The following is a 57671-nucleotide window of genomic DNA, read 5'->3' as shown; positions in this document are numbered from 1 at the left end:
AAGGCCGTCGCGGAGGTGGGTACCGGCGCGGGGGTCAGCGGGCTGTGGTTGTTGTCCGGCATGAGCGACGACGGCGTCCTGACGACGATCGACATCGAACCCGAGTATCTGCGGCTCGCCAAGCAGGCCTTCTCCGAAGCCGGGATCGGACCGTCGCGCACCCGGCTGATCAGCGGCCGGGCCCAGGAGGTCCTCACCCGGCTCGCCGACGAGTCCTACGACCTCGTGTTCATCGACGCCGACCCGGTTGACCAGCCGGATTACGTCGTGGAGGGTGTGCGGCTGCTGCGATCGGGCGGCGTCATCGTGGTGCACCGGGCCGCCCTCGGCGGACGAGCCGGCGACCCCGCCGCCCGCGACGCCGAGGTGGTTGCCGTGCGTGAAGCGGCGCGACTCATCGCCGAGGATGAGCGGCTCACCCCGGCCCTGGTGCCACTCGGCGACGGCATTTTGGCCGCGGTCCGCGACTAAATCCGATGGTGGCGACCCGTCCCCCGCAAGCGGGTGGTACCCCCAGCGCCCGGCTACACCGCGTTTGCGATCGCCACTAGATCCGATGGTGGCGACCCGCTACGCCCGGCTACACCGCGTTTGCGATCGCCACTGATCCGATCCGGTCTTTATGAATTCTTGACGCGTTGCCTCCCTGACTCTCGGCTAAACAGCCGTTTAATGTACTGAACATGCGTTCAGCCGACCTGACCGCCGCCGCCCGGATCCGAGATGCGGCCATCGAGCAGTTCGGCGAGCAAGGGTTCGGCGTGGGACTGCGCACGATCGCCGAAGCGGCCGGGGTGAGCGCCGCGCTGGTCATCCACCATTTCGGCTCCAAGGAGGGCCTGCGCAAGGCGTGTGACGACTACATCGCCGAAGAGATCCGCAACAGCAAGTCCGAGGCGCTCAAGTCGAACGACCCCGCCACCTGATTCGCGCAGATGGCCGAGATCGAGTCGTACGCATCGATGATGGCCTACCTGGTTCGCAGCATGCAGTCCGGCGGTGAGCTGGCAAACATGCTGTGGCGCAGAATGATTGACAACGCCGAAGAGTACCTGGACGAGGGCGTGCGGGCCGGCACCATAAAGCCCAGTCGGGACCCCCGCGCCCGCGCCCGGTATCTGGGCATCACCGGCGGTGGCGGCTTTCTGCTCTATCTGCAAATGCACGAAACACCGACGGATATCCGCGCGGTCCTCCGCGACTACGCCCGCGAGATGGTGCTGCCCGCGCTGGAGATCTACACCGAGGGACTGATGGTCGACCGCACGATGTACGACGCATTCCTGGCCGCAGATGATCAAGGAGAATCCCATGCCGGTTAACAATGTCGCGCCCATCCAAATCCGCGATCTGACAAAGAACTTCGGTGCGGTGCGCGCGTTGGACGGCCTTAACCTCACGGTGCGCGAAGGCGAAGTGCACGGCTTCCTCGGCCCCAATGGCGCCGGGAAGTCGACGACCATCCGCATCCTGCTGGGTCTGGTGAAGGCGGACGGCGGCAGCGTGCGGTTACTGGGCGGCGACCCGTGGACCGACGCGGTAGCACTGCACCGCCAGATCGCCTATGTTCCAGGCGATGTCACGCTGTGGCCGACACTGACCGGCGGCGAGACCATCGACATGCTGGCCCGCATGCGCGGCGGCATCGACCAGCGGCGTCGCGCCGAGCTGATCGAGCGCTTCGACCTCGACCCACACAAGAAGGCGCGGACCTACTCGAAGGGCAACCGGCAAAAGGTCTCCCTGATCTCCGCCTTCTCGTCGCGAGCCCGCCTGCTGCTCTTGGATGAGCCCAGCAGCGGCCTGGACCCGTTGATGGAGAACGTCTTTCAGCAATGCGTCGCCGAGGCGCGCGACCGTGGCGCGACGGTCTTGCTGTCCAGTCACATCCTGGCCGAGACCGAAGCGCTGTGCGAACGGGTGACCATCATCCGGGCCGGCAAGACCGTCGAGAGCGGTTCGCTGGACTCGATGCGGCATCTCAGCCGCACCTCGATCAAGGCCGAAATCACCGGCGACCCCGGCGACCTCACTCGGATCAAGGGGGTCGAGGACGTCAGCGTCGAGGGCAACACCGTGCGTGCCCAGGTCGACGGCGAGAGCCTCGGGGAACTGATCCGGGCGCTCGGCGACGCCGGTGTGCGCAGCCTCGTCAGCCAGCCGCCGACGCTCGAGGAGCTCTTCCTGCGCCACTACGACACGGGAGACAAGGTTTCCGCATCATGAGCACCGCAACCCTGGATCGGTCACACCGTCCGGCCCGCCCCGCGCCGCAACGCCGGCCGAACTTCTCGGGAACGCTTGGGATGCTGCGGCTCTACTTGCGCCGCGACCGAATCTCGCTGCCGCTGTGGGTATTGCTGATGTCGGTGCCGTTGGCAACGGTGTACGTCGGCAGCATCGAGAAGGTCTACCCCACCCAGGCCGCCCGCGCCGGATTCGCGGCCTCCATCACGGCGAGCCCTGCGCAACGTGCGCTCTACGGGCAGGTCTACAACGACAGCCTTGGGGCCGTTGGCATTTGGAAGGCCGGGATATTCCACTTGCTGATATCGGTAGCCGTCATCCTGACCGTCATCCGGCACACCCGCGGTGACGAGGAGGCCGGCCGAACCGAACTTGTGGACTCGACCGCGGTCGGTCGCTACGCCAGCCTCAGCGCCGCGCTGCTGTTGTCGTTCGGAGCCAGTATCGCGACCGGAGTGATCGGCGCGGCGGGCCTGCTCACCACCGACGTCCCACCCGGTGGGTCGCTCGCCTTCGGTGCGGCCCTGGCCTGCTCCGGTCTGGTGTTCACCGCCGTCGCCGCGGTGACCGCGCAGTTGTCGCCAAGCGCCCGGTTCGCCCGCGGTGCCGCCTTCGCGGTCCTGGCGGCCGCCTTCACGCTGCGCGCCCTCGGCGATGCGGGTTCCGGCTCGCTGTCCTGGCTCTCGCCGCTGGGGTGGTCGCTGCAGGTCCGGCCCTACGCGGGCGATCACTGGCCGGTGCTGGTGCTGCACCTGGCGACGACCGTCGCGCTCACCGCGGTGGCGTATCGGCTCCTCGCCGGCCGCGATGTCGGCGCCGGGCTCTTCGCCGAACGCCCCGGCCCCGGCTCCGCTGCGCCCGCGCTGGGCAACGTATTCGGCCTGACGTGGCGCCTGGACCGCGGTGCGCTTCTGCTGTGGACCGTCGGGTTGTGCCTCTATGGCGTTTTGATGGGCAGTGTGGTGCAGGGCATCGGCGACGAGCTCGGCGACAGCAACGCCGCGCGCGACATCGTCGTCCGGATGGGCGGCACCACCGCTCTGGCGGAAGCTTTCATCGCTGTCGCATTCACCATGCTGGGCATGGCGGCCGCCGCATTCGCCGTCTCGCTGACGCTTCGACTGCACCAGGAGGAAACGGGCCAACGAGCCGAAACGACGCTGGCCGGCGCCGTATCGAGAACCCGTTGGCTGGCGAGCCACGTGCTGGCGGCGGTGCTCGGATCCACGGTGGCGATGCTGGTCAGCGGCTTGGCCGGCGGACTGGTCTACGGTGCCGCCGCCGGCGACGTCGGCGGCAAGGTGGCCGTCGTGGTGGCGAGCGCGGCGGTACAACTGCCCGCCGTCTGGCTGTTGTCCGCGGTGACGGTCGGCTTGTTCGGTCTCGCACCGCGATTCACGCCCGTGGCCTGGGGTGTTCTGGTCGCGTTCATCGCGTTGTACCTGATCGGTTCATTGGCCGGGTTCCCGCAGTGGCTGCTCGACCTGGAACCGTTCGCACACATTCCCCGGGTCGGCGCGAATTTCACCGGCGTGCCACTGCTATGGCTGTTGGCCATTGACGCCGGACTGATTACCTTCGGTGTCATGGCTTTCCGACGCCGGGATCTGCGTTGTTAGGAGCGTTGTGAAAACCGATATTCGCCTGGCGGCCACATCTATCTTGGGAATCCTCTCTTTCGGGTTGATCCTCTTCTTACCGGCCGGCACGCTCCGTTATTGGCAGGCATGGGTTTTCATCGCCGTGTTCACGGCGGCAACGATAGTCCCCGTCATCTACCTGGCGCGGAATAACCCCGCGGCCCTGCAGCGACGCATGAAAGCGGGTCCGCGGGCAGAACCCCGGACGGCTCAGAAATTCATCATCACCGGCTCGTTTCTGAGCCTGTTCGCGACGATGGTACTGAGCGCGTTCGATCACCGGTTCGGCTGGTCGCCGGTGCCGGCGTGGCTGTGCGTGGTCGGCGACGTCCTGGTGGCGACGGGACTGGGGATCGCCATGCTGGTGATCGTCCAAAACGGTTATGCCGCCTCCACCATCACAGTGGAACCGGGCCAGACGCTGGTGTCCAACGGTCTCTATCGATTCGTGCGCCACCCCATGTATGTGGGAGACGTGATCATGATGATCGGCATGCCCTTGGCACTCGGCTCCTACTGGGGATTGCTCTTCGTCATCCCGGGCGGCGTCATACTCGCGCTCCGCATCCTCGACGAGGAAAAGCTGCTCACACAGGAGTTGACCGGATACCGCGAATACCGGCAACGGGTGCGGTATCGGTTGGTGCCCTACATCTGGTAACGGCCGAGCCCGCCCGCCTAGGGTATTCGCGTGGCCCGAAATCCCGCACCCGCCCGGGATCGGCCGTGGCGACGTCCCGGCGCGCTCGGGTACGCGTTGAGCCGGATATGCGGCGTCGTCAGGCCTCCCGTCACGGTGACCGATCCAACGGCCGGCCTGCACGTCAGACGCGACGTCGGCGTGCCGACCCGCGATGGAACGGTCTTGCGGGTCAACGTTTTCCGGCAAGCCGATACTGGGGCCCGACCGGTCATACTGAGCATCCACCCCTACGGCAAGGACAATCTGCCGATGCGGCGCGGCAACAGATGGACGTTCTCCGTGCAGTACCGGATGCTGCGCCAGCCGCGACCGGTGACCTTCTCGGCGCTGACCGGCTGGGAGGCGCCCGATCCCGCGTGGTGGACCGCGCAGGGCTTCGTCGTGGTGAACGCCGACGCGCGCGGCTGCGGCCACTCCGACGGCACCGGAAACCTGTTGTCGCGTCAGGAAGCCGAGGACACCTATGACGTGGTGCAGTGGATCGCCGACCAGCCGTGGAGCGACGGACGGGTCGTCATGCTCGGGGTGTCGTACCTGGCCATCAGCCAGTACGCGGTCGCGGCGCTGCAGCCGCCGGCCCTGCGGGCGATCTGCCCGTGGGAAGGCTTCACCGACGCCTACCGCGACCTGACGTTTCCGGGGGGAGTCCGGGAGCGGGGCTTTACCCGGCTGTGGTCGCGCAATGTGCGGCGCGACACGCGGCAAGCCTACGACCTGGAACGTATGCAGGACGTCCACCCGCTGCGTGACGAGTTCTGGCGCTCGCTGGTCCCGGACCTGTCCGCGATCCAGGTGCCGATGCTGGTGTGCGGCAGCTTCTCCGACAACAACCTGCACGGGCGCGGCTCCATCCGCGCGTTCACGCACGCGGGCTCCGGTCACGCCCGCCTGTACACCCACCGCGCCGGCAAATGGGCGACCTTCTACTCCGGGCCCGCGCTGGCCGAGCAGCTGAAGTTCTTCCGCGGCGTGCTGGACGGGGTGCCCGGTTCCCGCAGCGTCCGCCTCGAGGTCCGCGAAGACCGCGACACCGTCGCCGCGGTCCGCGAAGAGGCCGAATGGCCGCTGGCCCGCACCCGTTGGCGGCCTTTATATCTGGGCGGGGCTGGAGCGCTGACCACCCAGCGGCCGCCGACGCCGGGCAGCATCACATTCGAAACCCATTCTGCGGCAGCTGCTTTCAGCTGGACGGTTCCCGCGGATGTCGAGCTGACCGGCCCGATGGTGGCGCGGTTGTGGGTCGAACTGGACGGTTGCGACGACGCCAACCTGTTCGTCGGCGTGGAGAAGTGGCGCTGCGGCCGGTTCGGGGGCCGGTTTGTCGGATTCGAGGGGTCGTATGGCTATGGGCGCGACCGGGTGAGCACCGGCTGGCAGCGGGTCGCGCTGCGCGCGCTGGATCCCGAGCTCTCGCGGCCGTGGGAACCCGTCGCGGTGTGCACCGACCCGCAGCCCGTCCCCCCGCACCAAGTCGTCGAGGTCCACGTTGCGCTGGGCCCGTCGGCGACGTTGTTCCGCGCGGGTGAACGGCTGCGGCTGGTGGTCGCAGGGCGCTGGTTGTGCCCGAGAAACCCGCTCACCGGCCAGCTCCCGGCGGCCTACGCCGGCTCGCCACGCGGTCGCGTCACGCTGCACTGGGGCCCCGGCTACGACGCGCACCTGCTGATCCCGGAAATCCCGTAGCCCGGCGAGCTGGGGGACACCTCCCGATTTTGTGACTGCTCGGGTACTCGGGCTAGATCCAGACGCCCTTGCCCACCGCGACCACACCGCCGGCGCTGATCGCGAAGCGCTCCCGGTCCTTCTCCAGATCCACGCCGACCATCTCACCGGGCCCGACGACGACGTTCTTGTCCAGGATGGCGTGGCGTACCACCGCGCCCCGGCCGACGCGGGCGCCCGGCATGATCACGCTGCCCTCCACGATCGCGCCGTCGTCGACCACGACGTTGGACGACAGCACCGAGTTGCGCACCGAGGCGGCCGAGATGATGCTGCCGGCGCCGACGACCGACTCCTGCGCCGAGCCGCCGTTGACGAACTTGGCCGGTGCCAGGTTCTCGGACTCGCCGCGAATCGGCCAGCGCTTGTTGTACAGGTTGAACACGGGGTGGACCGACACCAGGTCCATGTGCGCGTCGTAGAACGCGTCCAGCGTCCCCACGTCACGCCAGTAACCCCGGTCGCGATCGGTGGCACCCGGCACCTCGTTGTCCTTGAAGTCGTACACCGCGGCCATCCCGTCGCCCACCAAGCGCGGAATGATGTCACCGCCCATGTCGTGATCGGAGTGGTCGTCATCGGCGTCGGCGCGAATCGCGTCGATGAGCACCTTCGTGGTGAAGATGTAGTTGCCCATCGAAACGAACGCCGCCTCGGGGTCATCGTGGGTACCCGGCGGATCCAACGGCTTCTCCACGAAATCGCGGATGCGGCCGGATTCGGCGGCGTCGATGCAACCGAACGCGGTGGCCTCGCTGCGCGGCACCCGGATGCCGGCCACCGTTGCGCCGGCCCCGCTCTCGATGTGGAACTGGACCATCTGCTCGGGATCCATCCGATACACGTGGTCGGCGCCGAAAACCACTATGTAGTCGGGGTCTTCGTCGTAGATCAGATTGAGCGACTGGTAGATCGCGTCGGCGGAGCCGGTGTACCAACGGGGCCCCAGGCGCTGCTGCGCGGGCACCGGGGTGATGTACTCACCGGCCAGACCGGACAACCGCCAGTTCTGCGAAATGTGACGGTCCAATGAATGCGACTTGTACTGAGTGAGAACGCAGATCCGCAAATAGCGCGCATTGACGAGGTTGGACAGCACGAAGTCGATCAGCCGGTAGGCGCCGCCGAAGGGAACCGCGGGCTTGGCCCGATCCGCGGTCAGCGGATACAGCCGCTTGCCCTCACCGCCGGCCAGGACAATGCCCAGCACGTGTGGCGCTTCCCTCATGGTTCAAACGTATCGGTCGTCGCGAAACGCTGCCAGGGGGATCGCGCTATTGGCCATGTTCTGTGCGGCTGTCCGTCAAGGTATTTGGTTCCCCGAACCGGTCACCGATTGCCCGGCCCGACTCGCGGGCCTCGTTGTCGCCACCCAAGCTGACTGTCCGGCTCCGCCTCGGCCCGACTCGCGGGCCTCGTTGTCGCCACCCAAGCTGACTGTCCGGCTCCGCCTCGGCCCGACTCGCGGGCCTCGTTGTCGCCGAACTACCGTGCGGGTATGCGGGTGGCGATGATGACTCGGGAATACCCACCAGAGGTCTACGGGGGAGCCGGTGTACATGTCACGGAACTGGTCGCCCAACTGCGCCGATTGTGCGCGGTCGACGTGCACTGCATGGGTGCGCCGCGGCCGAACGCCTTCGTGCACCAGCCCGATCCACGCCTGCAGGGCGCCAACCCAGCGCTGTCGACGTTGTCCGCGGACCTGATGATGGCCAACGCCGCGTCGGATGCCACCGTCGTGCATTCGCACACCTGGTACACCGGCATGGCTGGTCATCTGGCCGCGTTGCTCTACGACATCCCCCACGTTCTGACCGCGCATTCGCTCGAGCCGCTGCGGCCCTGGAAGGCCGAACAACTCGGCGGCGGCTACCGCGTGTCGACGTGGGTGGAGCACACCGCGGTACAGGCCGCGGACGCCGTCATCGGGGTCAGCTCCGCGATGCGCGAGGACATCCTGCGGGTCTACCCCGCCCTGGATCCCAGCGTGGTGCACGTCGTCCGCAACGGGGTCGACACCGACGTCTGGCATCCGGCCGGCCCGATGCAAACCGGGTCTGTGCTGGCCGAACTCGGTGTCGACCCGCACCGGCCCACCGTGGCGTTCGTCGGCCGGATCACCCGGCAGAAGGGCGTCGCGCACTTGGTGGCGGCGGCGCACCGGTTCGACCCCGAGGTGCAGGTGGTGCTGTGTGCGGGGGCTCCCGACACCCCGGAGATAGCCGACGAGATTCGGTCCGCGGTGGCGCGGCTTGCCCAGAATCGGCAGGGTGTGTTCTGGATCAGAGAGATGCTGCCCATCGGGGAGCTACGCGAAATATTATCGGCGGCAACGGTTTTCGTGTGCCCCTCGGTGTACGAGCCGCTGGGCATCGTGAACCTGGAGGCGATGGCATGCGCGACGGCGGTGGTGGCGTCCGATGTCGGCGGGATACCCGAGGTGGTCATCGACGGGGTGACCGGTTCGCTGGTGCACTACGACGCCGGCGACCCGACCGGTTACCAGGCCGGGCTCGCCGAAGCGGTCAACGAGCTCGTCGCCGACCCCGAAAAAGCGAAGCGCTACGGCGAGGCGGGACGCCAGCGCTGCGTCGAGGAATTCTCCTGGGCCCGCGTCGCCGAGCAGACCCTGGACATCTACCGAAAGGTGTGTGCGTAGCGCTGCTGGCAGCCCGTCCGCCGGCCCGCCTCAGCTGGAGCTCGTGACACCCTTGAGTTCGTCACCGAGGGCGGCGGCTTCGTCCGGCGTCAGCTCAACGACCAGTCGACCGCCTCCCTCAAGTGGTACCCGCATCACGATGCCGCGCCCCTCCTTGGTTGCTTCCAGAGGACCGTCGCCGGTCCGGGGCTTCATCGCCGCCATCGAGTGCTCCCTCCAGGTTCGAGCTGGCCCGCCTTTGCGGACCTCGTCGGCGCCGAGCATGCCCCGCCAGCGATTTTCCAGCCATACCCGACATCGAACTGCCAAATCACCCCTCTATTGTTCCCTATCCAGGTCACGAGTTGAACAAAGACCCGGTTCTCCGGGCTTAGCGGGCCGCTCGCGGCCCGCATCGTCACCGGGGGGAAGGCACCCAACAACCCCGGATATGGTCGTCGACCATCCCGGTCGCCTGCATCAGCGCATAGGCGGTGGTCGGCCCGACGAAGCGGAACCCGCGCCGCTTGAGCTCACGCGCCATGGCCTTCGATTCCGCAGTGGCCGAGGGGATTTCGGAGCCTTCAGCCGGTCGGGGGCGCGGTTCCGGCGCAAACGACCACAGCAGCTCCGAGAGGTCCGCCGAGGTTCCCAGCTCAGCGGCGGCGCGCGCGTTGGCGATCGTCGCGTCGATCTTGGCCCGGTTGCGCACGATTCCCGTGTCCGCCATCAGCCGCTGGACGTCGGCGTCGGTGTAGCCGGCGACCTGCTCGAAGTCGAACCCGGCGAAGGCGCGCCGGAAGTTCTCCCGCTTACGCAGGATGATCAGCCACGACAGCCCGCTCTGGAAGGCCTCCAGGCTCATCCGCTCGAACAGCGCCACCCCGTCGCGCACCGGGCGGCCCCACTCCTGGTCGTGGTAGTCGCGGTACAACTCGAAATCGGGCCCCGGCCGAATGGCCGCCCAGCTACACCGAACCAGCCCGTCATCGCTCACATCTAGTCCTGACGATCCTCGCCGTCGTCGGGTTCCACGGCGCTGGCATCTCCTCCGGCGGCCGCCGCGGGGGCGTGCACCGCGGCCAGCTGGCCGCGCAGTGCCTCGAGCTCGCGGGCGAGCCGGTCCAGCACCCAGTCCACCTCGCTGGTTTTGTAGCCGCGCAGCACCTGGGTGAACTTGACGGCGTCGACGTCCGCGCCGGTCACACCGTAGGCGGGCAACACCGTCGCGGTCGTCCCCCGCGGCAGGGGCGGCAGCTGTTCACCGCGACCGAACAGCAAACTGGCCGCGCCGAACAGCACGATCGCCACCAGCACCAGCACTACCAGGTAAAGCAACACCAACGCCACGTCGTCGATACTGCCCTATGCCGCCGACACCGCGATGAAGCAGCGTGGCCTTAGCGCGGCCTCAGGACCTTCATGGGCGGACGGTCCGCCAGCGACACCGGCGAGGTGTGCTGGGTATAGCCGTAACCCTCGGAACCGTCGGCGAAGAACTGCGTCAACCCGACCCCGGAGTCGGGGACCCCGCAGCGCGAGAGCAGGGTCGCGATGACCTGGCGGCTCATAGCGCCCAGCTCGGCGAGCGGCCGGTTGCGGTGGGCGCGCACACCCAAGTTGACCTGGGCGATCGCCTCCAAGCCCAGCCGGTCGAAGGTGTCCAGCAGCAGGCCGATCTCCACGCCGTAGCCCGGGGCGAAGGGCACCGACGTCAGCAATTCGCGGGTGGCCGCGTACTCCCCGCCCAGCGGCTGCAGGATGCAGCCCAGCTCCGGCCGCAGCGCGGCGAGCAGCGGCCGCGCCACCAGCTCGGTGACCCGTCCGCCGCCCGTGGCGCCGGCACCCCCTCCCACGTCGCCGACCTGCAGCGGCCGCCGGTAAAAGCTCTTGACCAGACGAACGCCGTCACCCGTGAGCAGCGGGCCGACCAGCCACGGCACGAACATCGGGTGCGGGTTGATCAGGTCGGAGTCGACGAACACGACGATGTCGCCGCTGGCGGCCGCCAGCGAGCGCCACAGCGCCTCCCCTTTGCCCGGCCGGATCGGCACCTCGGGCAATGCCTGCTCACGGGTGACGACGCGGGCGCCGGCGGCGACAGCCCGGATCTCGGTGTCGTCCGTCGAGCCGGAGTCCAGCACGATCAGCTCGTCGACCAGCCCGTCCACCAGCGGTGAGATGCTGTCGACCACCGATTCGATGGTTTCTTCTTCGTTGAGGGCCGGCAGCACCACCGAGATGGTTCGCCCCGCCTTCGCGGCCTCGAGTTCGGCGACGGTCCAGCTCGGACGGTTCCAGCTGCGATTGGACAGCCACGTGTCGCCGGGCCGCGCGGCCAGCGCCGCGGCGTCGGTAAGGTCGCCGGCGACCAGGTCCGATGCCGTCATGCCAACCCCCTCACCGTGCACGTCGGCGGGCGTGTTCCCTGGATGGAGGCCACCATTTCCAGCACCCGTCGGGTCGCGGCGACCTGGTGCACGCGAAACATTCGGGCACCGGCGGCCGCCGCCAGCGCGGTGGCCGCCAACGTTCCCTCGAGCCGCTCGGTCAATTCCACACCCAAAGTCTCCCCGACGAAGTCCTTGTTACTCAAAGCCATGAGCACAGGCCACCCGGTATTAACAAGATCTTCCAGGTGGCGCAACAGCAGCAGCCCGTGGAAGGTGTTTTTGCCGAAGTCATGGGCGGGGTCGATCAGCACCCGGTCGCGGGCGACCCCGCAGGCGACCGCACGCTCGGCGGCGGCGGTGACCTGGCGAATGACGTCGTCGACGACGCCGCGTGTGCTGGTTCCATAGCTCACCCGGAACGGACGCGTGCGGGGCAGCGCGCCGCCGGTGTGCGAGCACACCAGGCCCGCGCCGAACTCCGCGGCGACCTCGGCCAGGGCCGGGTCGATACCGCCCCAGGTGTCGTTGATCAGGTCCGCCCCGGCCGCGCAGGCCACCTTGGCCACCTCGGAGCGCCAGGTGTCAACGCTGATCAGCTGGTCCGGATAGGCGCCGCGCAACCATTCGATGAACGGGATCAACCGGGCGATCTCGGTGTCCGCGTCGACCTCCTGGCCCGGGCCCGCTTTGACCCCGCCGACGTCGATGACGTCGGCGCCCTCGGCGACGGCCCGGTGCACGGCGGCCTGGGCGGCCTCGTCGCTGAAGGTCGCACCCTTGTCGTAGAACGAGTCGGGGGTGCGGTTGACGATCGCCATGATCAGCGGGCGATCGCCGGCAACCGGACGGCCGCACCAGGTTGATTGGCCGGCGGACGCCGACGGTGTCGAATGCACACGTCTATGGTGCCCGGTCACCGCACCGGGTGCGGCCCTGGGATCGGGTGTGCGGCCAGCCGCACAGTGGGCGTAAACGGAAACGTCAGCTTTGCGGCCGCTTACCGTCGGCCACTTCGTCGGGGTATTCGTCGTAGTACGGCACGTAGCCCTCGTCGCGGCCGGCCAGCACGTACAGCGGGTCGCGCACGTCGGATCCGTAGGCCTGGTCGCGCAGCTCGACCTTGCGGCTCTTGAACGTCGTGGTGTGCTCCAGCGACTCGACCACCCGCACGAACAGCGGCAACGCGTAGACGGGCAGCTGGCCGTACACCGCGCGGGCCAGCGACTTGCCGTCGAAGTCCGCGCCGTCGCGCAGCTTGACCGCGGCCATCCCGGCGCGGCCGCCGGTGCGGGGGATCTCGACACCGAAAACCGTGCATTCCTCCACGGACTCGTCGGACGCCAACGCCGCCTCCACCTGGGTGGTGGCGACGTTCTCCCCCTTCCACCGGAACGTGTCACCGAGGCGGTCGACGAACGCGGCGTGCCCCAGGCCCTGCGGGCTCATCACGTCACCGGAGTTGAACCACACGTCACCCTCACGGAACGCGTTACGCACCAATTTCTTCTCGCTCGACTCCTTGTCCGTGTAGCCGTCGAACGGCTGCAGCCGGTTCACGCGGCTTAGCAGCAGGCCGGGCTGCCCCGGGGGGACCCGGCGTACCCGCCCGTCGTCGTCGCGCAGCGGGGCTCCGGTGTCGGGGTCGTACTCCACGTAAGCCAACGGCATCGGGAAGACGCCGGTCGTCCTGGGCACGTTGAAGACGTTGATGAACGCGGTGTTGCCCTCGCTGGAGGCGTAGAACTCGCAGACCCGGCCGACGTCGAACCGATTCGTGAACTCGTCCCAGATCTCCGGTCGCAGCCCGTTGCCGGCGATCACCCGCACCTGATGCGCGCGGTCGGTGGCCTTGCGTGGCTGGTTGAGCAGGTATCGGCAGATCTCGCCGATGTAGATGAACGCCGTGGCTTCGGCGGCGATGACTTCATCCCAGAACTTCGACGCCGAAAACGACCTGCCCAACGCCAGCGTCGCGCCCGAGTTGATCACCGACGACAACGCGACGGTCAGCGCGTTGTTGTGGTACAGCGGCAGGCAGCTGTACAGCGTGTCGGAGCTCTTCAGCCGCAGCCCGATGCCGCCGAACGCCGCGAGCGCCTTCAGCCACCGCAGGTGGGTCATCACGCTGGCCTTCGGGAATCCCGTTGTGCCCGAGGTGAAGATGTAGAACGCGGTGTCCCGGGCCTGCACGGCCGACGCCGACGCGGGGTTGGTGGCGGGGGCGCTGACGGCGAATCGCTCCAGGTCTTCCACGGTCATCGTCTCCGTGGTGCCCGACCCGCCGCACTCGGCCACCGCGCTGACCAGGTCGGTCTCCGCGATCAACACCTTGGCGTTCAGCACGCCCAGGCTGTGCGCCAGCACCTCGCCGCGCTGGTGGTAGTTCAGCATCCCGGCGACCGCGCCGCACTTGACCGCGGCCAGCATCGTCAGCACCGCGTTGGGCGAGTTGCGCAGCATGATCGCGACGACGTCGCCGTGGCCGACGCCGTGCGCGGCCAGCACCGCGGCGTACCTGTTCGCGGCGGCGTTGGCGTCGCGATAGGTCAGTTGCTGATCGCCGAACCGCAAGAAGATCCGGTCGCCGTAGCGGGCGGCCCGTTCCTGGAACACCGTGCCGATCGATTTCTTGGAGCCCGGCTGGGCCAGCAGCCCGGTCATCGCCCCGCGCACGATCACCGGCATGTCGGCCAGCAGGCCCGGCGCCCGAGATGCGATATCGGTCAGTTTGACCGCCGTGCGCGCTCCCCCGTCGTGATCGGCCACGTCATCCCTCGATTCTGCGTAAACAACTCGGCGGCCAGCCTAGTAGGGGTGATCAGATTGCCGGCGCCCTCATTCGGGCGCGCACGCCTCCACGGCGGCGCTCACCTTGTCGACCAGCACCAACCGGTCCATCGCCGCTTGCGAGATGTAGCCGCTGTCGACCAATCCGCACAACCACAGCCACAGGCCTTCGTAATGCCCGAAAGCGTCCAGCATCACGATGGGTTTGCCGTGCACGCCGAGATAACCCGTGGTCCAGGCGTCGAACAGCTCGTCGAGGGTGCCAACGCCGCCGGGCAGCACGATGAACGCATCGGCGCGCTCTTCCATGACGTGCTTGCGCTCGTGCATGGTCTCGCTGACGATCAGCTCGTCGGCGTGGGCGTCGGCGACCTCGCGGCGCATCAGGTTCTGCGGGATGACGCCGACGGTGCGGCCACCGCGGGCGCGCGCCGCGCTGGCCACCGCACCCATCGCCGAGACCCGGCCGCCGCCCCACACCAGGGTCCAGCCGCGCCCGGCGATCGCCTCGCCGAGTTCCGAAGCGAGCTCGAGCAATTCGGGGTGCTCGGGGCCCGACGCGCAGTACACGCACACCGCCCAGGCGGCTGACGGATCGCGTTCCGGGCGCATACAACGAAACGTAGACCAAGCCCGATGCGGCACGCATACCGCGCGCAATAAGATCCGGCGGGTGCCGATTCGATGGAACGTCCCTCAGCACGCATCGGCTTCGGAGCGGCTGGACGCGGCGCTGGCAGCCGGGCGGGGGGCCGTCGTGCTCGGGCCGGACGGCTGCGGCAAGTCCACGTTGGCCCGGTTGGCCGCCGAAGATTTCGGCCGCCGGCATCCCGGCGCGCGCATCCGCTGGGTCACCGGCACCCCGACCGAACGCGCGGTTCCGTTCGGCGCCTTCAGCCACTTGGTGCAGATCGCCGACATCGGTAAGCCGGCCGCGCTGTTGCGCGCCGCCCGGGCATCGCTGGACGGTGACGACCTGCTGCTCGTCGTCGACGACGCCCACGACCTGGACGTCCTGTCGGCCACGCTGGTGTACCAGTTGGCGCTGGCCGGCGCGGCCAAGATGATCGTCACCGCCCGCGCCGAATCGTCTCCCGAGGCCATCGCGGCACTCTGGGCCGACGGCCTGCTCCCGCGAATCGACATCGAACCGCCCGGCGGGACCACGCCGGCCGAGGTCGACGCGTTCCTCGCCGAAATGCCCGCCGCGGCCCGGTCGGTGCTGGACTATCTCGCCGTCGCGGAACCGCTGTCGCTCGCCGATCTGAGCGCCCTCACCGGCGCGGACGCGGTTGGCGAGGCGGCGGAGTGCGGGGCGGCGGAAACACGGGAGCGCGGCGGAGCCTCGGACGACCCGGTGGTGTACACGGCCCACCCGCTGTTCGCCGCCCGAGCGCGCACCGCGCTCGGTGGCGACGGCGCGCGCCAACGACGCACCGAATTGGTGCGGCTGCTATCGCAGCATCCGTCGGACCACCTCAGCGACCGGCTGCGGTTGGCGTCGCTGGCCCTGGACAGCGACGCCCCCCAGCCGACGGCCGAGGTGGTCGCCGCCGCACAGCAGGCGCTGCGGCTGGGCGACCTCGCCCTGGGCGAACGACTGGCCCGATCGGCGCTGGAGCGATCCGGCGGGTTGGCGGCACGGCTGGCGCTGGCACACGCCCTGGCGTGGCAGGGCCGCGGCCGCGAGGCCGACGCGGTGCTGGCCGGCCTGGACCCCACCGCGTTGACCGAGGCCGCCCTCATGGACTGGACGCTGCTGCGCGCGGCCAACCAGTTCTGGATGCTCAGCGAGCCCGAACGGGCCACCGCGTTCCTGCGCACCATCCGCAATCGCGTCACGGACGCGGGCGCGCGCACCACGCTCGACGCGCTGAGCGCCACGTTCGCGATGAACGCCGGCAACGTCGGGCACGCCGTGAAGGTCGCGGGCGAGGTGCTGGCCGCACCGGACGCCGACGACCAGGCGGTGGCCTGGGCGGCCAGCGCGGCGGCGCTGTGCGCGGCGCGGCAGGGGCGATTCGACGACGTCGAGCCGCTGGCCCAACGCGCCCTGGGCGCCGAACACCCCGGATTGCTGCGGTTCACGATCGGGTTGGGGCAGACCACCGCGTTGTTGATGGCGGGCCGGCTCGATGGGGCCCGTGAACTCGCCCAGCAGTTCACCGATTTCGCCGAGTTGCAGCAGCCTGGTCGCGCCATCGGTGAGGTGCTGCTGGCCCATGTGCTCCTCGCCGACGGTGAATTCGCCCGAGCGGCAGCGCTACTCGGCCCGGCGGCCGCGACGCTGGAACGCACCGGCTATTCGTGGGGGCCGCTGTCGTTGACGCTGCTGGCCACCGCGTTGGCCCAGCAGGGAGACATCGCCGCCGCGGGAAAGGCGTTGGGCAGGGCCGAATCCCGGCACGGAACCAAGTCGGCGCTGTTCGCGCCGGAGCTCGGCGTAGCCCGTGCGTGGCGGCTGGCCTCGATGCGCGACGCGCACGGCGCGGTGGCCGCCGCGCGAGACGCCGCCCGGATGGCCGAACGCGGTGGGCAGCGGGCCGTGGCGATGCGCGCCTGGCACGAGGCCGTGCGCCTCGGCGACACCCGTGCGGCCGATCCGCTGGCCAGGCTCTGCGACGAGATCGACTGCACCGCAGGGAAACTCGCACTCGCCCATGCGCGGGCGCTGGCGGGTGGCGACGATGCGGCACTGCTGGCGGTGGCGGACGACCTGGCGGCGGTGGGGATGCGCGCCGCGGCCGCCGATGCCGTTGCGCAGGCGGAGCGGCGCCGGGCTCGCTAACCGCCCAGGTACCCGCGCAGCATGGCCACCGCGGCCGTGATGTTGGCGACCGGAACGCTCTCGTCGCGCCGGTGCGCCAGGTTGGGATCGCCCGGCCCGAAGTTGACCGCCGGGATGCCCAACGCGGCGAACCGTGCGACGTCGGTCCAGCCGTACTTCGCCCGGACCTGTCCCCCGGCGGCCTCGACCAGGGCCTTGGCCGCGGGCTGGGACAGCCCGGGCAGCGCGCCCGCGGCGGCGTCGGTCTGCTCGATGTGCACGTCGAGCCCGTCGAACACCTCGTGCACGTGCTCGAGCGCCGCGGTCACCGACCGGTCTGGGGCAAAGCGGAAGTTCACCGTCACCGCGGCCGCGTCGGGGATCACGTTGCCCGCGACGCCGCCGTCGATGCGCACGGCGGACAGGCCCTCGCGATACTCGCAACCGTCGATGTCGACGGTGCGGGCGGTGTATGCGGCCAGCCGATCCAGGACGGCGCCCAGTTTGTGAATGGCGTTGTCGCCCAACCACGGCCGCGCCGAGTGGGCGCGGGTCCCGGTTGCGGAGACCACGACGCGCAGCGTGCCTTGGCAGCCGGCTTCGATGTATCCGCCGGTGGGTTCGCCCAAGATGGCCACGTCGGCGGATAGCCAGTCCGGCAACTCACGCTCGATGCGGCCCAAACCGTTTGCCGCCGCGTCGATTTCCTCGCAGTCGTACATCACCAGCGTCAGATCGTGGACCGGCTCGGCGACGGTGGCGGCCAGATGAAGGAAGACGGCATCGCCCGATTTCATGTCCGCGGCGCCGCATCCGTACAGGTCGCCGTTCTCGCGGCGGCTGGGCAGGTTGCCGGCGACTGGGACGGTGTCCAGGTGCCCGGCCAGCAGCACCCGCGAGGGCCGCTGGCGCCTGGTCCGCGCCAGCACGGCATTGCCGTTGCGAACGATCTCGAAGCCGGAGGTCTGGGCGCGCAGCGCGGCCTCAACCTCGTCGGCCAGGCGCGCCTCGTCTCGCGATTCGCTGGGGATGTCGACCAACGCCGCGGTCAGCTCGATCGGGTCACCGCGCAAGTCCAGCACGGGTCCCAGGTTATCCGCTGCCGCGCAGCAAGTAACCTGACCGCCGTGACTGGAGCTGTAGGCATCGGGCTGGCGACGCTGGCTGCCGACGGATCGATCCTCGATACGTGGTTTCCCGCACCGGAACTGACCGAGTCGGGCACCGGCGGCACGTCGCGCCTCGCCCTGTCGGATGTCCCCCCGGAGCTGGCCCCACTCGTCGGCAGGGACGACGACCGCGGCACCGAGAGCATCGCGGTGCGGACGGTCATCAGCTCGCTCGACGACGTGGCCGCCGACGCCTACGACGCCTACCTGCGGCTGCATCTGCTGTCGCATCGGTTGGTGGCGCCGCACGGGCTGAACGCCGGCGGCTTGTTCGGGGTATTGACCAATGTCGTGTGGACTAACCGCGGACCGTGCGCGGTCGAAGGGTTCGAGGCGGTTCGGGCCCGGCTGCGCCGGCACGGCCCGGTGACCGTCTACGGCATCGACAAGTTCCCGCGGATGGTCGACTACGTCGTGCCCACCGGGGTGCGCATCGCCGACGCCGACCGGGTGCGGCTGGGTGCCCACCTGGCGCCGGGGACGACGGTGATGCACGAGGGCTTCGTCAACTACAACGCCGGCACCCTGGGCGCCTCGATGGTCGAAGGCCGCATCTCAGCCGGCGTGGTGGTGGGTGACGGGTCGGATATCGGCGGCGGCGCATCCATCATGGGCACGCTGTCCGGCGGCGGCACGGAAGTCATTTCGATCGGCAAGCGGTGCCTGCTGGGCGCCAACGCGGGCCTGGGCATCTCGCTGGGCGACGACTGCGTCGTCGAAGCCGGCCTCTACGTGACCGCGGGCACCAAGGTCGCCACGCCCGACGGCCAGGTGCTGAAGGCCCTCGAGCTGTCCGGCGGCAACAACCTGCTGTTCCGCCGCAATTCGGTCAGCGGGGCCGTCGAGGTGGTGGCCCGCGGCGGTCAGGGCATCGCCCTCAACGAGGACCTGCACGCCAACTGAGGGCGGCTATACGTCGGCAGGGACCTTCTCGGCGGCCGGGTCGGCGCGAAGCGCGGTTCCCCTGGTTTCGGGCAGCAGATAGACAGACACGAAACTGGCCATGACGAGGGTGGCCATCATGAGCCCGATCGCCCAGCTACCGTAGGTCGCCAGCAAGGTGCCCGCGATCAGCGGCGGCACGGCCGCGCCGAGGATGCCGGCGAGGTTCATCGCCACCGCCGCGCCGCTGTAGCGATAGCGCGTGGCGAACAGTTCGGGAACAAAGGCACCCGTGGGCCCGTTGGCCACCGCCGCGGCGGCGAACATGCCGAGGACGGCGACCACGTACAACACCGGATTGCGGGTGTCCAGCAGCGGGATGACCGCGAACGCCCACGGCAGGCACGCCGCGAGCCCGCACAACATCACCCTGCGTCGCCCGACTCGATCGGAGATCCACGCCGAGAACGACACGCACGCCATGCTCGTGAGGCCGGCCAGCGCGCCGACGCCCCAGATGAAGCTCCGCGAATAACCCAGATGGTTGTGGGCGTACATGACGAGGAACGTGTTGCCCAGGTAGACGAAGCCCATGCCGCCCAGGAAACTGCCTGCGACGAGCATGATCTCACGCCGCTTGTACCGCAACAGCTCCGCGAGCGGCGCTTTGGGCACCAGGTCGCGGGCTGTCTCCTCCACGAAGAGGGGAGTCTCGTCGATGTTCAGCCGCACATAGAGGGCGATACCGATCAGTCCGCTACTGATCAGGAACGGCACCCGCCATCCCCACTCCATGAACGCGGAGCTGTTCTCACCCATGGTGAGGTTGACGGCGAGAAAGGTCAGGCTGGCAAGGATTCCTGCGGTGCCGCCGCCGAGCAGGGTGAACATGCCGTACCAGCCGCGTTTGCCGGCGGGGGCGTACTCGGCGCTCAGCAAAACGGACCCGGCCCATTCGCCGCCGAGCGCGAACCCCTGCAACAACCGCAGGACGATGAGGATCAATGGCGCTGCGATACCGATCGACGCCGTGCTGGGGACCATGCCCACGCTGACGGTTGACGCGCCCATGATCAGCAGCGTGGCGACCAGCGTCTTCTTGCGGCCCAGCCGGTCCCCGAAGTATCCGAAGACGGCCGCGCCCAACGGGCGGGACAGGAAAGCCGTCGCGAACGTCGCCATGGAGGCGATCGCGGCCAGCGTCGGGCCGAGGCGCGGGAAGAACACCGTGGGAAACACCAGTGCCGCCGCGGTCCCGTAGATCAGGAAGTCGTAGAACTCGATCGCCGAGCCCACCAGACAGGCGGCCGCTATCCGCCGCATCGGGGTGGGAGGCGCCGTGGCGGCCGCCATCGTGGCAGCGGTGCCCACGGACCGATTCGGCTCACCCACGGGGGCCGCTCATTGTCCGGTCGCATCGATACACGGTTACGACGGTAGGTGAAGCTTCACGGTCACGCCCGGCGCCGGAGCTGGCAACTTGCTGGGTGTCATGGGCGCAGCGGCCGACGGGGTCAGCCGTCGGCCAGCAACTGCTTCTTCAGCACCTTGCCCATCGCGTTGCGGGGCAACGCATCAACGAGGCGCACCTCGCGCGGCCGTTTGTGCACCGAAAGCTGTTGCGCGACATGGTTGATCAGGTCGTCGGCTTTGGGTTCGGCGGCGCCGGACCCCGAGAGGACAACGAACGCGACAATGCGCTGGCCCAGGTCCTGGTCCGGCATGCCGACCACCGCGGCCTCCTGCACCCCGGGATGCCCGAGCAGCGCCGTTTCGATTTCGCCGGCGCCGATCCGGTAGCCGCCGGACTTGATCAGGTCGACCGACTCGCGGCCCACGATGCGGTGCATCCCCCCGCCGTCGATGACCGCGACATCGCCGGTGCGATACCAGCCGTCGGCGTCGAAAGCCTCGGCGGTGGCGTCGGGACGGTTCAGGTAACCGTCGAACATCATCGGGCCCCGAACCTCAAGGCGCCCAACGGTTTCCCCGTCGTTTGGCACCGCCCCGCCGGTGTCGTCGAGCAGCCTGGTCTGCACGCCGGTGAGCGGTAGGCCCACCCACCCGGCGCGTCGCTCGCCGTCCGCGCGGGTCGACAGGGTGATCAGCGATTCGGAGGCGCCGTACCGTTCGATGGGCTGATGCCCGGTGAGCTGGGCGAGCCGGTCGAACACCGGCACCGGCAGCGGCGCGCTCCCGGAGACCAGCAGCCGCGCCGGGCGCAGCGCCCTCGCGGCGTCCTCGTCGGAGGCGACCCGCGACCACACCGTGGGGACACCGAAATACAACGTTCCTCCGTGTGCCGTCCCGGCCGATGCGTAGCCCGCCGGCGTCGGTTTTCCGGTGTGCACGAACCGATTTCCTACCCGCAGCGACCCGAGCAATCCCAGCACCAGCCCGTGCACATGAAACAGCGGCAACCCGTGCACCAACACGTCGTCGGCCGTCCACTGCCAGGCCTCCGCCAGGGCATCGAGGTCGGCGGCGATCGCCCGCCGGCTCAGCACCACACCCTTGGGCAGGCCGGTGGTGCCCGAGGTGTAGATGACCATCGCGGTGGCGTCGGGCGACGGCTCGGGGTAGCGGTGCCAGGACCGGGCGTGCAATCGCACCGGGATGTGCGGCAGCCCTTCCAGCTCATCCGGCACGGGGCCGAGCCACGCCCGCACCCGCGAATCGGTGAGCATGTGCCGGCGTTCGGCCGCGCCGACGTCGGCCGGCACCGGGACGAAGGGCACGCCGGCGATCAGGCACCCGGTCACCGCAAGCACGGTCGCCGAGGTGGGCGTGGCCAGGATCGCGACCCGGTCTGCACCGGCGACCCGCTCGGCCACCGACGTGGCGGCGCCGACCAGGTCGCTGCGGCTCAACACGGCGCCGTCGATGCGTACCGCGTCGGAGATGTCGGTGGCGGTGACCGCCGCGGGGTTCAGGGACGCCAGCAGCACGTGAGCAGGTTACCCGGACGCGGCAGTGCGACAGTCGGCAGTGCTAATGCCTGAGAAATCGAGCATTATGCCTTGACAAACGCTATGCGGTCGCCCACCATGGTTCTATGCATGAAAAATTATGCATAACGTGTGCCGGGAAAGCTTTGCCAGCAGAGAAGGCCTCTTATGCCTGAAAAATCACGCGTTGGGAGTAGTGCGCGAGGCCCTCGCAGGACGAGCCCGCCGCCCCGCTCACCTCTGCCTGAAATAACACGCATAGGGCAACTTTTCGCCGCGAGGCGACTTCAACTGGGGCTTACCCAGCAACTCTTGGCCGACCTCTCGGGCGTCTCGAGATACAGCGTCCAAGCCCTCGAATACGCCACCGGATCGGTGAAGCTCGCATCGCTGGTCGAGATAGCCGAAGTACTGGGGCTTCGGCTGGGCGTGACGACCGCCGACGACGCTGGCCCCGCACCGGCATGATCCGACCATCCGACCTTCGAGAAGTCGGAGAAGCCGACGTCTACCTCGACGATAAGGTCGTCGCCAACCTAGCTCGTCTGGCCGGCGACCAGATCCGGTTTGACTACCACGACCCGGAGCCAGTGGACCCGAGACCAACCGCGCTGACTATCCGCACCCATTCGGTGTCCTGGTCTCTTCCGGTGGACGGGCAATACCCGCTCACAACTACCGGCGGCGCGGTTCCGCCGTTCTTTGCCGGATTGTTGCCCGAAGGCGTCCGACTAGGGGTGGTGACATCGTCGACCAAAACATCGGTGGACGACCATTTCACCCTTCTTCTTGCCATCGGCGCCGACACCATCGGGAACGTTCGCGTTGTACCTGCCGGCGCCACGCCTCCAGAACGCGAGCCGATGTTCGTCCCCGCGCAAGACACTGACTTCCAGGCGGTTTTCAGACGCCTCACTGGCTCTGTCGAAGCCGATCCCGTCGGACTTTCGGGAGTTCAACCCAAAGTCAGTGCTGCTATGTGGTCGACACCCACGAGAACTCAAACGGGGCCGGCCATCCTCAAGTTGAATCCACCGACGGGATTTCCTCGACTCGTCGAAAACGAACACTTCTTTATGCAGATGGCGGTCGATTGCGGACTGCGCGCGGCCAGAACGCAACTAATCCACGACGCGCACGGACGAAGCGCACTGTTGGTCGACCGATTTGACCGCCAGGGCGACGTCCGGATCGCTCAGGAGGATGCGTGCCAAGTCGCCGCCGTCTACCCGGCCGCGAAATACCGCATCCACGCCCAGACGGCAATCGCAACGTTGGCTGACAACTGCGCGCGCGGCGGAGGTTCGCGGGCTGCGGCCGCCCTCGAGCTCCTGCGGATTGTGGTGTTCTCCTGGCTTATCGGCAATGGGGACCTGCATGGCAAGAATCTGTCAATTTATTGCCCGGACGGCTTTTGGCGGCCAACACCCGCATATGACCTGCTCACAACGCAGCCCTACACCGGATGGCGCGACCCAATGGCGCTGCCGCTCTATGGGCGCGCAAATCGCTTGAACCGCAACCATTTCTTGGAATCAGCGGCCCTACTTGGTCTACGCAAACGGGCGCCTGCCAACATGATCGACGACATCGTCGATGCGGCAGCCCAATGGCCAGAGCGCTGCAACGAGATCGGGTTTGGCGAGCGCCAAACCGAATTGCTGTCCGAGATGCTTCGATCACGCATTGCCACCTTGATGTAGGTGACACCCACTCCCGCAGCGTCAGTGCTGCTCGTCCCAGATCTTCGTCAGCGTGGACAGGATCTCCTCGCCGCGGCCCAGCCCCGCGAGGTGGCTTTCACCGGGCAGCACGAAAAGCTCGGCGTCGGGCAGCAACGACACGACGTGCTCGCCGTGCGCGAACGGGACGATGTGGTCGCTGTCGCCGTGCCACCAGCGCACCGGGACCTTGACCTCGTCGAGCCGGAATCCCCAGTCCCGGGTGAACAGGATGATGTCGTTGAACGGGGCCGCCAGCTGCTTGCGGCTGCCGTTGAGCAGGTCGTCGAGGAACATGGCTCCGAACTCGGGCCGGGTCAGCAGGCGCCGATCGGCCTCGGGCGATATCGCGGCGTACAGATACAGCGCGGGATTCGCGACCGGACGGATCATCCGGACCACCAGGCTCGCGCCGATCCGCAGCGGGTCGCCCCCCAGCCGCAGCAGCGGCGCCACCCGCTTGCCCAGGTTCATCAAGCCGCTGGTGATCCCCTCGTCGCCGAGGAAGGGCGCGACGCCGCCGAGGACGCCGGCCGCGACGACCCGGTCGTGCAGCACCGCGGCGGACGCGAGCGCGTACGGACCGCCGCCGGACAGGCCGATGACGGCCATGTTGTCGATGCCCAGCGTGTCCGCGATCGTGCGCAAGTCGTCGCCGAACGCCCGGATGTTCTCGTACCGGTGCGGTGTCGACGAGCCGATCCCGGGGCGGTCGAGGCCGATCAGGCGGATCTTGTGGTTCTCGGCGTAGAGGCGGGCCTCGGTGGGAATCTGGCGGCGGGCGCCGGGGGTGCCGTGCAGCCAGAAGAACGCCCGGCCCTGCGGGTCACCGAATTCGGCGAATCCGATCTGGCGGTCCTCGCCGACGGCGACGTTTCCTTCGAGCTTGGGGCGGGCGATCTCGATGACCATGTCAGCAGCCTTGCATGTGACACCCGGTTTACCAAAGGCTCACGGGCCCGAGAGGCGGCTAGGAGTGTGGCGGCCGAACAAATGACGTCAGGGCCGCGGCCACCAAGTCGGGGTCGTCGCACATCGGAAAGTGGTTGCCGCGGCGGACCTTCAACTGGCGCGCTGCTGGGAACAATGCCTTCCAACGCGGCTGAAACCGCAGGGGATCGTTGAACTGGCCGAAGACCGTCAGCAGCGGCCGGTCGGTGAGGTCATTCCGCAAAGCGGCGTCGACTTCTGCGTAGAGTTCGGGCGCGCCGCGCGCGTCTCGGAAGTAGGCGTGCCAGGCGCGACGCGCCGACGCGTCGATGCCTGCCCGGAAGACCGCGCGGTCCGCACGGCTCCAGTGTCGGCCGACCCCGAAGCTGGTCGACGTTATGCGAGGGAGCACGCCTGTGGCGGCGTCCAGCTCCCGGACGGGGGCACTCCCCATCGCGGCGAGCATGCCCCGGAAGGCCGGGCCCGTGGGCGTCCACGCGAAACAGTTGACCGCGGCCAGGGCCGCGACTCGGTCGGCGCGCCGCGCCGCGGCCAAAAACCCGGCCGGCCCGCCGAGATCGTGGGCAACCAGCGTAACGTCGCGCAGCTGCAGCGCATCGATGACGGCGGCGACGGCCTCGCCCGCTTCGGCAAGCGTCGGGAGTGGCAACCGGTCGCTGAGTCCGCAACCGGGTGCATCAACAACGACGCAGCGAAAATTGTCTTGTAGGCGCAGCAATACATCACGCCAAACAAAGCTCCAGCTTCCGACGTGGACGAATAACAAGGTCGGCCCGCCGCCGATATCGGTGACCGCGATGCGACCTCGGTCTTGACTCAGCGCGTACGTCTCCCACGGCCACGCCGACGACGGTAGCCAGCTTGGGCGATCAAGTACCGTAAGTGTTTTCATGAGGAAAGCTCCTTCATCCGATGGTTTGACTGCGAAGCAGCAAGAACTGCCTGACGCCCAGCAGCTTGAATCCGAATCGTTCGATGGCGTTGAACGCCTGGTGCACCAACTGCTTTGCGTCTACCCCATCGACGAATCGGGGTTGCGCAGCGTAATAGCGCCTGCCGCGTAGCTGCACGATGCAGTGCCCCGCGGCCCGTACGTTGCACGCCCAATCCGACCGGTTGCCGAACGACAACGGCACCACGATCGCGTCGCCCGCGACGGCGGCGCTCGTCGGGGTGACGTAGACGGTGCCGGACCGGCGACCGACGTGCTGAACCCGGGCCATCATCGGGACCAAACGTCGTCCGGCGACCGTTTTGACGAGCGGGTTGAGCAGTTTGGTCAATGGCTTGATCACCAGCCTGACGGTCCGCGAGGGTCCTACGGCGACGAACTGTTCGTTGGTCGTCTCCGAATGTGGTTGTCGTGCTGGCGTAGTCATGTATCTAAGGACGAAAAGACCGGGAATTATGTGACGCTAGCGCGCCCCGCCGAGTTCGGCGCGCAACGGGTCGAGCGCCGACGGACGCACGAGGACATGGATTTTGGTTATCCTCCGATCGTCGATCGTCAGCGCCAGCAGACCGGCAAGCCGGCGGTTGACGAACGCCAGGATCGCGGGCTGACCGCATACCGGTTGGGCGACCAGGACGGTATCGGCCCGGCCCCAGTAACGCAGAATGTTGAGGCCGACTTGGTGGGCGCCGACGACGATGACACCACCGCGTGCATCGATTTCACCGGAGACATCGCGATCCAACAGAGCCATCAGCGCGTCGAGGTCACCCGTCGAACATGCTTCGATGAATGCCCTGGAGATAAGACGATGCTGGGCCGGTTCCACCACACCGGAGCCCGCCGAGCTTTCCGATCGAGACCCGCCGATCTTGCGCCGGGCCCGATGCGCCAATTGCCGGCATGCGGGCGCGTGGCTTCCGACCGTGGCGGCGATGGTGTCGAAGGGCACTTGAAAGACGTCGTGCAATACGAACACCACTCGCTCTGCGGGACTGAGGCGTTCGAGCATGATGAGCAGGGCCAGCCGAACCTCCTCGTCGAGGGTCACTCGATCGGCGGGATCGATGGCTGACAAATCGCGGTCGTGTCGTTGTTCGGCGATGTCTTGCGGGCGTTCACGACGCGACGACGCCGCCTTCATGTGGTCAAGGCAGAGCCGGCTGGTCACCACGATCAGCCAGCCACGCTCGTCGTTGATGCCACCGACCGGTGCCTTCAGCAGCCGAAAGAATGCCTCCTGCACCACATCTTCGGCCGTCCCGACATCGCCCAGCATCCGGAAAGCGAGATCCACCAGATAGGCGCGATTCGCCTTCCACGCACCGCTGACCCGGTCGTCCTGAGCATCCATAAGTTCAAGACGGGATGAACCGGCCGAATGTGACATTGCGGCCCCCGCAGTCACATTTCGGGGCGCTGCGCCGTCCTTGCAGTCACCCATCGAAACCGATCAGACGAGGTCGAAAAATGAGCCGAATACCCACACACACCGTGGACGACGCACCGCACGCCTGCCGCGGGCTGCTGGAACACGTTATCCAGTTTTCGCCGACCGGCCGCCCGCTGAATGTGCATGCCCAGATGGCGCACTCCCCAGCGGTGTTCATCTCCTACACATCGCTTCGCACGGCGACCGCCGAACACGGCACACTCGGTCCGCAGTTGTCCGCCGGCCTCATGCTCGCGGCGGGCAGCGCCGTCGGCAATGACTACGTCGTCGGGATCACCAGTCGGCTGGCGCAGCTGGCGGGATGGACCGACGAGCAGATCGCGGCATTGCGTGCCGGAAGCGCCACCGGCGACGACAAGATCGACGCGATCGCCGGACTGGTCAGGGAGGCGGCCGCCAACCGCGGGAAGGTCGCGGATGCCACGTGGAGCAAGGCCCTCGACGCCGGCTGGAGCGACGAACAGCTGGCGGAGGCCTTCGCGTATCTGGGCCTGGCCGTGTTCACCGCCTTCTTCCTCAACTATGCGGAAACCGAGCTCGACGTTCCGGTTGCGGTATGACGCCAGAGCCGCGGCTCGAGCTGGCGCAGGTGCGCTTCGTCTCGGCAGCGATCGAACCGATCGCCGCGTTCTATGCGGCGCTGTTGGGCGTCTCGGTGCCATTCAATGACCATTACCTCGAGATGCCGGCGGGTCCGGCGTCGGTCGGATTTTCCCGAGTCGGATTCACCGAGGACCGTACGTCGCGTGCCGTAGAGGAGGCGGACCTGGCGGCACACGACGGCGAGATGATTCTCGACTTCACGGCCGCCGACGTCGACGATGAATATTCGCGCATCAATACCCTTGGTGCGACCTGGGTGATGATGCCCACAACGCATCCGTGGGGCAGAAGGTCGATGCTACTGCGCGACCCTCACGGCCACCTCATCAACGTTTCGACCTCCACCACAGCGGATTTCAGGCGTTGAGCAGCCGCTCACCGATGACCCGCTCCGCCCGCAGGCTCGCGACCTCGTCCGCGCACAGGCCCAGACCACCCAGGACTTCGTCGTTGTGCTGCCCCAGTGTCGGCGGGGCGGCGCGGTGGTGGCGGGCCGGGCCGGGGGTGATCCGAAACGGCCAGCCCGGATAGCGGTGCGGCCCCGTGATCGGATGGACCAACTCCTCGTAGTAGCCGCGCGCGTCGAGCTGGGCCCCGATCAGGTCAGCGTCGTACATCTGATCGCCGGTGATCACCCGCTCCGCCGGTATGCCCTGTGTGCGTAGGGTTTCCACGACTTGCGCGGCGGTCTGCGTGCGGGTCCACGCGGCGACCAGCTCGTCGAAGACGTCGTGGTCGAGCCGCCCGTCGTCGGGCAGCGACAGCGCCACCCACACTCCCTCGGCGCTGGTCGGGTAGACACCCTGCAGACAGCCGCGCCGCCGGTTGCCCTCGCGCGGGCGCACGACACCGGTCATCGAGTACTCGATCACCGGTTCGGCGGTCACGCAGGCGGCTACCTCGATCTGCGCGACTTCGATCAACTGACCCACCCCGGTGCGGCTCCGATGCTCGAGGGCGGCCAGCAGCGCGACTCCCGCGTGCACGCCGACGATCGGATCGGCGGGACCCTGCGGGTTGCACGGCGGGCCGTCGGGATAGCCGGTGGCCGCCGACATTCCCGAGGTCTGCTCGAAGTTCAGCGCCCAGCCGACGTAGTCGCGCCACGGACCCTGCAGGCCGTATCCCGGCATCCGCACGGCGATCACGTCGGGGTTCAGTGCAACCAGCGACTCATAGTCCAAGCCGAACTGCTCGACCACCCGGGGCGAGAAGTTCTCCACGACCACGTCGGCCTCGGCGGCCAGGCGCCGGGCGATGTTGAGGCCGCGTTCCGAGGTGAGGTCGAGGGTGAGGTCGCGCTTGTTGAGGTTGGTGCCCTGCCAAATGGGGCTGCGTTCGTACCAGTCGTCGCCCTCGTAGGCGAAGGCGCCGGAGTAGCGGTGCCCGTCCGGCCGCTGGATCGACTCGACCTTGACGATGTCGGCGCCGAACGCGCCCAGGTAGCAGGTCAGATAGGCGCCGGCCCAAAAGGTGGTCAGGTCGAGGACCCGCAGCCCGGAGAAGGTCAGCGGCCCTTCGGTTACGGAAAGCGATCGGGCGTCGGTGGCCCAGGGCTCGGGGCGCGTCCGATGGTGGCGACCCGCAGCGCCCGGTCCCCCGCAAGCGGGAGGTGCCCCCACCGCCGCGCTTGCGATCGCCACTAGTCGGGGCGCCGGACGGGGTTGTGGCACCGGGGTTTTCGAGAACCGGAACGCGGCCCCGGGCCGCTTGAACGACCAACCGGGCCCGCCCGATTGCACGAAGAACCCACGCTCGGCGTACTGCGGGCAGTCGAGCACGGTCGCCCCGTCGTTGACCGGGGCGGCCGGGATGCGCAGTGCCTGAGCGAGTTCCACGATTTCGGCGACGGTCTGGTGGGCGAGCAGAGGCTGCGCCTTACGGAAGAACTCTTCGCGCTCCGGGCCGCCCAGCATGATCGCGATCTGCTGCTCGCCGTACTCAGGCAGGCCGAGCATCGCGCACACGTCTAGCCAGTGCTGACCCGTCAGGCAGTTGATCCCCACCCACCCGTCGGCGGCCCGGACGACGCCCAGCATGGGCGCCGACCGCAGGTTGGGGGGCAGGCCCAGGCGTTGCATCCGCTGGGCCATCAGCATCGGGTAGGGCAGCGTCGACAGCAGCGCCTCCAATTGGGAGACGTCGACCTCTCTGACCCGGCCGGCGGGCGGCAGCCGCAGCGCGGTCAGGGCGCCCAGCGCGCCGTAGCCGCCCGCGACGTATTCGGAGATGCGGGCGCCGACCTGTACCGGTGGACGGTCCGGATCCCGGGCGCTGATCCAGCCCGACGCCGCTTGCACGGTCAGGGCCGTGGCCCGCCGCTGGCGCCACGGTCCGCACTGACCAAACGCAGAGATGCGCAGCAGCACCAGGTTTGGGTTCAGCCGGCCCAAGGCGTCCGGGCCCAGCCCCCAGCTTTCCAGCGTTCCCGGCACGAAGTCCTCGATGAGCACGTGCGCCCGCGCGATGAGTTCGCGGGCGGCCGCCAGATCGTCCGGCTGGCCCAAATCGAGAGTGGCGCCGCACTTTCCGGCGTTGAGGTAGTGGAACAGGCCGGAGCGCTCCGGGTCGGCGACTCCCTTGGGTCCTCCGGGGAACGGTCCCCATCGGCGCAGCGGATCTCCGGCGGGCGGCTCGATCTTGGTGACCTCGGCGCCGAGGTCGACGAAAAGCTTTGCGGCGTAAGAACCTGATATTTCGTTGGCGAGTTCGACGACGTGGAGTCCGGCGAGGGGTGCCGTCATGCCGGGATTCCGATGGCCTTCACCTCCATGTACTGGTGCAGTCCGCTGATTCCGCCGCTCTCCCGGCCGAACCCGCTCAGCTTGAAGCCGCCGAACGGCGCATCCCCCGGCCCGATGCCGTTGACCGCGACCTGGCCCGTGCGCATGCGCCGGGCGATCGCGACGGCCCGGTCCACGTCGGCGCCCCACACGGCGCCGGAGAGGCCGTAGCACGAGTTGTTCGCGATCGCGACGGCGTCCTCGTCGTCGCGGTAGCGGAGCACCGAGAGCACCGGACCGAACACTTCTTCTTGGGCGATCGTCGAATCCGGTTGCACGCCGGTGAGAATCGTCGGTTCGAAGTAGAAGCCGACGTCCAGGCCGGCGGGACGGCCGCCGCCGGTCGCCAGCTTCGCTCCGTCGTGGACCGCCCCGTCGACATGCGCCTGCACGCGCTCGCGTTGCGCCGCGCTGATGAGCGGCCCCATCTCCACCGTGGGGTCCGTGGGGTCACCGACCTTCACGTCGCGGGCCAGCGCGACGAGCCGGTCGACGACGTCGTCGTGCAACGAGTCGGGAAGCAGCAGCCGGCTGTGCAGGATGCAGGCCTGCCCGGCGTGCAACGAGCAGCAATCGAACAGCATCTGCCGCAGCATCTCGTCGGTCACCTGCGTGTCGTCGAGGATGATGCTTGCCGACTTCCCACCGCACTCCAGCAACAACCGCTTCATGGCGTCGCCGGCGGCCCGCATGACCTCACAACCGACGGCGGAGCTGCCGGTGAAGCTGATCATGTCGATGCGCGGATCCGTCGTGAGCAGTTTGGCGGCCTCGAGGCCCGAGGGCGTGACGACGTTGACCACGCCCGGCGGGATGTCGGTCTCCTCGTCGATGATGCGCGCGAGGGCCAGCCCGGCCAGCGGCGTCAGCGGTGAGGGCTTGAGCACGACGGTGTTGCCCGCGGCCAGCGCGTTGTTCACCTTCATGACGTTGAGGCAGTGCGGGAAGTTCCACGGCGTCAGGATCGATACGACCCCGAGCGGTTCCCGGCGCAGCAGCGTCGTTCCGGCGCCGATCCCGGTGACCGGCTCGTCGATCAGCTTCGTGGCGAGCTGGGCCGCGTGCATGGACATGTATCCGGCGCCGTCGATTTGCATCATGCGCTCGTTGGTGACGCAGCCCCATTCGACCTGTGACAGCGCGAAGATCTCGTCCGCGTGCTTGAGCAGGGCCTCACCGAGCTGATTGAGGCAGCCGGCCCGCTCGTCCGGACCCATGCGGCCCCACGGCCCGCTGTCGAACGCCTGGCGCGCGGCGTCGATCGCCGCGCCGACCTGGGCGACGCTCGCGTCGGGCGCGGTGCCGATGGACTGTTCGGTGGCCGGGTTGACGTCGTCGTAGCGACCGTCCTCCGGCTCGACCCATCTCCCATCGATATAGAGCTGATAGGTGTCGACAAGAGATCCCGGAGTCTGTAGCTCGGTCATGCGCTTCCTCACCCGAACGTCAGTCATCTAACCACTTGGTGTACACCCATGCTCCCGTGCCGTCAATCACCAACTGCGCGAATTACACGCTATTGCGCGGTTTCGCGGCGGTATTGACAGGGGTGGGCGACGCGGGGTAGACACAAGGCCGCAAGACACATTGCGTCCATGTGTCGGATCGTCTGCTCAGGGAGGCCGCCGTGCGGACCACTTTTCCACTGCACTCCCCTGACTTCTACGCGGGCGATCCGTACCCGGCGTACCGCGAGCTGCGCGCGACGGCGCCGGTGTGCTGGAACGACGTCACCAATTTCTGGGCGCTGCTGAAGTACGAGGACATCCGCTTCGTGTCGAGCAACCCGGCCCTGTTCTCGTCGACCCGGGGCATCACCATCCCCGATCCCCAACAGCCGAGCCCGGTCCAGCCGGGCAGCCTCATCTTCACCGACCCGCCGCGGCACCGGCAGTTGCGCAAGCTGATCAACTCGGGGTTCACCCGGCGGCGGGTGGCCGTCCTCGAGCCGAAGATCCGCGAGATCGTGCGGGGGATCCTCGACGGCATCGAACCGGATTCCGTGCACGAGTTCGCCGATGAGATCGCCGCTCCCCTGCCCACCCGGATGATCGCCGAGCTCATCGGCGCCCCGGCGGATGACTGGGAGCAATTCCGGGCCTGGTCGGACGCCGCCACCGGAAGCGCCGACCCGGAGATCGAACTCGACCCGTTGGTTGCCATGGGGCAGCTTTTCGAGTACTTCCAGAAGCTGATCGCGGCCAGGCGCGCCGATGCGCGTGACGACCTGTTGTCGGTGCTGGCAGGCGCGGAGATCGACGGTGTCCGGCTGACCGATGAAGACCTGCTCAATTTCGCGTTCCTGCTGTTGGTGGCCGGCAACGAAACCACCCGCAATCTCATCGCTTTGGGCACGTTGGCGCTGATCGCCCACCCCGACCAGTGTCGCCTGCTCGTCGAGGATCGGTCGCTGATCCCGGCCGCCGTCGAAGAGATGTTGCGCTGGAACAGTCCGGTGGTGCACATGGCGCGCACCGCGACGGCCGACGTCGAGATCCGGGGGCAGCGGATCGCCGAGGGCGACGTGGTGGTGATGCTGTACGGATCGGCCAACCGGGACGAGGACATCTTCGGTGCCGACTCCGAGGAGTTCAAGGTGACCCGGCACCCGAACCCGCACATCGCGTTCGGCTGCGGTGAACACTCCTGCGTGGGTGCGCAATTGGCGCGCCTGGAGGCGTCTGTCATGTTCGACGAGCTGCTGCGGCGCTTCCCCAGGCTGGAGCTGGTCGGCGAGGTGGACCGGATGCGTGCCACCATGGTGCCCGGGGTAAAGCGCATGCCGGTGCGGCTGGGGGCCTGAGCCGATGGATCTGGAGTACTCGCCCGAGCAGGAGCAGCTGCGCGCCGAGATCCGCGCCGCGCTGGAACAGGTGATGACGCCCGAACGGTCCCTCGCGCTCAGCGAACGGATGGAGGGGGGCCCCGAAGTGCGGGCGTGCGTACGCGCGCTGGCCGCAGCCGATCTACTCGGCGTCGGTTGGCCCAAAGAGTATGGCGGACGGGGTTTCTCGGCGATCGAGCAGTTCATCTTCTCCGAGGAGGCACAGCGGGTCAACGCGCCGATCCCGCTGGTGACGCTCAATACGGTCGGGCCGACGCTGATGCAATGCGGTACCGAGGAGCAGAAGCAGAAGTTCCTGCCCGCGATCCTGGACGGCAGTGTCGAGTTCGCGATCGGCTACTCCGAGCCCGGGGCGGGCAGCGACCTGGCATCGCTGCGCACTACCGCGGTGCGTGACGGCGATGATTACGTGATCAATGGGCAGAAGATGTTCACCAGCGGCGCCGCCTACGCCGACTACATCTGGCTGGCCGCACGCACCGATCCGAATGCCAAGAAGCACAAGGGAATTTCGATCCTGATCGTGCCCACGTCGTCACCCGGGTTCTCGTGGCAGCCGCTGCACACCATGCCGGGCATCTCGACCTTCTACACGTTCTACGACAACGTGCGGGTCCCGGCCAGTGCGCTGGTGGGCGGCGAGAACCAAGGATGGCAGCTGATCACCACACAGCTGAACTTCGAACGCGCCGCCCTGGGCAATCTCGGCGCACTCGAGCCGCTGTTCGAGAAAACGCTGGAGTGGGCCACCACCACCGAGCTCGACGGCGGCCGCGTCATCGACCAGCCGTGGGTGCAGCTCGCCCTGGCAAGGGTCGAGGCACAGGTCGCCGCGTACAAGCTTGTCAATATGCGGGTCAACGCGGCGATGACGAAGGGCGTGCTCGACATGGGGGAAGCCTCCGCCGCGAAGGTGTTCGGCACCGAGCTGACCCAGCAGGTCGCCCGCCAGCTGCTCGAAGTGCTCGACCACAACGGGGTACGCCGGGGCACCGATGCACCGCTGCGCGGCGCGCTGGAAACCGCGTATCGATGGGCAGTCATCAATACGTTCGGTGGCGGCGCCAACGAGATTCAGCGTGACATCATCGCCATGGCCGGATTGGGCATGCCGCGAGCTCCCCGTGACCTTCGCGCCACCGCAACATAGGAGGACAGCCTTAAGTGACCGACTCAGAATCCGTCAGCGCCAAGGTGCGGGCCCTCGTAGGCCAGCCGACCGGCGGCACCGGAAAGCCCTCGCTGGCCCCGGATCCGGTCAACCAGCCGATGATCCGCCACTGGGCGTACGCGATGGCCGACATGAACCCCGTCTACCTCGACCCGGAGTTCGCCGAGAAGTCGCGGTTCGGCGGCATCGTGTCTCCGCCGGTGATGTTGCAGACCTGGACGATGCCGTCGCCGATCCTGGAGGGCATCGGCGAGCGTGGTGGCGCGCCGATCGAAATCAAAAGCAATCCAACGGCATTCCTCGATGAAGCCGGCTACACCAGCACGGTGGCGACCAACTCGGAGTTCGAGATCGAGCGCTACCCGCGCCTGGGTGACGTCATCAGCGCGACGACGGTGTACGAATCTGTCTCCGAGGAAAAGAAGACGGCGCTGGGCACCGGCTTCTTCCTGACCTGGCTGACCACCTACACCGACCAGAACGGCGAAGTGCTGGGCAGGCAGCGGTTCCGGGTGCTGCGATTCAGGCCGGAGCGCTGATGGCGGTCCGACTGGCGCCGGCCATCACCGGCGACACCGAGTTCTTCTGGAACGGATTGCGGGAGAACAAGCTCCTGATCCAGCGCTGCGGCGGCTGCGGGCAGCTGCGCCACCCGCCGCGCCCGATGTGCCCGCACTGCCGGTCGCTGGACTGGGACGCCGTCGAGTCGTCGGGCCGCGGCACCGTCTACAGCTATGTGATGCCGCACGAGCCGAAGTTTCCGTTCTTCGAGTACCCCTACGTCGTCGTGCTGGTGGAACTCGAGGAGGGGGTGCGGCTGGTATCCAATCTGACCGGCATCGACCCGGCCGACGTGACAACCGGAATGCCGGTCGAGGTGTACTACCAGAGTTTCGATAACGACCTGGTGTTGCATCAGTTCCGGCCGGCCACCTAGGCGAGGGCTCATGGACTTCACCTTCACCGAAGAGCAGGAGACCGTCTCCAAGCTCGCCCGCGACCTCTTCGAGCGCCGGGCGACGCAGGAGCGTCTCACCGAGTTGGAAGCCGGTGCCAGTCGCTTCGACGACGCACTTTGGAAAGAGCTTGCGGCCGCCGACCTGCTGGGCACCGCGCTGCCGGAGTCGTTGGGCGGTAACGGCGGTGGCTTCGTCGAGCTCGGGGTGCTGCTGGCCGAGGTGGGCCGGGCGGTCGCGCCGGTACCGGCCTACGCGACGCTGGCGCTTGGGGCCGACCCCATCGCGCGGCACGGCAATCCCGAACAGCAGCAACGTTTCCTGCCGGGTGTCGTCGCCGGAAACCGCATCCTGACCGCGGGGTTGGCCGAGCCGGGCCGCTCCGATGCGACGGTGCCGGCCACCACCGCACGCCGCGACGGCGGCAATTGGCGGCTCGACGGCGTCAAGGAGCTGGTTCCTGCCGCGCAAATCGCCGATACCGTTTTGATCCCGGCCTCGATGGACGACGGCGAGGCCGGCCTGTTCCTGTTGGCGACCGATGCCCACGGCGTCGAGATCCGGCCGGCGACCACCACGAACCGCGAACCGCACGCCGACTTACACCTCGACGGCGCAACGGTCTCGGACGCCGACAGGCTCGCCGGGCCGGACCTGATCGAGTCGCTGTGCACCCGCGCGCTGGTCGCGCTGTGCGCGATTCAGCTCGGCGTCGCGGAGCGGGCGCTGCGGATCGCGGCCGAGTACACCACGGGCCGCGAGCAATTCGGCAGGCCCATCGGCAGCTTCCAGGCCGTGCAGCAGCGCATGGCCGACGCGTTCATCGATGTCGAGGCGATCCGGTGGACCACGTGGCACGCGGCGTGGCTGATCGCGCACGGGCGGCCCTTAAAAGAGGCCGGCCGCGCCGCCCGCATCGCGAAGTTCTGGGCCGCAGAGGCCGGCGCGCGCGTCGCCGCCACCGCCCAACACGTCCACGGCGGGATCGGGATCGACACCACCTATCTCCTGCACCGCTACTTCTTGTGGGCCAAGCACAACGAGCTCACGCTCGGCCCGGCCGCGGCGCAGCTGGCCCAGCTTGGCGAAACGTATTCGGAAGGACACGCATGACGACCACCGCGAGCCGCACCACCACCCTGCGCTGGGCCGACATCTCGGTCGGCGACGAGGTCACCCCGCTCGAGATCCCCATCACCACAACGATGATCGTCGCCGGGGCGATCGCTACCCGCGACTTCATGCCGGTGCACCACGACCGCGACTACGCCAACAAGCAGGGCTCGCCCAATCTGTTCATGAACATCCTCACCACCAACGGCTACTGCGTGCGGTTCCTCACCGACTGGGCCGGACCGGAGGCGATGGTGAAAAACCTGTCGATCCGCCTTGGCGTGCCGTGCTTTCCGGACGACCCGCTGCGCTTCACCGGCAGCGTCACCGGGAAAACCGAAGGCAGCGGAGGCGAGAACTTCGTCGAGGTGACCTTCAAGGGCTCCAACAGCCTGGGCGATCACGTCTCGGGCACGGCGGTCCTCAGCCTGCTCGACGGGGCGGGCGCGTGAGCAGCTCGCTGCCCGGCGCCGCAGCCATCGTCGGGATCGGCCAGACCGAGTTCTCGAAGGAATCCGGCCGCAGCGAACTGCAATTGGCGTGCGAGGCGGTGAGCGCCGCGCTCGACGATGCCGGCCTGGCGCCCAGTGACGTAGACGGCATGGTCACCTTCACCATGGATTCCAGCGACGAGATCGAGATCGCCCGCAATATCGGCATCGGCGATCTGAGCTTCTTCTCCCGCGTGCACCACGGCGGCGGTGCCGCCGCCGGCACCGTCGTGCACGCCGCGATGGCCGTCGCGACGGGCGTCGCCGAGGTGGTGGTGTGCTGGCGCGCCTTCAACGAGCGGTCCGGCATGCGGTTCGGTGGCAGCGGACGCACCGACCTGGGGACCCCGCTGTTCATGGCGCACTACGCGCCGTTCGGATTGCTCACCCCGGCGGCCTGGGTCGCGATGCATGCCCAGCGCTACATGTCGACGTACGGGGTCACCAACGAGGACTTCGGCAGGATCGCCGTCGTCGACCGTGCGCACGCGGCCCGCAATCCCGATGCCTGGTTCTACCAGCGCCCGATCACGTTGGAAGACCACCAGAATTCACGCTGGATCGTCGAACCGGTGCTGCGCCTGCTGGATTGCTGTCAGGAGAGCGACGGCGGGGTGGCGCTGGTGGTCACCAGTGCGGAACGCGCACGCGACCTGCGCCAGCCGCCGGCGATCATCACCGCGGCCGCCCAGGGCGCGGCCCGTAACGGCGAGATGATGACCAGCTACTACCGCGACGACATCACCGGCCTCCCCGAGATGGGCGTGGTCGCCCAGAGACTGTGGCGCGACTCGGGCCTCAAGCCGCAAGACATCCAAACCGCCTTCATCTACGACCATTTCACGCCGTTCGTGTTCACCCAGCTCGAGGAGCTCGGGTTCTGCGGCCGCGGCGAGGCGAAGGATTTCGCCACCCTAGAGCGGCTCTCGCTGGGTGGCGATTTCCCGATCAACACCAACGGCGGGTTGCTCGGCGAGGCCTACATCCACGGCATGAACGGCATCACCGAGGGGGTTCGCCAGGTGCGCGGCACGTCGTGCAACCAGGTCGACAACGTCGAACACGTGTTGGTTACGTCGGGCACCGGAGTGCCCACCAGCGGGTTGATCCTGGCGCCCTCGGACTAGACGAGCCTGAGGGAGGAGCACAATATGCCCAAGCTCGCACTGCTGACCGCCCACGGCGGGGGCGCCACCCATTGCATCGACGCCAGTGGGATCTCGACGACGGAGGTCACCGAGCAGGTCCGCAGGCGCACCGACGGCATCGGCGCCGACTGGGTGCTCGAGGTCGTCGGCGCGCCGGGCGTCATTCCCGACGGGATCGGATTCCTCAACAACGGCGGCACGCTGCTCGAGGTCGGCAACGTCGGCGTGGGGCGGACGTTCGAGCTGGATCCGAGCGCGCTGGTCTATGGCAACAAGTCCGTGCGCGGCGTCATGTTCTACGATCCCGTCACGCTGGCGATCGGCTTGACCTTCCTGCAGCACACCAGCTTTCCGTTCGACCGCCTGATGCCCGACCCATTCCGCCTGGCCGACGTCAACGCCGCCTTCGCTTCGGCCGATGCGGGGCTGGTGCCCAGGGGGGCGTTGGTGCCGTGACGACTCAAGCTTCCGCATTGACACAGGCGGCCGATACACGCGAGCTCATCGTGGAATCCGCGTACGCCTGCTTCGGCAAGCAGGGGTTGCAGAAGGCGACGATCGTCGACATCGCCCGGACGGCCAGGGTGTCCCGCAGCACCATCTACGAGTACTTCAGCGACAAGGCCGCCATCATCGAGGCGTGCGCCGAACACGCGTCCGAGCGCTTCTATCGCGAGATGTCCAAAGCCATGGACCGGGGCGGCTCGCTCGAGGAAAAGCTGAGCCAGGCCGCGGTTTTCGTGACCCAGGCGCGGCGGTCCATCGCGTCGGAGAAGTACTTCGACGAGGATGCGGTCAGCCTGCTGCTGACCAAGGATGCCGCCGTGCTGCTGCGCGAGTGCGTCGACTTCTTCGCGCCCTACCTGTCCGCCGCCCGCCTGACGGGCGAAGTGCGCAAGGACCTCGACGTCGAGGCCGCCGGGGAATGGTTTGCGCGCATTCTGTTCTCGCTCTTCAGCACGCCGTCCTCGATCCGGGACATGGACGATCCCGAGGTGGCGGCCGAGTTCGTGCGCGCGCATGTGGTGCGCGGATTCGCGGGTGACCGCCCGCGGCCCCGCCGCGGATAGCCGCTCAGCGGCGCTGTTGCGGCCAGACGGTCTCGGTAGCGTGAACCGGCCGCCCGTGGCCGGGCAACAGGTGCGCAACCGGTAGCTCTTCCAGTCGCTTTCGGGTGTCGGCGGCGCTGGCCGCGTCGACGATTTCCGGTGTGTGCCAGACCTTGCCGCGGGCCGTCAGCACGGCGTCGCCCGACAAGAGCGTCCGGGTGGCTGAATTCCACAGCGCGATGCTGTCATCGGTGTGTCCGCCCGCCTTGATCACGGTCCAATCCGGCGCGCCGGGCAGCGACTGGCCGTCGGCAAGCCCACCGTGCGGCGGTGCCCCCGTCCAGCGCATCCCGGCCGGCGTGCCGTATCCCGCCACCCGGACGCCGCCGAGCAGGCCGGTCAGGCCGATCCGATCGAGCGGCTGGTCGACGAGGGTAGGCCAGATACGTGCAGCGCGAGCCGGGGTAGGCGTGCGCGGTTTTGCTCCGTCGAAATACGTAAGGGTGAGGGCGGGCAACCAGATTGGCGCGGGATAGCGGGCGGTCAGTTCCGCCGCGCCGGCGACGTGATCGCTGTGTCCATGGGTGGCCACAACGGCATGCACGGTGCCGCCGACCCGATTCAAGATCGTCTCCAGATCGGTGGCGACTTTGGGTAGGCCAGCGTCGATGACCACCAGGCCATCACGACCCTGCACGACGTAACAGTTGAAGACCCAGCGTGAGACTCGCGTGACGCCGAGGTCGGGCATCTCGTCGATCACCAGGCTCATGGCCGAGACGTTACGCCGGCATATTGGCCGTCGCGAGTGCGCACCGTGGGCTTTGAGGTGTGCGGTCAAGGGCACTCAGTGGCCGCGCCGCGCCAGCGCCCGCAAGAAGAAGGTCAGGTTGGCGGGCCGCTCGGCCAGTCGGCGCATGAAGTAGCCATACCACTGGGTGCCGAATGGCACGTAGACGCGGACCTGGTTGCCGGATTCGGCCAGCCGGCGCTGCTCGCCATCGCGGATGCCGTAGAGCATCTGGTACTCGAAATCGGTTGCGCTCCGGCCTGCTTCGCGCGCCAGCGTGGGCACCGCCTCGATGACCGCCGGGTCGTGCGAGGCCACCATCGGATAGCCCGAGCCGGCCATCAACACCCGCAGACAACGCAGGTACGCCTCGGTGACGGCGGCGGGGTCGCGGTAGGCCAGTGCCGCCGGTTCGTCGTAGGCGCCCTTGCACAGCCGGATACGCGCCCCGGCCGCCGCGAATTCCTCGCAATCGCCGGGCGTGCGCCGCAGGTATGCCTGCAACGCCACACCCAGCCATCCGAAGTCGAGGCGCAGGTCGCGCGCGATCGCCAGCGTCGAGTCCGTCGTCGTATGGTCTTCGGCGTCCACCGTCACCCACACGCCGGCCCGCTGCGCCGCCGCGCAGATCGCCCAGGTGTTGTCCCGGGCGATCTTCTCGCCGTCGCGATCCAGCGACTGCCCCAGGGCCGACAACTTCAGAGAAACTTCGAGCGGCCGAACGGCGGCGTGATCGCCGAACCGGGCCAGGCGGTCGATCAGGTCCAGGTAAACCCGCACCGCCGCGCCGGCGTCGTCGGCGTCGGTGACGTCTTCACCGAGATAGTCGATGCTGACATAGCGGCCCGAAGAGCGAAGCGCCGCAACGCTGTCCAGCGCGCTGCCGATCGTCTCGCCGGGCACGAAACGGTGCACCACACGACGGGTGACCGGCAGCCCTTCGGCGGCCCGGCGCAACCCTGGTCGCCGGCTGGCGGCCATGATCGCCGGCCGCAGGGTGCTGGCGAACACGCCGCCCATCAGTCCGCCTCCATGTGCGGATACGTGTGGTGGGTCGCCGGGACGAACGTCTCCTTGATGGTGCGGGCCGACGTCCAGCGCAACAGGTTCAGCACCGATCCGGCCTTGTCGTTGGTGCCCGAGCCGCGCGAACCCCCGAACGGCTGACGCCCGACGACCGCGCCGGTGGGCTTGTCGTTGACGTAGAAGTTCCCGGCGGCGAAGCGCAGGCGCTCCTGCGCGGCAAGCACCGCCTGGCGGTCGTCGGCGATGACCGCGCCGGTCAGCGCGTAGCGCGAACCGGTGTCGATCACGTCGAGGATTCGTTCGTAGTCGTCGTCGGGGTAGACGTGCAGCGACAGCAGCGGACCGAAGTACTCGGTGGCGAACGCCTCGTCGGCGGGGTCGTCGGACAGCAACACCGTGGGACGCACGAAATAGCCCACGCTGTCGTCGTATTCGCCGCCCACCGCGATGGTGACGTGGGCCGCGCCCTTCGCCCGCTCGATGGCCTTGACGTTCTTGGCGAACGCCCGCTCATCGATCAGCGCGCCGCCATAGTTGGTCAGGTCGGTGACGTCGCCGTAGCGCAACGCGGCGGTCTCGCCCAGGAAGTCGTCACCCATCCGCCGCCACACCGACTGCGGGATGAAGGCGCGCGACGCCGCCGAGCATTTCTGCCCCTGGTAGTCGAACGCACCACGAATCAGCGCGGTGCGCAGCACATCCGGCCGCGCCGACGGGTGTGCCATTACGAAGTCTTTGCCGCCGGTCTCGCCGACCAGCCGCGGATAGCTTTGGTAGCGGCCGATATTGGCGCCCACCTGCTGCCACAGGTGCTGGAAGGTGGCGGTCGACCCGGTGAAGTGGATGCCGGCCAGCCGCGGGTCGGCCAGCGCCACGTCGGAAACCGCGAAGCCGTCGCCGGTGACGAGGTTGATCACGCCGGGCGGCAATCCCGCGGCCTCGAGCAGCTGCATGGTCAGGTAGGCCGACAGCGTCTGGGTGATCGACGGCTTCCACACCACGGTGTTGCCCATCAGCGCCGGCGCGGTCGGCAGGTTGCCGGCGATCGAGGTGAAGTTGAACGGCGTGATCGCGTAGACGAATCCGTCCAGCGGGCGGTAGTCACTGCGATTCCATTCCCCGGGCCCGCTGACCGGCTGCTGCGCCAGGATCTGACGTGCGAAGGCCACGTTGAAGCGCCAGAAGTCGATCTGCTCGCACGGCGAGTCGATCTCGGCCTGGTAGGCGGACTTGGATTGGCCGAGCATCGTTGCGGCGGCGATCCTCTCGCGCCACGGACCGGCCAGCAGATCGGCGGCCCGCAGGAACACCGCCGCGCGCTCGTCGAAGGGCAGGGCCGCCCAGGCGTCTTTCGCGGCCATGGCGGCGTCGATCGCCGCGGCCGCATCGGCATGCACGGCGTTGGTCAGGGTGCCCAGCGTGGCGGCGTGCCGATGCGGCTGGACGACGTCGATGCGGTCACCGTCGCCCATCCGGTGTCTACCGCCGATGACGTGCGGGAGGTCGACCGGGTGATCGGCCAACGCGGCCAATTCGGCGCGCAGCCGGCTGCGTTCCGGGGATTGCGGGGCATAGTCGTGGACCGGCTCGTTGGCCGGCAACGGCACCTGGGTGATCGCGTCCATGTTGCCAGGATCCTCGCCCTGGCCGCTCCTCGAGTTAGCCGATCGGACAGGATCGTGGCCATTTGGTAGTACGATCGGACAATGGCCGGTGTGGGGTTGGGTCAGCTGTTGCTCGCGCTGGACGCGACCCTGGTCAGCCTGGTGGAAGCGCCCCGGGGGCTGGACCTTCCGGTGGGTTCGGCCGCGCTGATCGACAGCGACGACGTGCGGCTCGGGCTCGCGGCGGCCGCGGGCTCGGCCGACGTGTTCTTCCTGCTGGGTGTGGCCGACGACGAGGCGCTGCGGTGGATGGACGAGCAGGCCCGCGGACGCGTTCCGGTGGCGATCTTCGCCAAGGAGCCGTCGACTGCGTTGGTGAGCGCGGCGGTAGGGACCGGGTCGGCGGTGGTGGCCGTCGAGCCGCGGGCCCGCTGGGAGCGGCTTTACCAGTTGGTCAATCACGTGCTGGAACACCACGGGGACCGCGCCGATGCGACCGAAGACTCGGGCACCGACCTGTTCGGTTTGGCGCAGTCGCTGGCCGACCGCATCCACGGCATGGTCAGCATCGAGAACGCCCAATCGCACGTGCTGGCCTATTCGGCCTCCAACGACGAAGCCGACGAGCTGCGCCGCCTCTCCATCCTGGGCAGGGCGGGGCCGCCCGAGCATCTCGAATGGATCGGCCAGTGGGGCATTTTCGATGCGCTGCGGGCGAGCGACGGGGTGGTGCGCGTGGCCGAGCGCCCGGAGTTGGGCCTGCGTCCGCGGCTGGCCGTCGGGATTTATCAGCCCGCTGTGGACGAGCGGCGACCGCCGGTGTTCGCCGGCACGATCTGGGTGCAGCAGGGCGCGCAACCGCTGGCCGACGACGCCGAGGCCATGTTGCGGGGCGCGGCGGTGCTGGCCGGGCGCATCATGGCGCGGTTGGCGGCGCGGCCCTCCACGCAGGCGCTGCGGGTGCAGCAGCTGTTGGGCCTGACCGACGGTGAACCCGACGTGGCCGCCGTCGCCCGCGAACTCGGCCTCGCCGCCGACGGCGACGCGGCGCTGATCGGCTTTGACGCCGCGGACACCCCAGCGGACGGTGCGCCCCGTCAGGCGCGGTTGGCCGACGTAATGGCGCTGAGCGCCAGCGCTTTTCGGCGGGATGCCCAGATCGCCTCGCGTGGATCGCGAATCTACGTGCTGCTGCCCGAGACGCAGACCCGCTCGGCCACCTCATGGGTGCGCGGCACCATCGCAGCAATGCGCACCGAGCTCGGGGTGCAGCTCCGGGCCGCCGTCGCCGCCCCGGTCGCCGGCCTCGCCGGGATCGCCGCGGCGCGCACCGAGCTGGACCGCGTGCTGGACAGCGCTGCGCGCCACCCCATTTCGATTCCTCAGGTGACGTCGCTGGCCGAGGCACGCACCACCGTCCTGCTCGACGAGATCCTGACTTTGGTGGGCCGCGAGGAGCGACTGGTCGATCCGCGAATCGTCGGCCTGCGCGCCCGGGAGCCGGTGCTGGCGGAAACCCTGCGGGTGTATTTGGACAGCTTCGGCGACGTCGCCACCGCCGCGCAGTCGCTGCACGTGCATCCCAACACGGTTCGCTACCGCGTGCGGCGCATCGAGAAGTTGATGTCGACTTCGCTGGCTGATCCCGAGGTGCGGCTGCTGTTTTCGCTGGGCTTGCGACTCCCGGGTGCACCGTAGCTGGAGGCGGTAACCTAACGTCCATGCCCAGCGCGTCCGTGGTCTCCCTGCTGCGTGAACGCGCGGGTCTGCAGCCCGACGATGTCGCGTTCCGGTATACCGACTACGAGCAGGATTGGGCGGGCGTCACCGAGGCGTTGACGTGGGCGCAGCTGTACCGGCGGACCCTGAACGTCGCACACGAGCTCAAGCGGCACGGCGCCGTCGGGGACCGGGCCGTGATCCTCGCTCCCCAGGGCCTGCCCTACATCGTGGCGTTCCTGGGGGCGATGCAGGCCGGGCTGATCGCGGTGCCGCTGTCCGTCCCGGCGGCCGGCTCGCACGACGAACGGGTGAGCGCCGTCCTGGCCGACACCACGCCCACCGTCGTCCTCACCACGTCCGCGGCCGCCGGAACCGTCACCGAATACCTTCACCAGGAATACCTTCACCAGCCGGACTCGGCCCCCGCCCCGGCCATCGTCGAGGTCGACGCACCGCATTTGGACGACGCCAGCGCGCCGAGCATCCGGATCAGCGGCGCTCCCGAAACGGCGTACCTGCAGTACACGTCGGGCTCGACCCGGCTTCCGGCCGGGGTGATGATCTCGCACCAGAATCTTCAGGTGAACTTCCAGCAGCTGATGTTCGACTTGTTCCCGGACTTGAATGGCATGGCGCCACCCGACACCACCATCGTGTCGTGGTTGCCCTTCTACCACGACATGGGCTTGATGCAGGGTGTCATCGCACCGATCCTGAGCGGTTACCGCTGCGAGATCACCAGTCCAATCGCTTTCCTGCAGCGTCCGGCCAGGTGGATCCAATCGCTGGCCATACCCAGCCCCGCCTTCTCGGCGGGACCGAACTTCGCCTTGGAGCTGGCCCTCCGGAAGACAACCGACGCCGACATGGCCGGACTCGATCTCGGCAACGTGCTGGGCATCGTCAGCGGTGCCGAACGCATCCACCCCGCCACCCTGGACCGGTTCTGCAATCGATTCGCCCCGTATAACTTTCGCGATCACATGATGCGCCCGTCCTACGGTCTGGCGGAGGCGACCGTCTATGTCGCCACCCGCAGTGTGAGAGCCGCACCAGCAGTCGTTCACTTCGACCCCGAGAAGCTGTCGGAGGGCAGCGCGGAACGTTGCTCAGCTGGGACCGGCGCACCGCTGCTCAGCTACGGCATGCCGAAGTCGCCGACGGTGCGGATCGTGGACCCCGACACGAGCGTCGAATGTCCCGCCGGAACGGTCGGGGAAATCTGGGTGCACGGCGATAACGTCGCCGAGGGCTACTGGCGCAAGCCGGACGAAACGCGGGACGCCTTCGCCGGAAAGCTGGCCGACCCGTCGCCGGGCACGCCCGAGGGCCCATGGCTGCGCACCGGCGATCTCGGCTTCGTGTCCGAGGGCGAGATGTTCATCGTCGGCCGAATGAAGGATCTGCTGATCGTCTACGGGCGCAACCACTATCCCGAGGACATCGAGTCGACGGTCCGCGGGATCACCGGGGGCCGGGTCGCGGCGATTTCCGTCGCGGTGGACGAGACCGAAAAGCTGGTGGCCATCATCGAATTGAAGAAACGCGGCGACTCGGATGAGGAGGCGCTGCGCCGGCTCGACGTCGTCAAAAACGACGTCACCGCGGCGATTTCGAACTCGCACGGCCTGAATGTCGCCGATCTCGTGCTGGTGTCACCGGGGTCGATACCCACCACGACGAGCGGCAAGATCCGGCGGGCCGCCTGTGTCGAGCAGTACCGCCGGCAGCAGTTCACCCGGTTGGACGCCTGAGCGGCCGCGCCGTTAATTCTGGCTAGGGTTGCGATTCGGCAAGGAAGCGGTCCACCACGTCAGGACCAGTGGAGTGCAGCGCGATGGACAGCTCCAACAGCCTGTCCTTGGCCTTCTTCGGGAGCAACTCGATGGACTTGGTGGTGGCGGAGTCATATTTGGCCCCCGGGAAGCGTTGCAGCACAACGTCTTTTTGCTCTTCGGTGGTGTAGATTTCCAGGAGCTTCATACCAGCGAAGGCATCCTTCGCCGAGTCGGCCATTCCGGCGTTCGCCAGCGCCTCCAGCCGTTCCTCGTTGATCCAGACGTTGACCTTGATCTGGTTCTCGGTGCCGCTCACGCGTCCTCCAATTGGTTCAACGAAAAGACCGGCGGCCTGTCCGCCAGGTACTCCTCGGTGACGAACGGTGAGCCCTGGCCGTACTTCGCGGCGGACTCCAGCACGACCTCGAACACCTCGTGCCGCATGACCTGCTGGGTCGGCTTCACCTCGTCGGTCAGGATGCTTCGGATCAGGCTGCCGCTGAAGCTTTGCGCCTGTGAGTCGTGACCGCAGAGCGCCGAGTTGGTCACCTCCCGGCATTCCGGGCAGTACCAGTTCTCCCGCAGGAACACCGGTTTGATGCCCAGTTCCGACCGGTGTTGCTGCAGCAGGTTCTGCGAGTCGTAGGGGCGGTAGAAGTCGCCGACGCCGGCGTGGTCGCGCCCGAACATGTGGTGCGTGCAGCCGAGGTTGGTCCGCAAAATCGCATGGAAGATCGCCTCGCGCGGTCCCGCATACCGCATGTCCCACAGCGTGAAGGTCACCTTGTGGACGTCCTCGCGGAAGTACCCGCTCTTCCTCAGCTCGTCCTGCGCCAGCAGGATCGCCTCGTCGATGTAGTCCCCCACCCGCTTCTGCCCGATGATGGCGTTGACGAGCACGCCGGTGTTCAGGTCGTCGACGGGCATGTCCTCGTTCGCGGCCAGCCACGCCTGCTTCATCAGCGCCTCGTGGCCGGTGTGCGGGACGTTACGGGTCTGATGGGCGACGACGTGCGTCCAGTCTTTCTCCGCTACGGCGTCCAGGTGCTGCTTGGGCGTGAGCCAGAAACTATTGAACGGCTCGTTGAACACCGGCTCGTTGATGAGCGTGATGTCACCGCCGATGAACCGATTCGCATATCCCAGCGTCTTTTTGACGCCCGGGTGCCGCGGGTCCAAGGTGCCGTAGGTCTTTTCGGCCATCCGCTCCAGGTCGTACTCATAGATCTCGGCGACCTCGAAGATGGCCATCGGGGCCCCGAGATATTCCAGGACCACGCTGCTGCCCGTTCGTATGTCGAGCCGCTCGATGTCCTCCTCGGAGACGTCGAACACGATCGGGATGCTCCACAGCGTTCCGTCCGGGAGCCGCAATTTGTCCAGGGTTCCGTCGACCTCTTGCCGGCCCATGAACCCGGTCAGCGGGGTGAAGAAACCGTAGGACAGGCTGATGACCTCGTGCGCGGTCGCCTTCGAAATGGGCACGAGCGGCAGGCCTTTGATCTGCGCAGCCGCGCCGTGGGTCGACACCCTTTCCACGATCGGTTTCCCGTTATGACCGTGATAGTTCATCTCATGCCCTCGCTTCGCGGTGCGTGTCAAACCCTTGGGCGGCGGGTGTGCGGGCGGGAATGACGCCCGCCCGCTCCAGGTGAGAGACCACTTCCTCGGCCAGCGTGTCCGCATCCTTCGTGCCGCCCTCGAGCCGCAACTCCGGCCTCAGCGGCGCTTCGTAAGGGTCGTCGATTCCGGTGAATCCCCTGATCTCACCGGCCCGGGCCTTCTTGTACAGCCCCTTTGGATCACGCTGCTCACAAATCTCTATCGGCGTATCGATGAAGATCTCCAGGAAATCGCCCTCCGCGAGAGTGGCGCGAACCGCGTCGCGATCGTGCCGGTAGGGGCTGATGAAGGCCGTCAAGGTGATGACCCCGGCATCGCAGAACAACTTGGCGACCGCCCCGAGGCGCCGGATGTTCTCCTCACGGTCCTCGGCGGAAAATCCCAGACCGAACCGTTTCGCAAACTCGGCTCCGTGGCGCTCTTCCAAGACGTTGGGCCCGGCGTTCAACCCATGGCGGACGTTGTCCCCGTCCAGCAGATAACTCCGTACGCCGCGCCCGTACAGCTTCTGTTCGACCATGTTCGCGATCGTGCTTTTACCGCTGGCGCTCAGCCCGGTGAACCAGATGACGCAACCCCGGTGACCGTTGAGCCGTTCGCGTGCCTCGCGAGAAACCTGGTGCTCGTGCCACGTGATGTTGTCGGACATCCTCAGCTCCTCGCCGCAATCTCACGCGCCATCGGCACCGACCACCGAGACCGTAACGGCCACTTGGCATCTTTCGCGCACCTCAAGCCCCCGCCGCCCATCAGCAATTCGGACTTCAGCAAGTCTACAAGTTAAGATGGTCAGTTTAGGGCGGTATCGACGTGCCTGCGCCCAGCCCCGCAGGTTCAAGCGGCTGCGGTCAGGACGCCGACCGTGCGGTTTCGGCGGCGGCCAACTCGTCGCACAGATGCTCCGCCAAATCACGAACCGTGGTGATCTTGGTGGGGCTGATGCGCACACCCGTTTCGGTTTCGATGCGGGTTCGCAGCTCAAGATTGCCGAGTGAGTCCAGTCCATAGTCGGACAACGGACGATCGGGATCGATTGTGCGCCTGAGCAACAGGCTGATCTGGCCGGACACCAGCCGGCGGATGGCGGTGGGCCATTCCTCGCGGGGCAGTGCCTTCAGTTCGGCCAGGAATTTGCCCGCGTCCGGCCTGCCGTGGCCCATCGACCGGAACGCTTCAGCGAACCGGCTGCGTTGCACGAAGGAGGCCAGCCACGGCGTGCCCATGATCGGCGCGTAGCCGCAGTAGGGGCGGTCGTAGCGCAGCAGGGATTCGAACGCGTGGTAACCCTCCGCCGGCTCGATCGCGATGCCGGCGTCTTCGGCCAGGCCCGTGGCGCGGCCGACCTCGGACCATGCGCCCCAGGCGATCGCGCTACCCGGTAGCCCCTGGGTGCGCCGCCAGTACGCGAACGCGTCCAACCAACTGTTCGCCGCCGCGTATGCGCCCTGCCCCGGGGAGCCGACCAGGGCGGCGGCCGACGAGAACGAGCAGAACCAGTCCAGCGGCTGCCCGGCTTTTCCTTCTTGCAAGGCTTGATGCAGATTCCAGGCTCCGTAAACCTTTGGCGCCCAGCACCGGTCGATCAGTTCGTCGGTGACGTTGGTCAACGTGGCATCCTCGACGACCGCCGCCGCGTGCAGCACCCCGCGTACCGGCAATCCCGTCGCGGTCGCGCACGCCACCAGGCGTTCGGCCGTGCCCGGGTCGGCGATGTCGCCACACTCCACCGCGATGTCGGCCCCGCCGGCGCGCAGACGCTCAATGGCTTGGCGCGCTTGCTCGTTGGGCGCCGAACGGGAGTTGAGCACGATCCGCCCGGCGCCTCGAGCGGCCATCTCACCTGCCAAGAACAGCCCCAGGCCGCCGGTACCACCGGTGACGATGTAGGCGCCGTCGGCGCGGAACGGCCGCACGTTTTCCGGGGGGACCGCGGCCACGCTGCGTCCCGCCCGCGGCACGTCGAGCACCACCTTGCCGGTGTGCCCGGCCGCACCCACCAGACGGACCGCGGCAGCCGCGTCGTGGATCGGGTAGTGCGTGGTCCGCGGTAATGGCAGCTCGCCGTCGGCCGTGCGTTGGTACACGGTGGTCAACAAGCGACGAACCGTCTCGGGGTGGCTGAACGTGAGCAGCGCCACGTCGACGGCGAACAGGGACAGATTGCGGCGGAACGGAAACAGCCCGAGGTGGGCGTCGCGGTAGATGTCGCGCTTGCCCAACTCGATGAATCGCCCGCCGAAGGCCAGCAAGTCGATTCCCGCGCGCTGCGCGGCCCCGGGCAGCGAGTTGAGCACCACGTCGACGCCGTATCCGTCGGTGTCACGGCGGATCTCGTCGGCGAACGTCGTGCTGCGCGAGTCGTAGACGTGGTCAATCCCCATGTCCCGCAGCAATTGCCGACGCTGCGGGCTGCCCGCGGTGGCGAAGATCTCGCAGCCCGCGGCCCGGGCGATCGCGATGGCCGCCTGTCCGACGCCACCGGTGCCGGAGTGGATGAGCACCTTGTCGGTCGGCGCGATGCGGGCCAGGTCATGCAGGCCGTACCAGGCGGTCGCCGAGGCGGTGGGCACCGCGGCGGCGTCTCCCAGCGACATGTCGGGCGGGAGGGTGACCGCGTGCTGCGCGTCGGCGATGACGAAGGTTCCCCAGCATCCGTTGCGGGACATGCCGCCGACGCGGTCGCCCACCCTGTGCTCGGTGATATCGGGCCCGACGGCGGTCACCACACCGGCGAAGTCGCCACCCAACTGTTGTTGGTAGCCCTCGAAGGTCGGATAGCGACCGAAGGCGACCAGGACATCGGCGAAGTTGATGGTGGACGCGGTGACCGCTACCTCGATCTCCCCCGGTCCCGGCGGGACGCGGTCGAATGCGGTGAACTCCAGCGATTCGAGGTCGCCCGGGGTGCGGATCTGCAGGCGCATACCGTCCCGCTCGTGATCGACGACCGTGGTCCGCCGTTCGGCCGGACGCAGCGGACCCGGCCGCAGCCGCGCGGTGTACCACTGCCCTTGGCGCCACGCGGTCTCGTCTTCTTCCGAGCCGCTCTTACACTGCAGCGCAACGTGTTTGGATTCGGTCGCCCCGTCGACGTCGATTTGGGTGGCGCTCAGGTGCGGGTGCTCGGAATCGATCACCCGCATCAGTCCACGCAGCCCGGTCTGTTCGAGGTTGGCCACATCACCGGCGGCCACGTTCGCCGCGTTCCTGGTCACCACGAAAAGCCGGGGCGACACCCCGGGCAGCTCGGAGAGCTCGCGGGCGATGGCGACCAGGTGGGACACGTAGTCGCGGCCGCGCCGCGTTTCGTCGGTGCCGCCGGTCCGTTGCGCGGTCACCACGACGACACCGGTCAGGCCCTTGAGCGGCCCGTGCCCATTCGAGGCGGCCAGACCATTGCCGGACAGCAGCGCGCGCAGCGGTGCGGTTTCCACCGACCCCAGCGGCAAGGACACCGTGGTGCATTGCGCGCCATCGGAATTCAATGCCTCGCTCAGTTGCGCTGTCAGCGGATCCGTCGGCTCGCATGCGCTGAGCAACAGCCACGATCCCGGCTCGCCCCGGGACGGATCCGGCAGTTGCCGCGGTTCCCATTCGATGGTCAACAACCGCTCGTTGAGCAGTCGGCGCGCCCGCTCCTGCTCGGAGACGCCCCCGGCCAGCCGCAGTCCCTCGACGGTCAGCAGCACGGTTCCGGACTGGTCCAGCACGTCGAGGTCCGCTTCGCACTCACCGGGACGAGACGACGTCACCCGGGCGAGGCAGTACTGCGCGTTGCGCGTCGAGGAATAGCTGCGCAACCTGCGCACGCCGACCGGCAACAGCAGGCCGCCGGCGCTCGCCTTCTGCACCTCGGGATGGACCACGACAGACTGGAAGCAGGCGTCCAGCAGAGCGGGGTGGATGATGTAGCCCGACTGCTGGGAGCGGATCGCCCCGGGGAGCGCCACCTCCGCGAGCACCGTGCCGACGTCCCCGTCGGCGACCAACGCCGCGGCCAGACCCGAGAAGGCCGGACCGTACTGAATCCCGATCGCGTCGAAGGCCTTTCGCAATTCGGCACCGTCCACGCTGGACGGGTGATGGGCGATCAGCGTAGCGATGTCGTGAGCGGGCGGCTGCCGCAGCTTGGACTCGTCCGCTCCTTTGAGGGCATGCAGGACCGCGCCCGCCCGGCGAACGCGTTCGCCCTCATCGTGGGTGTCCACCGTGAACTCGAGAACGCCGGGCGCGGCAACCGTCGCCGCCGACGATGCCCGCGTCTGGTCGTCCAGCAACAGCGTCTGCTCGAACGTGATGTCTGACACCTCGGACCGTTCGCCGAGGGCGGCGCGCGCGGCGGCGAGCGCCATCTCGCAGTAGGCGGCGCCGGGAAGCGCGGCGACGTGATGGATTTGGTGGTCGCCGAGCCATGGGTGCGCCTCGGTGCCGACGTCGCCCTGCCAGACGTGGCGCTCGGGTTCCTCGTGCAGGTGCACGTGCGCACCGAGCAGCGGATGGACGGCCTGGACCGCGGCGCCGTGCGCCTGCTCCACCGAGTCGCGGCTGAGCATCAGCCTGCGGTGGGTCCACGTCGGGAGCGGGGCGTCCACCAGGCGCCCGGTCGGATACTGCACCGAAAAATCGACCGCGCCACCGGCGCTGTGCACGTCGGCGACGAAGCCACGCAGGCCGACGGGCAGGTCTTGCTCCCGGCGCATGGCCGCCAGCGCCGCGATGGGCATGTCCAGGCTGCCGGCGTTCTGCTCGACCGCGTGGGTGAGCAGCGGATGCGGCGCCAGCTCCCCGAACACACGGAAGCCGTCCTTGAGGGCGGCCTGTACGGCCGCCGCGAATCGCACTGTGTAGCGCAGGTTTTCGGCCCAGTAGTCGCCGGTGAACGACGGCCGCTCGCGGGGGTTCCACAGCGTCGCCGAGTAGTAGGGAACCTCCGGCTCCCTCGGCTCGAGGCCGGCAAGGGCTTCCACCAGTTCGTCGAGGATCGGCTCCACCTGCGGCGAATGCGAGGCCACGTCCACCGCCACCTCGCGCGCCATCACGTCCTGCTCCTGCCAGGCCGCGACCAGGTCGCGGATCGACTGCGTGTCGCCGCCGACGACCGTCGACGTCGGTGAGGCGACCACGGAGAGGACGACGTCGGAGATTCCGCGAATGGACAGTTCCGACAACACCTGTTGGCCGGGCAGTTCCACCGATGCCATGGCGCCGCTACCGGCGATCCGCGCCATCAGCCTCGAGCGGCGGCAAATGACGCGCACCCCGTCTTGCAGCGACAGTCCGCCCGCGACGACCGCCGCCGCGGATTCACCGAGCGAATGCCCGATGACGGCGCCGGGACGCACGCCGTAGGACTTCATCGTCTCGGCCAGCGCGACCTGCATCGCGAAGATCGTCGGCTGCACCCGGTCGATACCGGTCACCACCTCCGGCGCCGACAGGGCTTCGGTGACGGAGAACCCCGATTCCTCGGCGATCAGCGGCTCCACCGCGGCGATCGTGGCGGCGAACACCGGCTCGTTCGCCAGGAGTTCGGCGCCCATCTTCGGCCACTGCGATCCCTGCCCGGAGAACACCCACACCGGCCCGAGGTCGTCCTGCCCGACGGCGGGCTCGTACGGGATGTCGCTTTCGGCGACGTCGCGCAGGGCCGCGCTCAGCTCGCCGAAGTCGCTCGCCGGGACCACCGCGCGCACCGGCCGGTGCGCGCGTCGGCGCGCCAGGGTGTAGCCGAGATCCCGCAGGCCCGCGGTGCCGGCACCGCCGGCGTGCTCGTCGACCCAAGCCGCGAGGCGGGCGGCCGTGACGCGCAGTTGCTCCGCGGACGTGGCCGACACCGGAAACAGCAACGCCCCGTCGCCCTCCGGCGCGGCCGTCGGCTCCCCGTGCGCCTCCACGGGGGCCTGCTCCAGCACGGCGTGCACGTTGGTGCCCGACATCCCGTACGACGACACCGCGGCGCGCCGCGGGTGCCGGCCGTCGGTGGGCCAGGGTGCGTTGGCCTGCGGCACGAACAGTTCGGTTTTGATTTGGGCCATCTCGTCGGGCAAGCGGGTGAAGTGCAGGTTCTGCGGCACCATGCCGTGCTGCAGAGCGAGGATCGCCTTCATCAACCCCAACGGTCCGGACGTCGACTGCATGTGGCCGAAGTTCGTTTTCACCGAGCCGAGCGCGCAGGGCCCCTCGGTGCCGTACACGGCGGCCAGGCTCGAGTATTCGATCGGGTCCCCGACGGGGGTGCCGGTCCCGTGCGCCTCGACGAAGCCGACCGTGGTGGCGTCGACGCCGGCGACGTCTAGGGCCTTTCGGTAGACCGCCACCTGGGCGGTTTCCGACGGCGCCGCGATGTTCACGGTGCGGCCGTCCTGGTTGGCTGCGGTGCCGCGCAGAACGGCCAGGATGCGATCCCCGTCGCGTTGCGCGTCGTCGAGCCGCTTGAGCAGCAGCATGGCGCAGCCCTCACCGGACACGAAGCCGTCGGCCTTCGCGTCGAAGGCGTGGCAGCGGCCGGTCGGCGACAACATGCCTTGCAGCGACCCCGACACGGACTTCCGCGGTTCGAGTGTCACGACGACGCCGCCGGCCAGGGCGAAGTCGCTTTCACCGCTGTCCAGGCTGCCGCAGGCCTGGTGGACGGCCATCAAGCCCGACGAGCACGCGGTGTCCACGGTGACCGCCGGGCCGTGCAGACCCAGCGTGTAGGCGACCCGCCCGGACGCGAAGCTGTTGCTGGTGCCGGTGAATCCGTACGGCCCCTCGGCGGCACCGCAGTCGGCGGACAACAGTTCGTAGTCGCCGTGGGTCAGTCCGACGAAGACGCCGGTCTGCGAGTGGGACAGACGCGCGGGGTCGAGGCCCGCGTGCTCGATGGCGTCCCAGGACGTTTCCAGCAGCAAGCGGTGTTGCGGGTCGATCGCGGTGGCTTCGCGCTCGGTCATGCCGAAGAAATCGCAGTCGAAGCCACCGACGTCGTCCAAGAAGGCGCCCCACCGGGTTACCGAGCGGCCGGGCACGCCGGGTTCGGGGTCGTAGTACAAATCCGCGTCCCACCGGTCGGCGGGAATCTCGCCCACGAAATCGTCGCCGCGCAACAACGCGTCCCACAGCTGTTGCGGAGAATCGATGCCGCCGGGAAGTCGGCAGGCCAGACCGATAACAGCAACAGGTGCGGTGGTTGCGGCACGCAAAGTGCAGGTCCCCTGTTCTCCCCCAACGGCGTTGCGCAGTCGTGCGGCTGTCAGCTTACCGACATCAACTACGTCAGCGCTCCACTCATCACCTCCGAAGCCGTTTTCGGCTCCGTCTGACGTCCGGCCCGTCGATTTCATTCGGACTGCGCGCCCGCCCGGAGATGACGAAAGCCTATGACTACCAGAGAAATTCGCGATTCACCGGATTTGCTCCGCGGTACGGTCGCGCCGTCAGAACACTCGCCCGCGCGGGATAATCCATCGTTCGGCGCGGCGTCACGTTTTGCTGGCTTCCTCGGATTCGCCGGAGTCGACGACCTTCGCGGGGTCCTCGATCACGTGATACATCGGATCGACCATCGATATGGGCCGGTTGCCGGTCTGGCGGGCCTTTCCGGTGATCCGCAATAGCTGGCCGGGCTGGATGTCGGCGCCGCCATGGCCGGGACGGAAGGTGACCGTCATCTCCCCGCTGTTGTCCCCCACGACGACCTGCCGAAAGGTCCGCCCGCGGTCGGTGACGTCCTCGACCTGGTTGACCCGTCCTTCGACGGTGGCGCGTTGTCCCGAGATGAGGCCGGCCACCAGGATCACCGATGCCGGCCGCTCGGGGTGCTCGTAGGCGTCCACCTTCTCGTCCTCCCCCCTGGACACCCACGCTTCGAGCTTGTCGATCTCCTGCGCGATCCGCTGCTCGAAGGTGTCGGGGTAGGCCTCGTTGATGCGCGATTCCACGTCGTAGGGCACGATCGTCGCCGCCGCGTCGGGGATCAGGCTCACCGCGCTGGAGATCTTGTCCGCGGTGCGGTCGTGCAGCAGCCGGCCCAGCAGCCGCCCGAACGTCCGGCGCGGCAGCAGCACCGTCACGTTGGTGTGCGGTTGTTCGTCGCGCGCCTTGGCGACAAGCAGCTGCGCGGCCCGGATGATCCGCCGGTCCGGGCAGTCGACGACCCGCAGCGGGGTGTCGAGACCGAAGTGATCCCAGCGCTTTCGCAGTTGCGCCGCGTGGGCCGGGTCCACCATGAAGTGCACGGCGGTCAGCTCGTCGGCCCGCAATCCCTTGCCGTAGCGCAACGCTTCGATCACCGCCAGGTCGACCGAGTCGACGAACACGAACGCGCGGTGCCGCGCATACTTCACCAGCTCCGGACGGTCCGTACGGAACATCTCGAGAATGGCTGCCTCGGCGCGGTATTCGCGGTTGAGCCGCATCAGAATGAACACCAGCGAGGGGAAGACGATGACTACCAGCCACGCGCCCTCGGTGAATTTGGCCACCGCGAAGATGCCCACCACGATTGTCGACAGGATCGCCGCGGACAGGTTGATCGCCAGGCGGCGTCGCCATCCCGGTTCGCGGTGCGTCAGGTGATGCTTGGTCATCCCGTAGCCGGCCATCGAGAACCCCGTGAACACGCCGATCGCGTAGAACGGAACCAGCGCGTTGACCGAGCCGCCGGTCACCACCAGCAACAGCACCGACAACGCCGCCAGGGTGATGATCCCGTTCGAGAAGACCAGCCGGTGGCCGCGTTTGGTGAGCTGGCGCGGCAGGAAGCGGTCCTCGGCGACGAAGCTGGCCAGCGCCGGGAATCCATTGAAACTGGTGTTCGCACCGGTGAACAAGATGGCCGCGGTCGCGGCCTGGACCAGAACGTAGAAAACGTCGCCGATCACGCCGTTGCCGAAGACGGCCCGGCCGATCTGCGACAAGACCGACGGGTATTCGGTGAGATAGGGCGTGGCGTGGGTGACGTGGGCCAGATAGGCGACGCCGGCCAGCAGCAGGCCGAGGATCGTGGCCATGGCGGTGAGCACGCGGCGTGCGTTGCGGCCCTGAGGCTTTCGGAAGTAGTCGACCGTATTTGAGATGGCCTCCACCCCCGTCAGCGACGAGCCTCCGTTGGCGAACGCACGCAGCAACACCAGAATCGTGGCGCCGAGCACCAACCCGTTGCCCTGGTGAACCGGCACGGTTCCGGCCATGTGCGCGGGATCGTAAATCGGCAGATTCCCGATGGCCGCGCGAATCACCCCGACCACGATGGTCAGGCCGACCATGACGACGAAGGAATAGGTCGCCACCGCGAACGGCAGGCCCGCTTCCTTCAAGCCACGAAGGTTCGCGTAGCAGATGGCAAGCACCACAACAACCGTGAGTTCGAGACTGTACGGGCCGAGCGCTGGGATGGCCGACACCACCGCAACCGTGCCGGCCGCCGATTGCACCGCAACGGTGACGACGTAGTCGATCAGCAGCGCCGCGGCGGCGATTTGCGCCACCCGGGGGCCGAAGTTGTCGCGCGCGACGATGTACGAGCCGCCCGCCCGGGTGTAGGCCATGACCACCTGCCGGTACGAGGCGGCCACCAGCACCAGGATCAGCAGGATGACACCGGTGATGGGAAGCAACAGCAGGAAGGCGGCCAGCCCGGCATGCGGCAGCAATTCGATCAGGATCTGCTCCGGACCATAGGCGACCGAGGACACCGCATCCGGCGAAAGCGCGCCCAGGGCAACCGGATTCGACAACTTTTCGGAGGCGATGTCCTCAGTGATCAGGGGCTTTCCCAGGAACACACGCTTGACGATGTCCCCGACCGAAAGGGGGATGCGCAGCTTGCCGGCCGAAGTCGTCACGACCACCGTCCTTACCCGAGGTTGAGCGGGCGAAACACCTCCGATGCATTGTGCACGCTCGCCGCCGCCACGGTGGCCGATAGGTGCGGCTAGGCCGTGTCTGTTAATTGTGGACGCGGTGGTAGGTGATGATGGCGGCCAGGGTGACGCCGCCGAGGTAGGTCAG

At 68.1% G+C, this 57671-nt stretch carries 48 protein-coding genes and 1 pseudogene (1 of these 49 running past the window's edge); 24 read left to right on the top strand and 25 right to left on the bottom strand.

Annotated elements, in window-relative coordinates; translation table 11 throughout:
• From AWC17_RS01340 to AWC17_RS01315, 6 genes and pseudogenes are all read left to right on the top strand, one after another.
• Window positions 1–471, top strand: the 3' portion of a protein-coding gene (locus tag AWC17_RS01340) for an O-methyltransferase (RefSeq protein WP_046185785.1). The gene continues 198 nt to the left of window position 1, outside the view; only the last 471 of its 669 coding nucleotides appear in the window; its start codon lies off the left edge, out of view; it ends in the stop codon at window positions 469–471.
• 212 nt (window positions 472–683) lie between these two features.
• Window positions 684–1322, top strand: a pseudogene (locus tag AWC17_RS01335) (TetR/AcrR family transcriptional regulator).
• Window positions 1312–2226, top strand: coding sequence for an ABC transporter ATP-binding protein (locus tag AWC17_RS01330; protein ID WP_046185786.1), 915 nt, complete (start codon window positions 1312–1314; stop codon window positions 2224–2226). Before AWC17_RS01335 ends, AWC17_RS01330 begins: the two are co-directional and overlap by 11 nt.
• Entirely contained in the window at window positions 2223–3866 is a 1644-nt protein-coding gene (locus AWC17_RS01325) for an ABC transporter permease (RefSeq protein ID WP_208618351.1), read from the top strand. The genes AWC17_RS01330 and AWC17_RS01325 overlap by 4 nt, the downstream gene beginning before the upstream one ends.
• Window positions 3867–3873: 7 nt before the next feature.
• A complete protein-coding gene (locus AWC17_RS01320; RefSeq protein WP_046186619.1) occupies window positions 3874–4548 on the top strand; it encodes a methyltransferase family protein in 675 nt (224 codons plus the stop codon).
• A 30-nt stretch (window positions 4549–4578) separates the two neighbouring features.
• Window positions 4579–6273 carry a CocE/NonD family hydrolase gene (locus AWC17_RS01315; protein WP_046186618.1) on the top strand — a complete coding sequence of 565 codons (1695 nt, stop codon included), beginning with the start codon at window positions 4579–4581 and terminating at the stop codon, window positions 6271–6273.
• 52 nt (window positions 6274–6325) lie between these two features.
• Here the strand turns inward: AWC17_RS01315 and glgC are convergent, their stop codons facing one another.
• The gene (gene glgC, locus AWC17_RS01310; RefSeq protein WP_046186617.1) at window positions 6326–7540 is read right to left on the bottom strand and encodes a glucose-1-phosphate adenylyltransferase; all 1215 of its coding nucleotides are present in this window, start codon (window positions 7538–7540) and stop codon (window positions 6326–6328) included.
• 270 nt (window positions 7541–7810) lie between these two features.
• On the opposite strand from glgC, the gene glgA reads away from it, so the two are divergent.
• Window positions 7811–8974, top strand: coding sequence for a glycogen synthase (glgA, locus tag AWC17_RS01305; protein ID WP_046187025.1), 1164 nt, complete (start codon window positions 7811–7813; stop codon window positions 8972–8974).
• 30 nt (window positions 8975–9004) lie between these two features.
• Here the strand turns inward: glgA and AWC17_RS01300 are convergent, their stop codons facing one another.
• From AWC17_RS01300 to AWC17_RS01270, 7 genes are all read right to left on the bottom strand, one after another.
• A complete protein-coding gene (locus tag AWC17_RS01300) occupies window positions 9005–9178 on the bottom strand; it encodes a DUF3117 domain-containing protein (RefSeq protein ID WP_003878471.1) in 174 nt (57 codons plus the stop codon).
• Between the two features lie 193 nt (window positions 9179–9371).
• Complete coding sequence (locus tag AWC17_RS01295) at window positions 9372–9950, bottom strand: DNA-3-methyladenine glycosylase I (RefSeq protein ID WP_046187027.1); 579 nt, start codon at window positions 9948–9950, stop codon at window positions 9372–9374.
• A gap of 2 nt (window positions 9951–9952) precedes the next feature.
• Window positions 9953–10303 carry a DivIVA domain-containing protein gene (locus tag AWC17_RS01290; RefSeq protein ID WP_046187028.1) on the bottom strand — a complete coding sequence of 117 codons (351 nt, stop codon included), beginning with the start codon at window positions 10301–10303 and terminating at the stop codon, window positions 9953–9955.
• Between the two features lie 50 nt (window positions 10304–10353).
• Window positions 10354–11343, bottom strand: a complete 990-nt coding sequence (locus tag AWC17_RS01285) for a glucosyl-3-phosphoglycerate synthase (RefSeq protein ID WP_085164153.1) — start codon at window positions 11341–11343, stop codon at window positions 10354–10356.
• Complete coding sequence (gene folP / locus AWC17_RS01280) at window positions 11340–12164, bottom strand: dihydropteroate synthase (protein ID WP_047322250.1); 825 nt, start codon at window positions 12162–12164, stop codon at window positions 11340–11342. Before folP ends, AWC17_RS01285 begins: the two co-directional genes overlap by 4 nt.
• A gap of 163 nt (window positions 12165–12327) precedes the next feature.
• A complete protein-coding gene (gene fadD6 / locus AWC17_RS01275; protein WP_046187126.1) occupies window positions 12328–14112 on the bottom strand; it encodes a long-chain-acyl-CoA synthetase FadD6 in 1785 nt (594 codons plus the stop codon).
• Between the two features lie 69 nt (window positions 14113–14181).
• Entirely contained in the window at window positions 14182–14745 is a 564-nt protein-coding gene (locus AWC17_RS01270) for a TIGR00730 family Rossman fold protein (RefSeq protein ID WP_047322216.1), read from the bottom strand.
• 61 nt (window positions 14746–14806) lie between these two features.
• Between AWC17_RS01270 and AWC17_RS01265 the strand changes: the two genes are divergently transcribed.
• On the top strand, window positions 14807–16921 hold the full coding sequence (locus tag AWC17_RS01265) for an ATP-binding cassette domain-containing protein (protein WP_167385531.1): 2115 nt from the start codon (window positions 14807–14809) through the stop codon (window positions 16919–16921).
• Here the strand turns inward: AWC17_RS01265 and dapE are convergent.
• Window positions 16918–17982 (bottom strand): succinyl-diaminopimelate desuccinylase, encoded by a 1065-nt coding sequence (gene dapE / locus AWC17_RS01260; RefSeq protein ID WP_046185750.1) that lies wholly within the window; start codon window positions 17980–17982, stop codon window positions 16918–16920. The genes AWC17_RS01265 and dapE overlap by 4 nt on opposite strands.
• A 36-nt stretch (window positions 17983–18018) precedes the next feature.
• Here dapE and dapD point away from each other — a divergent pair, with 36 nt between their 5' ends.
• Complete coding sequence (gene dapD / locus AWC17_RS01255; protein ID WP_141224394.1) at window positions 18019–18972, top strand: 2,3,4,5-tetrahydropyridine-2,6-dicarboxylate N-succinyltransferase; 954 nt, start codon at window positions 18019–18021, stop codon at window positions 18970–18972.
• 6 nt (window positions 18973–18978) lie between these two features.
• Here the strand turns inward: dapD and AWC17_RS01250 are convergent, their stop codons facing one another.
• A complete protein-coding gene (locus tag AWC17_RS01250; RefSeq protein ID WP_046185752.1) occupies window positions 18979–20274 on the bottom strand; it encodes an MFS transporter in 1296 nt (431 codons plus the stop codon).
• 191 nt (window positions 20275–20465) lie between these two features.
• Complete coding sequence (locus AWC17_RS01245) at window positions 20466–21899, bottom strand: acyl-CoA synthetase (protein ID WP_046185748.1); 1434 nt, start codon at window positions 21897–21899, stop codon at window positions 20466–20468.
• Window positions 21900–22139: 240 nt separating this feature from the next.
• Here AWC17_RS01245 and AWC17_RS33775 point away from each other — a divergent pair, with 240 nt between their 5' ends.
• Window positions 22140–22367, top strand: a complete 228-nt coding sequence (locus tag AWC17_RS33775) for a helix-turn-helix domain-containing protein (RefSeq protein ID WP_046185751.1) — start codon at window positions 22140–22142, stop codon at window positions 22365–22367.
• Window positions 22364–23602, top strand: a complete 1239-nt coding sequence (locus AWC17_RS01235) for a type II toxin-antitoxin system HipA family toxin (protein WP_046185747.1) — start codon at window positions 22364–22366, stop codon at window positions 23600–23602. Before AWC17_RS33775 ends, AWC17_RS01235 begins: the two co-directional genes overlap by 4 nt.
• 21 nt (window positions 23603–23623) lie before the next feature.
• Here AWC17_RS01235 and AWC17_RS01230 read toward each other — a convergent pair whose 3' ends face one another.
• The 4 genes from AWC17_RS01230 to sigI all read right to left on the bottom strand — a co-directional run bounded on the left by AWC17_RS01230 (window position 23624) and on the right by sigI (window position 26877).
• Window positions 23624–24532: an alpha/beta fold hydrolase gene (locus AWC17_RS01230; protein WP_046185746.1), complete on the bottom strand. Its 909-nt coding sequence runs from the start codon at window positions 24530–24532 to the stop codon at window positions 23624–23626.
• 58 nt (window positions 24533–24590) lie between these two features.
• Window positions 24591–25463, bottom strand: a complete 873-nt coding sequence (locus AWC17_RS01225; protein ID WP_047322210.1) for an alpha/beta fold hydrolase — start codon at window positions 25461–25463, stop codon at window positions 24591–24593.
• A gap of 13 nt (window positions 25464–25476) precedes the next feature.
• Complete coding sequence (locus AWC17_RS01220) at window positions 25477–25866, bottom strand: nitroreductase family deazaflavin-dependent oxidoreductase (RefSeq protein ID WP_052742845.1); 390 nt, start codon at window positions 25864–25866, stop codon at window positions 25477–25479.
• Window positions 25867–25986: 120 nt separating this feature from the next.
• On the bottom strand, window positions 25987–26877 hold the full coding sequence (gene sigI / locus AWC17_RS01215; RefSeq protein WP_046186761.1) for an RNA polymerase sigma factor SigI: 891 nt from the start codon (window positions 26875–26877) through the stop codon (window positions 25987–25989).
• 116 nt (window positions 26878–26993) lie between these two features.
• On the opposite strand from sigI, the gene AWC17_RS01210 reads away from it, so the two are divergent.
• Together AWC17_RS01210 and AWC17_RS01205 are read left to right on the top strand one after the other, a co-directional pair.
• Window positions 26994–27536, top strand: coding sequence for a carboxymuconolactone decarboxylase family protein (locus AWC17_RS01210; RefSeq protein ID WP_046186762.1), 543 nt, complete (start codon window positions 26994–26996; stop codon window positions 27534–27536).
• Complete coding sequence (locus tag AWC17_RS01205) at window positions 27533–27946, top strand: VOC family protein (protein WP_052742846.1); 414 nt, start codon at window positions 27533–27535, stop codon at window positions 27944–27946. Before AWC17_RS01210 ends, AWC17_RS01205 begins: the two co-directional genes overlap by 4 nt.
• On the opposite strand, the gene AWC17_RS01200 is transcribed toward AWC17_RS01205, so the two are convergent.
• Together AWC17_RS01200 and AWC17_RS01195 are read right to left on the bottom strand one after the other, a co-directional pair.
• Window positions 27936–30323 carry a CaiB/BaiF CoA transferase family protein gene (locus AWC17_RS01200; RefSeq protein WP_085164152.1) on the bottom strand — a complete coding sequence of 796 codons (2388 nt, stop codon included), beginning with the start codon at window positions 30321–30323 and terminating at the stop codon, window positions 27936–27938. The genes AWC17_RS01205 and AWC17_RS01200 overlap by 11 nt on opposite strands.
• A complete protein-coding gene (locus tag AWC17_RS01195) occupies window positions 30320–31789 on the bottom strand; it encodes an aldehyde dehydrogenase family protein (protein WP_046184662.1) in 1470 nt (489 codons plus the stop codon). Before AWC17_RS01195 ends, AWC17_RS01200 begins: the two co-directional genes overlap by 4 nt.
• 200 nt (window positions 31790–31989) lie before the next feature.
• On the opposite strand from AWC17_RS01195, the gene AWC17_RS01190 reads away from it, so the two are divergent.
• From AWC17_RS01190 to AWC17_RS01150, 9 genes are read left to right on the top strand one after another with little or no spacing between them, the layout of a single operon-like run.
• Window positions 31990–33165 (top strand): cytochrome P450, encoded by a 1176-nt coding sequence (locus AWC17_RS01190; RefSeq protein WP_046184650.1) that lies wholly within the window; start codon window positions 31990–31992, stop codon window positions 33163–33165.
• 4 nt (window positions 33166–33169) lie between these two features.
• Window positions 33170–34357 (top strand): acyl-CoA dehydrogenase family protein, encoded by a 1188-nt coding sequence (locus tag AWC17_RS01185; protein ID WP_046184651.1) that lies wholly within the window; start codon window positions 33170–33172, stop codon window positions 34355–34357.
• A gap of 14 nt (window positions 34358–34371) precedes the next feature.
• Window positions 34372–34917: an FAS1-like dehydratase domain-containing protein gene (locus AWC17_RS01180; protein ID WP_046184652.1), complete on the top strand. Its 546-nt coding sequence runs from the start codon at window positions 34372–34374 to the stop codon at window positions 34915–34917.
• Window positions 34917–35315: a Zn-ribbon domain-containing OB-fold protein gene (locus tag AWC17_RS01175; protein WP_046184653.1), complete on the top strand. Its 399-nt coding sequence runs from the start codon at window positions 34917–34919 to the stop codon at window positions 35313–35315. The genes AWC17_RS01180 and AWC17_RS01175 overlap by 1 nt, the downstream gene beginning before the upstream one ends.
• Window positions 35316–35325: 10 nt before the next feature.
• Complete coding sequence (locus AWC17_RS01170; RefSeq protein ID WP_046184654.1) at window positions 35326–36447, top strand: acyl-CoA dehydrogenase family protein; 1122 nt, start codon at window positions 35326–35328, stop codon at window positions 36445–36447.
• Window positions 36444–36899, top strand: coding sequence for a MaoC family dehydratase (locus tag AWC17_RS01165; RefSeq protein WP_046184655.1), 456 nt, complete (start codon window positions 36444–36446; stop codon window positions 36897–36899). Before AWC17_RS01170 ends, AWC17_RS01165 begins: the two co-directional genes overlap by 4 nt.
• A complete protein-coding gene (locus AWC17_RS01160) occupies window positions 36896–38065 on the top strand; it encodes a lipid-transfer protein (RefSeq protein ID WP_046184656.1) in 1170 nt (389 codons plus the stop codon). The genes AWC17_RS01165 and AWC17_RS01160 overlap by 4 nt, the downstream gene beginning before the upstream one ends.
• Before the next feature lie 24 nt (window positions 38066–38089).
• A complete protein-coding gene (locus AWC17_RS01155) occupies window positions 38090–38542 on the top strand; it encodes a zinc-binding dehydrogenase (RefSeq protein WP_231588600.1) in 453 nt (150 codons plus the stop codon).
• Window positions 38543–38559: 17 nt separating this feature from the next.
• Window positions 38560–39156: a TetR/AcrR family transcriptional regulator gene (locus AWC17_RS01150; RefSeq protein WP_276038228.1), complete on the top strand. Its 597-nt coding sequence runs from the start codon at window positions 38560–38562 to the stop codon at window positions 39154–39156.
• 4 nt (window positions 39157–39160) lie between these two features.
• On the opposite strand, the gene AWC17_RS01145 is transcribed toward AWC17_RS01150, so the two are convergent.
• The 3 genes from AWC17_RS01145 to pruA form a co-directional block, all read right to left on the bottom strand.
• Complete coding sequence (locus AWC17_RS01145) at window positions 39161–39907, bottom strand: MBL fold metallo-hydrolase (protein WP_046184658.1); 747 nt, start codon at window positions 39905–39907, stop codon at window positions 39161–39163.
• A gap of 75 nt (window positions 39908–39982) precedes the next feature.
• Window positions 39983–40945, bottom strand: coding sequence for a proline dehydrogenase family protein (locus tag AWC17_RS01140; RefSeq protein WP_046184659.1), 963 nt, complete (start codon window positions 40943–40945; stop codon window positions 39983–39985).
• A complete protein-coding gene (gene pruA, locus AWC17_RS01135; protein WP_046184660.1) occupies window positions 40945–42576 on the bottom strand; it encodes an L-glutamate gamma-semialdehyde dehydrogenase in 1632 nt (543 codons plus the stop codon). Before pruA ends, AWC17_RS01140 begins: the two co-directional genes overlap by 1 nt.
• 81 nt (window positions 42577–42657) lie before the next feature.
• Here pruA and AWC17_RS01130 point away from each other — a divergent pair, with 81 nt between their 5' ends.
• Window positions 42658–44253: a PucR family transcriptional regulator gene (locus tag AWC17_RS01130; RefSeq protein ID WP_047322199.1), complete on the top strand. Its 1596-nt coding sequence runs from the start codon at window positions 42658–42660 to the stop codon at window positions 44251–44253.
• 23 nt (window positions 44254–44276) lie between these two features.
• Window positions 44277–46031 carry a fatty-acid--AMP ligase FAAL21/FadD21 gene (fadD21, locus tag AWC17_RS01125; RefSeq protein WP_046185425.1) on the top strand — a complete coding sequence of 585 codons (1755 nt, stop codon included), beginning with the start codon at window positions 44277–44279 and terminating at the stop codon, window positions 46029–46031.
• A 22-nt stretch (window positions 46032–46053) separates the two neighbouring features.
• Here the strand turns inward: fadD21 and AWC17_RS01120 are convergent, their stop codons facing one another.
• The 5 genes from AWC17_RS01120 to AWC17_RS01100 form a co-directional block, all read right to left on the bottom strand.
• Window positions 46054–46371, bottom strand: a complete 318-nt coding sequence (locus tag AWC17_RS01120; protein WP_046185426.1) for a DUF6955 family protein — start codon at window positions 46369–46371, stop codon at window positions 46054–46056.
• Entirely contained in the window at window positions 46368–47627 is a 1260-nt protein-coding gene (gene sat / locus AWC17_RS01115; protein ID WP_046185427.1) for a sulfate adenylyltransferase, read from the bottom strand. The genes AWC17_RS01120 and sat overlap by 4 nt, the downstream gene beginning before the upstream one ends.
• A gap of 1 nt (window position 47628) precedes the next feature.
• Complete coding sequence (cysC, locus tag AWC17_RS01110) at window positions 47629–48327, bottom strand: adenylyl-sulfate kinase (protein ID WP_046185428.1); 699 nt, start codon at window positions 48325–48327, stop codon at window positions 47629–47631.
• Between the two features lie 199 nt (window positions 48328–48526).
• Entirely contained in the window at window positions 48527–54862 is a 6336-nt protein-coding gene (pks2, locus tag AWC17_RS01105) for a sulfolipid-1 biosynthesis phthioceranic/hydroxyphthioceranic acid synthase (protein ID WP_047322244.1), read from the bottom strand.
• A gap of 279 nt (window positions 54863–55141) precedes the next feature.
• Window positions 55142–57505 (bottom strand): APC family permease, encoded by a 2364-nt coding sequence (locus AWC17_RS01100; RefSeq protein WP_046186702.1) that lies wholly within the window; start codon window positions 57503–57505, stop codon window positions 55142–55144.
• Between the last annotated feature and the right edge of the window lie 166 nt (window positions 57506–57671).

Source organism: Mycobacterium nebraskense (assembly GCF_002102255.1).
Classification (GTDB): domain Bacteria; phylum Actinomycetota; class Actinomycetes; order Mycobacteriales; family Mycobacteriaceae; genus Mycobacterium; species Mycobacterium nebraskense.
The sequence above is the reverse complement of the archived record's forward strand: the minus strand, read 5'-3'. Positions and strand labels throughout refer to the sequence as shown.

Bases quoted from the DNA above. Each gene is read 5' to 3' on its own strand.
- AWC17_RS01330 (WP_046185786.1), top strand. From the start codon at position 1,312: ATGCCGGTTAACAATGTCGCGCCCATCCAAATCCGCGATCTGACAAAG.
- AWC17_RS01325 (WP_208618351.1), top strand. From the start codon at position 2,223: ATGAGCACCGCAACCCTGGATCGGTCACACCGTCCGGCCCGCCCCGCG.
- glgC (WP_046186617.1), bottom strand. From the start codon at position 7,540: ATGAGGGAAGCGCCACACGTGCTGGGCATTGTCCTGGCCGGCGGTGAG.
- glgA (WP_046187025.1), top strand. From the start codon at position 7,811: ATGCGGGTGGCGATGATGACTCGGGAATACCCACCAGAGGTCTACGGG.
- AWC17_RS01300 (WP_003878471.1), bottom strand. From the start codon at position 9,178: ATGGCGGCGATGAAGCCCCGGACCGGCGACGGTCCTCTGGAAGCAACC.
- AWC17_RS01285 (WP_085164153.1), bottom strand. From the start codon at position 11,343: ATGACGGCATCGGACCTGGTCGCCGGCGACCTTACCGACGCCGCGGCG.
- folP (WP_047322250.1), bottom strand. From the start codon at position 12,164: ATGGCGATCGTCAACCGCACCCCCGACTCGTTCTACGACAAGGGTGCG.
- AWC17_RS01270 (WP_047322216.1), bottom strand. From the start codon at position 14,745: ATGCGCCCGGAACGCGATCCGTCAGCCGCCTGGGCGGTGTGCGTGTAC.
- AWC17_RS01250 (WP_046185752.1), bottom strand. From the start codon at position 20,274: ATGCGGCGGATAGCGGCCGCCTGTCTGGTGGGCTCGGCGATCGAGTTC.
- AWC17_RS01235 (WP_046185747.1), top strand. From the start codon at position 22,364: ATGATCCGACCATCCGACCTTCGAGAAGTCGGAGAAGCCGACGTCTAC.
- AWC17_RS01230 (WP_046185746.1), bottom strand. From the start codon at position 24,532: ATGGTCATCGAGATCGCCCGCCCCAAGCTCGAAGGAAACGTCGCCGTC.
- AWC17_RS01225 (WP_047322210.1), bottom strand. From the start codon at position 25,463: ATGAAAACACTTACGGTACTTGATCGCCCAAGCTGGCTACCGTCGTCG.
- sigI (WP_046186761.1), bottom strand. From the start codon at position 26,877: ATGGATGCTCAGGACGACCGGGTCAGCGGTGCGTGGAAGGCGAATCGC.
- AWC17_RS01210 (WP_046186762.1), top strand. From the start codon at position 26,994: ATGAGCCGAATACCCACACACACCGTGGACGACGCACCGCACGCCTGC.
- AWC17_RS01205 (WP_052742846.1), top strand. From the start codon at position 27,533: ATGACGCCAGAGCCGCGGCTCGAGCTGGCGCAGGTGCGCTTCGTCTCG.
- AWC17_RS01200 (WP_085164152.1), bottom strand. From the start codon at position 30,323: ATGACGGCACCCCTCGCCGGACTCCACGTCGTCGAACTCGCCAACGAA.
- AWC17_RS01195 (WP_046184662.1), bottom strand. From the start codon at position 31,789: ATGACCGAGCTACAGACTCCGGGATCTCTTGTCGACACCTATCAGCTC.
- AWC17_RS01185 (WP_046184651.1), top strand. From the start codon at position 33,170: ATGGATCTGGAGTACTCGCCCGAGCAGGAGCAGCTGCGCGCCGAGATC.
- AWC17_RS01175 (WP_046184653.1), top strand. From the start codon at position 34,917: ATGGCGGTCCGACTGGCGCCGGCCATCACCGGCGACACCGAGTTCTTC.
- AWC17_RS01170 (WP_046184654.1), top strand. From the start codon at position 35,326: ATGGACTTCACCTTCACCGAAGAGCAGGAGACCGTCTCCAAGCTCGCC.
- AWC17_RS01165 (WP_046184655.1), top strand. From the start codon at position 36,444: ATGACGACCACCGCGAGCCGCACCACCACCCTGCGCTGGGCCGACATC.
- AWC17_RS01155 (WP_231588600.1), top strand. From the start codon at position 38,090: ATGCCCAAGCTCGCACTGCTGACCGCCCACGGCGGGGGCGCCACCCAT.
- AWC17_RS01145 (WP_046184658.1), bottom strand. From the start codon at position 39,907: ATGAGCCTGGTGATCGACGAGATGCCCGACCTCGGCGTCACGCGAGTC.
- AWC17_RS01140 (WP_046184659.1), bottom strand. From the start codon at position 40,945: ATGGGCGGCGTGTTCGCCAGCACCCTGCGGCCGGCGATCATGGCCGCC.
- pruA (WP_046184660.1), bottom strand. From the start codon at position 42,576: ATGGACGCGATCACCCAGGTGCCGTTGCCGGCCAACGAGCCGGTCCAC.
- AWC17_RS01130 (WP_047322199.1), top strand. From the start codon at position 42,658: ATGGCCGGTGTGGGGTTGGGTCAGCTGTTGCTCGCGCTGGACGCGACC.
- fadD21 (WP_046185425.1), top strand. From the start codon at position 44,277: ATGCCCAGCGCGTCCGTGGTCTCCCTGCTGCGTGAACGCGCGGGTCTG.
- sat (WP_046185427.1), bottom strand. From the start codon at position 47,627: ATGAACTATCACGGTCATAACGGGAAACCGATCGTGGAAAGGGTGTCG.
- cysC (WP_046185428.1), bottom strand. From the start codon at position 48,327: ATGTCCGACAACATCACGTGGCACGAGCACCAGGTTTCTCGCGAGGCA.